The 54,918-nt window shown below is 63.1% G+C and carries 59 protein-coding genes and 2 pseudogenes (1 of these 61 only partly in view); 31 read left to right on the top strand and 30 right to left on the bottom strand.

Annotation, left to right across the window (positions count from 1 at the left end):
* Positions 1–539, bottom strand: partial view of a serine hydrolase gene (locus tag E8A46_RS02940; RefSeq protein ID WP_291557228.1) — the beginning only. 1,306 nt of this gene lie to the left of the window's left edge; 539 of the gene's 1,845 nt are visible here — the first part of the coding sequence; its start codon is at positions 537–539; the stop codon falls past the left edge of the window.
* A gap of 398 nt (positions 540–937) precedes the next feature.
* On the opposite strand from E8A46_RS02940, the gene E8A46_RS02935 reads away from it, so the two are divergent.
* Positions 938–1,279: a phasin family protein gene (locus E8A46_RS02935; protein WP_291557225.1), complete on the top strand. Its 342-nt coding sequence runs from the start codon at positions 938–940 to the stop codon at positions 1,277–1,279.
* Here the strand turns inward: E8A46_RS02935 and E8A46_RS02930 are convergent.
* On the bottom strand, positions 1,276–1,542 hold the full coding sequence (locus E8A46_RS02930) for a hypothetical protein (protein WP_291557222.1): 267 nt from the start codon (positions 1,540–1,542) through the stop codon (positions 1,276–1,278). The two genes, E8A46_RS02935 and E8A46_RS02930, sit on opposite strands and share 4 nt — an antisense overlap.
* Positions 1,543–1,904: 362 nt before the next feature.
* On the opposite strand from E8A46_RS02930, the gene clpS reads away from it, so the two are divergent.
* From clpS to E8A46_RS30390, 5 genes are all read left to right on the top strand, one after another.
* The gene (gene clpS / locus E8A46_RS02925; protein WP_291557219.1) at positions 1,905–2,237 is read left to right on the top strand and encodes an ATP-dependent Clp protease adapter ClpS; all 333 of its coding nucleotides are present in this window, start codon (positions 1,905–1,907) and stop codon (positions 2,235–2,237) included.
* A 242-nt stretch (positions 2,238–2,479) separates the two neighbouring features.
* On the top strand, positions 2,480–4,900 hold the full coding sequence (clpA, locus tag E8A46_RS02920) for an ATP-dependent Clp protease ATP-binding subunit ClpA (RefSeq protein WP_291557216.1): 2,421 nt from the start codon (positions 2,480–2,482) through the stop codon (positions 4,898–4,900).
* Between the two features lie 151 nt (positions 4,901–5,051).
* On the top strand, positions 5,052–5,972 hold the full coding sequence (locus E8A46_RS02915) for a dioxygenase (RefSeq protein WP_291557213.1): 921 nt from the start codon (positions 5,052–5,054) through the stop codon (positions 5,970–5,972).
* A gap of 136 nt (positions 5,973–6,108) precedes the next feature.
* A complete protein-coding gene (locus E8A46_RS02910) occupies positions 6,109–6,450 on the top strand; it encodes a hypothetical protein (RefSeq protein ID WP_291557210.1) in 342 nt (113 codons plus the stop codon).
* Positions 6,447–6,845 (top strand): BA14K family protein, encoded by a 399-nt coding sequence (locus tag E8A46_RS30390; protein ID WP_363250959.1) that lies wholly within the window; start codon positions 6,447–6,449, stop codon positions 6,843–6,845. The genes E8A46_RS02910 and E8A46_RS30390 overlap by 4 nt, the downstream gene beginning before the upstream one ends.
* A 23-nt stretch (positions 6,846–6,868) precedes the next feature.
* On the opposite strand, the gene E8A46_RS02900 is transcribed toward E8A46_RS30390, so the two are convergent.
* From E8A46_RS02900 to E8A46_RS02875, 6 genes are all read right to left on the bottom strand, one after another.
* Complete coding sequence (locus E8A46_RS02900) at positions 6,869–8,152, bottom strand: TRAP transporter large permease (protein ID WP_291557207.1); 1,284 nt, start codon at positions 8,150–8,152, stop codon at positions 6,869–6,871.
* Positions 8,153–8,164: 12 nt separating this feature from the next.
* The gene (locus E8A46_RS02895) at positions 8,165–8,662 is read right to left on the bottom strand and encodes a TRAP transporter small permease (RefSeq protein WP_291557204.1); all 498 of its coding nucleotides are present in this window, start codon (positions 8,660–8,662) and stop codon (positions 8,165–8,167) included.
* A gap of 59 nt (positions 8,663–8,721) precedes the next feature.
* Positions 8,722–9,750, bottom strand: a complete 1,029-nt coding sequence (locus tag E8A46_RS02890; protein ID WP_291557202.1) for a TRAP transporter substrate-binding protein — start codon at positions 9,748–9,750, stop codon at positions 8,722–8,724.
* A gap of 215 nt (positions 9,751–9,965) precedes the next feature.
* Positions 9,966–11,168 (bottom strand): alpha/beta fold hydrolase, encoded by a 1,203-nt coding sequence (locus E8A46_RS02885; RefSeq protein ID WP_291557200.1) that lies wholly within the window; start codon positions 11,166–11,168, stop codon positions 9,966–9,968.
* A 96-nt stretch (positions 11,169–11,264) separates the two neighbouring features.
* Entirely contained in the window at positions 11,265–11,621 is a 357-nt protein-coding gene (locus E8A46_RS02880) for a PilZ domain-containing protein (RefSeq protein WP_291557197.1), read from the bottom strand.
* A 154-nt stretch (positions 11,622–11,775) separates the two neighbouring features.
* Positions 11,776–12,711, bottom strand: coding sequence for a glycine/sarcosine/betaine reductase selenoprotein B family protein (locus E8A46_RS02875; protein ID WP_291557194.1), 936 nt, complete (start codon positions 12,709–12,711; stop codon positions 11,776–11,778).
* Positions 12,712–12,804: 93 nt separating this feature from the next.
* Between E8A46_RS02875 and E8A46_RS02870 the strand changes: the two genes are divergently transcribed.
* The 3 genes from E8A46_RS02870 (at position 12,805) to tsaA (ending at position 15,420) form a co-directional block, all read left to right on the top strand.
* Complete coding sequence (locus tag E8A46_RS02870; protein WP_291557191.1) at positions 12,805–13,809, top strand: lytic transglycosylase domain-containing protein; 1,005 nt, start codon at positions 12,805–12,807, stop codon at positions 13,807–13,809.
* Between the two features lie 129 nt (positions 13,810–13,938).
* Positions 13,939–14,925 carry a tripartite tricarboxylate transporter substrate binding protein gene (locus E8A46_RS02865; protein WP_291557188.1) on the top strand — a complete coding sequence of 329 codons (987 nt, stop codon included), beginning with the start codon at positions 13,939–13,941 and terminating at the stop codon, positions 14,923–14,925.
* Between the two features lie 3 nt (positions 14,926–14,928).
* Complete coding sequence (gene tsaA / locus E8A46_RS02860; RefSeq protein WP_291557185.1) at positions 14,929–15,420, top strand: tRNA (N6-threonylcarbamoyladenosine(37)-N6)-methyltransferase TrmO; 492 nt, start codon at positions 14,929–14,931, stop codon at positions 15,418–15,420.
* Between the two features lie 154 nt (positions 15,421–15,574).
* Here tsaA and E8A46_RS02855 read toward each other — a convergent pair whose 3' ends face one another.
* The 4 genes from E8A46_RS02855 to E8A46_RS02840 form a co-directional block, all read right to left on the bottom strand.
* Positions 15,575–15,997, bottom strand: coding sequence for an HIT domain-containing protein (locus E8A46_RS02855; protein WP_291557182.1), 423 nt, complete (start codon positions 15,995–15,997; stop codon positions 15,575–15,577).
* A 20-nt stretch (positions 15,998–16,017) separates the two neighbouring features.
* A complete protein-coding gene (locus E8A46_RS02850; protein ID WP_291557179.1) occupies positions 16,018–17,274 on the bottom strand; it encodes a GNAT family N-acetyltransferase in 1,257 nt (418 codons plus the stop codon).
* 133 nt (positions 17,275–17,407) lie between these two features.
* Positions 17,408–18,154 (bottom strand): glycerophosphodiester phosphodiesterase, encoded by a 747-nt coding sequence (locus E8A46_RS02845; RefSeq protein ID WP_291557177.1) that lies wholly within the window; start codon positions 18,152–18,154, stop codon positions 17,408–17,410.
* 15 nt (positions 18,155–18,169) lie between these two features.
* Positions 18,170–18,637 (bottom strand): RidA family protein, encoded by a 468-nt coding sequence (locus E8A46_RS02840; protein ID WP_291557174.1) that lies wholly within the window; start codon positions 18,635–18,637, stop codon positions 18,170–18,172.
* A gap of 322 nt (positions 18,638–18,959) precedes the next feature.
* Here E8A46_RS02840 and E8A46_RS02835 point away from each other — a divergent pair, with 322 nt between their 5' ends.
* Positions 18,960–19,838 carry a cell envelope integrity EipB family protein gene (locus E8A46_RS02835; RefSeq protein WP_291557171.1) on the top strand — a complete coding sequence of 293 codons (879 nt, stop codon included), beginning with the start codon at positions 18,960–18,962 and terminating at the stop codon, positions 19,836–19,838.
* Positions 19,839–19,939: 101 nt separating this feature from the next.
* Here the strand turns inward: E8A46_RS02835 and E8A46_RS02830 are convergent, their stop codons facing one another.
* Both E8A46_RS02830 and E8A46_RS02825 read right to left on the bottom strand, forming a co-directional pair.
* A complete protein-coding gene (locus E8A46_RS02830; RefSeq protein WP_291557168.1) occupies positions 19,940–21,256 on the bottom strand; it encodes a DNA polymerase IV in 1,317 nt (438 codons plus the stop codon).
* 138 nt (positions 21,257–21,394) lie between these two features.
* Positions 21,395–21,694 (bottom strand): DUF3572 domain-containing protein, encoded by a 300-nt coding sequence (locus E8A46_RS02825; RefSeq protein ID WP_291557165.1) that lies wholly within the window; start codon positions 21,692–21,694, stop codon positions 21,395–21,397.
* A 227-nt stretch (positions 21,695–21,921) separates the two neighbouring features.
* Between E8A46_RS02825 and E8A46_RS02820 the strand changes: the two genes are divergently transcribed.
* The 3 genes from E8A46_RS02820 to E8A46_RS02810 all read left to right on the top strand — a co-directional run bounded on the left by E8A46_RS02820 (position 21,922) and on the right by E8A46_RS02810 (position 25,213).
* Positions 21,922–22,287 (top strand): response regulator, encoded by a 366-nt coding sequence (locus tag E8A46_RS02820; protein ID WP_213742084.1) that lies wholly within the window; start codon positions 21,922–21,924, stop codon positions 22,285–22,287.
* A gap of 10 nt (positions 22,288–22,297) precedes the next feature.
* Positions 22,298–23,671 (top strand): PleD family two-component system response regulator, encoded by a 1,374-nt coding sequence (locus E8A46_RS02815; RefSeq protein ID WP_291557158.1) that lies wholly within the window; start codon positions 22,298–22,300, stop codon positions 23,669–23,671.
* Between the two features lie 309 nt (positions 23,672–23,980).
* Entirely contained in the window at positions 23,981–25,213 is a 1,233-nt protein-coding gene (locus tag E8A46_RS02810) for an MFS transporter (protein ID WP_291557155.1), read from the top strand.
* Positions 25,214–25,236: 23 nt separating this feature from the next.
* Here the strand turns inward: E8A46_RS02810 and E8A46_RS02805 are convergent, their stop codons facing one another.
* The 7 genes from E8A46_RS02805 to topA all read right to left on the bottom strand — a co-directional run bounded on the left by E8A46_RS02805 (position 25,237) and on the right by topA (position 33,719).
* A complete protein-coding gene (locus E8A46_RS02805) occupies positions 25,237–25,437 on the bottom strand; it encodes a hypothetical protein (RefSeq protein WP_291557152.1) in 201 nt (66 codons plus the stop codon).
* 159 nt (positions 25,438–25,596) lie between these two features.
* A complete protein-coding gene (gene rpmG / locus E8A46_RS02800; RefSeq protein WP_045008041.1) occupies positions 25,597–25,764 on the bottom strand; it encodes a 50S ribosomal protein L33 in 168 nt (55 codons plus the stop codon).
* 125 nt (positions 25,765–25,889) lie between these two features.
* Entirely contained in the window at positions 25,890–27,215 is a 1,326-nt protein-coding gene (locus tag E8A46_RS02795; RefSeq protein WP_291557130.1) for an LLM class flavin-dependent oxidoreductase, read from the bottom strand.
* Between the two features lie 243 nt (positions 27,216–27,458).
* Entirely contained in the window at positions 27,459–28,190 is a 732-nt protein-coding gene (locus E8A46_RS02790) for an NUDIX hydrolase (RefSeq protein ID WP_291557127.1), read from the bottom strand.
* A 42-nt stretch (positions 28,191–28,232) separates the two neighbouring features.
* The gene (locus E8A46_RS02785) at positions 28,233–28,661 is read right to left on the bottom strand and encodes a DUF983 domain-containing protein (RefSeq protein ID WP_291557124.1); all 429 of its coding nucleotides are present in this window, start codon (positions 28,659–28,661) and stop codon (positions 28,233–28,235) included.
* Positions 28,649–30,934: a ribonuclease R gene (gene rnr / locus E8A46_RS02780; RefSeq protein WP_291557259.1), complete on the bottom strand. Its 2,286-nt coding sequence runs from the start codon at positions 30,932–30,934 to the stop codon at positions 28,649–28,651. The genes E8A46_RS02785 and rnr overlap by 13 nt, the downstream gene beginning before the upstream one ends.
* A gap of 43 nt (positions 30,935–30,977) precedes the next feature.
* A complete protein-coding gene (gene topA, locus E8A46_RS02775; RefSeq protein ID WP_291557121.1) occupies positions 30,978–33,719 on the bottom strand; it encodes a type I DNA topoisomerase in 2,742 nt (913 codons plus the stop codon).
* Between the two features lie 221 nt (positions 33,720–33,940).
* On the opposite strand from topA, the gene E8A46_RS02770 reads away from it, so the two are divergent.
* Both E8A46_RS02770 and E8A46_RS02765 read left to right on the top strand, forming a co-directional pair.
* Positions 33,941–34,183, top strand: a complete 243-nt coding sequence (locus E8A46_RS02770; RefSeq protein WP_291557118.1) for a hypothetical protein — start codon at positions 33,941–33,943, stop codon at positions 34,181–34,183.
* 289 nt (positions 34,184–34,472) lie between these two features.
* Positions 34,473–34,637, top strand: coding sequence for a hypothetical protein (locus E8A46_RS02765; protein WP_291557115.1), 165 nt, complete (start codon positions 34,473–34,475; stop codon positions 34,635–34,637).
* A gap of 77 nt (positions 34,638–34,714) precedes the next feature.
* On the opposite strand, the gene E8A46_RS02760 is transcribed toward E8A46_RS02765, so the two are convergent.
* Positions 34,715–35,323: an FMN-dependent NADH-azoreductase gene (locus E8A46_RS02760; RefSeq protein WP_291557113.1), complete on the bottom strand. Its 609-nt coding sequence runs from the start codon at positions 35,321–35,323 to the stop codon at positions 34,715–34,717.
* Positions 35,324–35,419: 96 nt separating this feature from the next.
* Here E8A46_RS02760 and E8A46_RS02755 point away from each other — a divergent pair, with 96 nt between their 5' ends.
* Positions 35,420–35,821, top strand: coding sequence for a helix-turn-helix domain-containing protein (locus E8A46_RS02755; protein ID WP_291557109.1), 402 nt, complete (start codon positions 35,420–35,422; stop codon positions 35,819–35,821).
* A 12-nt stretch (positions 35,822–35,833) separates the two neighbouring features.
* Here E8A46_RS02755 and dprA read toward each other — a convergent pair.
* The 4 genes and pseudogenes from dprA to E8A46_RS02735 all read right to left on the bottom strand — a co-directional run bounded on the left by dprA (position 35,834) and on the right by E8A46_RS02735 (position 40,029).
* Positions 35,834–36,947 (bottom strand): annotated as a pseudogene (gene dprA / locus E8A46_RS02750) (DNA-processing protein DprA).
* A 110-nt stretch (positions 36,948–37,057) separates the two neighbouring features.
* Complete coding sequence (gene plsY, locus E8A46_RS02745) at positions 37,058–37,651, bottom strand: glycerol-3-phosphate 1-O-acyltransferase PlsY (protein WP_291557105.1); 594 nt, start codon at positions 37,649–37,651, stop codon at positions 37,058–37,060.
* Positions 37,652–37,769: 118 nt separating this feature from the next.
* Positions 37,770–39,071 (bottom strand): dihydroorotase, encoded by a 1,302-nt coding sequence (locus E8A46_RS02740; protein WP_291557102.1) that lies wholly within the window; start codon positions 39,069–39,071, stop codon positions 37,770–37,772.
* A gap of 4 nt (positions 39,072–39,075) precedes the next feature.
* Entirely contained in the window at positions 39,076–40,029 is a 954-nt protein-coding gene (locus tag E8A46_RS02735; protein ID WP_291557099.1) for an aspartate carbamoyltransferase catalytic subunit, read from the bottom strand.
* A gap of 138 nt (positions 40,030–40,167) precedes the next feature.
* Here E8A46_RS02735 and E8A46_RS02730 point away from each other — a divergent pair, with 138 nt between their 5' ends.
* From E8A46_RS02730 to E8A46_RS02720, 3 genes are all read left to right on the top strand, one after another.
* Entirely contained in the window at positions 40,168–40,929 is a 762-nt protein-coding gene (locus E8A46_RS02730; protein ID WP_291557096.1) for a M15 family metallopeptidase, read from the top strand.
* Between the two features lie 45 nt (positions 40,930–40,974).
* Positions 40,975–42,618: an acyl-CoA dehydrogenase family protein gene (locus E8A46_RS02725; RefSeq protein ID WP_291557093.1), complete on the top strand. Its 1,644-nt coding sequence runs from the start codon at positions 40,975–40,977 to the stop codon at positions 42,616–42,618.
* A 108-nt stretch (positions 42,619–42,726) separates the two neighbouring features.
* Positions 42,727–43,509, top strand: a complete 783-nt coding sequence (locus E8A46_RS02720) for a type II CAAX endopeptidase family protein (protein WP_291557090.1) — start codon at positions 42,727–42,729, stop codon at positions 43,507–43,509.
* Between the two features lie 13 nt (positions 43,510–43,522).
* Here E8A46_RS02720 and ruvX read toward each other — a convergent pair whose 3' ends face one another.
* A complete protein-coding gene (ruvX, locus tag E8A46_RS02715) occupies positions 43,523–44,005 on the bottom strand; it encodes a Holliday junction resolvase RuvX (protein ID WP_291557088.1) in 483 nt (160 codons plus the stop codon).
* A gap of 57 nt (positions 44,006–44,062) precedes the next feature.
* On the opposite strand from ruvX, the gene E8A46_RS02710 reads away from it, so the two are divergent.
* The 7 genes from E8A46_RS02710 to gatB all read left to right on the top strand — a co-directional run bounded on the left by E8A46_RS02710 (position 44,063) and on the right by gatB (position 49,293).
* Positions 44,063–44,287: a hypothetical protein gene (locus tag E8A46_RS02710; protein ID WP_291557085.1), complete on the top strand. Its 225-nt coding sequence runs from the start codon at positions 44,063–44,065 to the stop codon at positions 44,285–44,287.
* A gap of 82 nt (positions 44,288–44,369) precedes the next feature.
* Positions 44,370–45,446 (top strand): nitronate monooxygenase, encoded by a 1,077-nt coding sequence (locus E8A46_RS02705; protein WP_291557082.1) that lies wholly within the window; start codon positions 44,370–44,372, stop codon positions 45,444–45,446.
* An 80-nt stretch (positions 45,447–45,526) separates the two neighbouring features.
* Positions 45,527–45,814, top strand: coding sequence for an Asp-tRNA(Asn)/Glu-tRNA(Gln) amidotransferase subunit GatC (gatC, locus tag E8A46_RS02700; RefSeq protein ID WP_291557079.1), 288 nt, complete (start codon positions 45,527–45,529; stop codon positions 45,812–45,814).
* A 20-nt stretch (positions 45,815–45,834) separates the two neighbouring features.
* Positions 45,835–46,053 carry a hypothetical protein gene (locus tag E8A46_RS02695; RefSeq protein ID WP_291557076.1) on the top strand — a complete coding sequence of 73 codons (219 nt, stop codon included), beginning with the start codon at positions 45,835–45,837 and terminating at the stop codon, positions 46,051–46,053.
* Positions 46,050–47,522 carry an Asp-tRNA(Asn)/Glu-tRNA(Gln) amidotransferase subunit GatA gene (gene gatA, locus E8A46_RS02690; RefSeq protein ID WP_291557073.1) on the top strand — a complete coding sequence of 491 codons (1,473 nt, stop codon included), beginning with the start codon at positions 46,050–46,052 and terminating at the stop codon, positions 47,520–47,522. Before E8A46_RS02695 ends, gatA begins: the two co-directional genes overlap by 4 nt.
* Positions 47,523–47,524: 2 nt before the next feature.
* Positions 47,525–47,818, top strand: coding sequence for a hypothetical protein (locus E8A46_RS02685; protein ID WP_291557071.1), 294 nt, complete (start codon positions 47,525–47,527; stop codon positions 47,816–47,818).
* Positions 47,815–49,293, top strand: a complete 1,479-nt coding sequence (gene gatB, locus E8A46_RS02680; protein WP_291557068.1) for an Asp-tRNA(Asn)/Glu-tRNA(Gln) amidotransferase subunit GatB — start codon at positions 47,815–47,817, stop codon at positions 49,291–49,293. Before E8A46_RS02685 ends, gatB begins: the two co-directional genes overlap by 4 nt.
* Positions 49,294–50,079: 786 nt before the next feature.
* On the opposite strand, the gene E8A46_RS02675 is transcribed toward gatB, so the two are convergent.
* Positions 50,080–50,316 (bottom strand): hypothetical protein, encoded by a 237-nt coding sequence (locus tag E8A46_RS02675; RefSeq protein WP_291557066.1) that lies wholly within the window; start codon positions 50,314–50,316, stop codon positions 50,080–50,082.
* 429 nt (positions 50,317–50,745) lie between these two features.
* On the opposite strand from E8A46_RS02675, the gene E8A46_RS02670 reads away from it, so the two are divergent.
* Positions 50,746–51,012, top strand: coding sequence for a hypothetical protein (locus E8A46_RS02670; RefSeq protein ID WP_291557063.1), 267 nt, complete (start codon positions 50,746–50,748; stop codon positions 51,010–51,012).
* A gap of 15 nt (positions 51,013–51,027) precedes the next feature.
* On the opposite strand, the pseudogene E8A46_RS02665 reads toward E8A46_RS02670, so the two are convergent.
* Positions 51,028–52,185: pseudogene (locus tag E8A46_RS02665) on the bottom strand (AAA family ATPase).
* A 365-nt stretch (positions 52,186–52,550) separates the two neighbouring features.
* Between E8A46_RS02665 and E8A46_RS02660 the strand changes: the two are divergent.
* The 3 genes from E8A46_RS02660 to E8A46_RS02650 all read left to right on the top strand — a co-directional run bounded on the left by E8A46_RS02660 (position 52,551) and on the right by E8A46_RS02650 (position 53,905).
* Positions 52,551–52,754, top strand: a complete 204-nt coding sequence (locus tag E8A46_RS02660; RefSeq protein ID WP_291557061.1) for a hypothetical protein — start codon at positions 52,551–52,553, stop codon at positions 52,752–52,754.
* 94 nt (positions 52,755–52,848) lie between these two features.
* Complete coding sequence (locus E8A46_RS02655) at positions 52,849–53,277, top strand: hypothetical protein (protein ID WP_291557058.1); 429 nt, start codon at positions 52,849–52,851, stop codon at positions 53,275–53,277.
* 19 nt (positions 53,278–53,296) lie between these two features.
* Positions 53,297–53,905 carry a hypothetical protein gene (locus E8A46_RS02650; RefSeq protein ID WP_291557055.1) on the top strand — a complete coding sequence of 203 codons (609 nt, stop codon included), beginning with the start codon at positions 53,297–53,299 and terminating at the stop codon, positions 53,903–53,905.
* Here E8A46_RS02650 and E8A46_RS02645 read toward each other — a convergent pair.
* Positions 53,902–54,447: a hypothetical protein gene (locus E8A46_RS02645; RefSeq protein WP_291557052.1), complete on the bottom strand. Its 546-nt coding sequence runs from the start codon at positions 54,445–54,447 to the stop codon at positions 53,902–53,904. The two genes, E8A46_RS02650 and E8A46_RS02645, sit on opposite strands and share 4 nt — an antisense overlap.
* On the opposite strand from E8A46_RS02645, the gene E8A46_RS02640 reads away from it, so the two are divergent.
* Positions 54,440–54,918: hypothetical protein (locus E8A46_RS02640; protein WP_291557049.1), on the top strand; the 479-nt coding region annotated here is incomplete at its 3' end. The genes E8A46_RS02645 and E8A46_RS02640 overlap by 8 nt on opposite strands.

Here is a 54,918-nt window from a genome sequence, read left to right as displayed (position 1 = left end):
GTCTTGGTCATGCCAAGCGCCCGCGCCTTGCGGGTCATCAGCTTGGCGAATTCTTCTTCATCGCCGGCAATCGCTTCCGCGATCACGACCGCGGCGTCGTTGGCCGAGCGCGTCACCAGCCCCTTGATGGCGTCTTCGACGCGGATGGTCTGGCCGGGGCGCAATCCGAGTTTGGTTGGCGCCTGCTCGGACGCGAACTCGGACACCGGCATTTCGGTGTCGAGCTTAATCTTGCCGGCATCGAGGCGCTCGAACAGCAGATAAAGCGTCATGATCTTGGTGAGCGAGGCGGGATGGCGGCTGCCGTCGGGATTATTCGAAGAAAGGGTGGCGCCGGAGTTGCCGTCTACGATGATGGAGGAGAACGCCGGGCTGTAGCTCTCACGCGCCTCTTGGTGGTGGCGCACATAATGATGGTGCCTGTAATAGCGGCGCGCCTCGGCGGTATCGGTGGTGAAAGCGGCCGCGGCGGTGGCGGCGACGAACCCAAAGACGCAAACCCGCAAAACACGCGAGGAAGCCAAGGTTGTGCGAAGCATGAACTTCCCCGTCCCAATTTCTGCCTTGATCACCGGTTCGTGAGGCCAAATTATGCCCAACGGCCGGCGCCGTTTCCCTGTTCAGATACCGGCTTTGGGTGCTTATTCCGCTCGGCCGGCCGATCAGTCCGCTGTTCTGGCTAACGCGCTGTGCTCAAACAGATTTCGGATGCCCGCCCGGAACCGAACAAGGCCTCGGAATCAGGTTAGGTGGCCGGGGTTTCCAAAACCTTAAGAAAGGCTTGCGTGAAACCCCGGTATTCGACGGAAATCCCAGAAATTTGTGCAATGCACAAATTCATTGACTTTTTTGTGCAGCGCACTATATAAAGATTTGTCTGGGGGCCGGGACCTCCCGGCAGATCGATTCGACATCAGTCTGGGAAAGGAACTCCACCATGGTCAAGATTGAAGACATTCAGCAGTACGGAAAAGAGCATCTTGAGACCGTCGCTGCTTCCGCAGCGACGCTTCAGAACGGTTTTCAAGCCATCGCAACCGCCTATGGCGACTACACCAAGAAGTCTTTTGAGGACACCAAGTCGTTCGTTGAAAAACTGTCCGGCGTGAAGTCGATGGACAAGGCGATCGAAGCGCAGACCGAATTCGCCAAGTCCGCCTATGAGACGTTCGTGGCGGAATCCCAGAAGATCGCTGGGCTTTATACCGATCTGGCCAAGCAGACCTTCAAGCCGCTGGAAGGCATCGTCGCGAAGTTTACGCCGGCTGCCACCCACTAACGGCGGCTCCGTTTTCGAAATTCAAGAGCCCGGCGATTACCGCCGGGCTTTTTCTTGTCCTGGAACGTCCCGACGTCGGGGCGCGCTGCAACATCAATAGCGCTCGCGGCGACGTGCCGGAGGCCGTGACCGGGGCTTTCCTTATTGCCGGGGATAAAAATTTCGCGACCGGCTCCGCCGCCGCCGCGGTCGAACGCGGCTGGCGCGAGATCCGCCGCCAAAAATCGGGTCAATCGTCCCGCCGATGGCGAATCGGCCTTCATAGTCCGCCGAAATTCTTGAAAAGCCGGTCCAGCGCTTTGTCAAACCCGCCCGGATTGATTAACCTTTGGGGAGCGCTAATCCGGGAATCGGGTCCGTCGCAAGCTGCATTTGGTCGATATCTGCGCGCTTGCGGCGAACCGAAGGTAGACCCATATTCTTGGCACCGATCCAGCTGATGGGTCAGACCGGCCGGGAGCGGCGATTTGGAGAGGTGTCCGGGGTTGTTCGATCGCTCCCATCGGAGCACGTCGGCTCGGCCGCTATGCAGCCTCTCGTGGGGACTTCGAACGCCTGTGCCATGTTGCAATTAATTACCAGACCTGATCCGTCCGTGCCGCCGGTCGGTACATCTGCTCCCCGAATGGGCAACGATGAGAACCGCGCTGGTGGAACCGGCGGTCCCGCGACGTCCGTTATCGCCAAAGTCAAACCGAAGACAAAACGGCCCAATCTCTATCGCGTGCTGATACTGAACGACGATTACACGCCAATGGAATTCGTCGTTCACGTCCTGGAGAAATTCTTCCAGAAGGATGTCGAGGCCGCGACCAAGATCATGCTGCACGTCCATCATCACGGGATCGGGGAGTGCGGGATATTCACCTATGAAATCGCCGAGACCAAGGTGACCCAGGTGATGGATTTTGCACGCAAGCACCAGCATCCCCTGCAATGCGTGATGGAAAAGAAGTGACGACACGTGCGACCCGCCGAAGTTCGGAACGGGTTTTGCATCGGCAGGTCGTCAGAGCCGTGCTGTCAGACACGGGTGGACCCGGATAAACACGGGTAACCTGCGAAATCACGTGAGCGTGCAGGTAACCCTGTCGCGGGAACCGGTCTTTCGCCATGATCGGATATGACTATATATGACAAAGGTTGTTGTTGCCTGACCAGGAAACGACGATCATGATGGCGGGGGCCACAGAGGACGCGATGCCGACTTTTTCCCAAAGCCTAGAACAATCCCTGCATCGAGCGCTGGCGATTGCAAACGAGCGTCATCATCAATATGCGACGCTCGAACACCTTCTGCTGTCGCTGATCGATGACTCGGATGCGGCAGCCGTCATGCGCGCCTGCAGCGTCGATCTCGACAAGCTGCGCACCAGTCTCGTCAACTATCTCGAGACCGAGTTTGAAAACCTGGTCACCGACGGTGCCGACGACGCCAAGCCGACCGCGGGCTTTCAGCGGGTGATTCAGCGCGCGGTGATTCACGTCCAGTCGTCAGGTCGCGAAGAGGTCACCGGCGCCAACGTTCTGATCGCGATCTTCGCCGAGCGCGAGAGCCACGCCGCCTATTTCCTGCAGGAGCAGGATATGACCCGTTACGACGCGGTCAATTACATCAGCCACGGCATCGCCAAGCGGCCCGGGGTATCGGAAGCGCGTCCCGTCCGCGGTGTCGATGAAGAGACCGAGACCAAAGGCAACGAGGATTCCAAGAAGAAGGGCGAGGCGCTCGATACCTACTGCGTGAACCTCAACAAGAAGGCCCGTGACGGCAAGATCGATCCGGTGATCGGACGAAATTCCGAGATCAATCGCGCCATCCAGGTGCTGTGCCGTCGGCAGAAGAACAACCCGCTGTTCGTCGGTGAAGCCGGTGTCGGCAAGACCGCGATTGCGGAAGGGCTGGCCAAGCGTATCGTCGACAGCGAAGTGCCGGAGGTGTTGGCGGCGGCTACCGTGTTCTCGCTGGACATGGGCACGCTGCTGGCCGGTACCCGCTATCGCGGCGACTTCGAGGAGCGGCTGAAGCAGGTGCTCAAGGAACTCGAGGCGCATCCGAACGCCATCCTGTTTATTGATGAGATCCACACCGTGATCGGTGCGGGCGCGACTTCCGGCGGCGCGATGGATGCTTCCAATCTGCTCAAGCCGGCATTGGCATCGGGCACCATCCGCTGCATGGGCTCGACCACCTACAAGGAATATCGCCAGCACTTCGAGAAGGACCGCGCGCTGGTGCGCCGGTTCCAGAAGATCGACATCAACGAGCCGACGGTAGAGGACGCGATTGCGATCCTCAAGGGCCTGAAGCCCTATTTCGAGGACTACCACCGGCTGAAATATACCAACGAGGCGATCGAGGCCGCGGTGCAATTGTCGTCGCGCTACATCCATGACCGCAAGCTGCCGGACAAGGCAATCGACGTGATCGATGAGTCCGGCGCGGCGCAGATGCTGGTCGCCGAGAACAAGCGCAAGAAGATCATCGGCATCAAGGAGATCGAAACCACGATCGCGACCATGGCGCGGATTCCGCCCAAGAGCGTGTCGAAGGACGATGCCGAGGTCTTGAAGCATCTCGAACAGACCTTGAAACGCGTGGTGTTTGGCCAGGACAAGGCAATCGAAGCGCTGTCGGCCTCGATCAAGCTGGCGCGGGCCGGCCTGCGCGAGCCGGAGAAGCCGATCGGCAGTTATCTGTTCTCGGGTCCGACCGGCGTCGGCAAGACCGAGGTCGCAAAGCAGCTGGCAGCGTCGCTGGGCGTCGAGCTGATTCGCTTCGACATGTCCGAATATATGGAGCGGCATACCGTGTCGCGCCTGATCGGCGCGCCTCCCGGCTATGTCGGCTTCGACCAGGGCGGGCTGCTCACCGACGGCGTCGACCAGCATCCGCATTGCGTGGTGTTGCTCGACGAAATCGAGAAGGCGCATCCGGACCTGTACAACGTGCTGCTGCAGATCATGGATCATGGCCGGCTGACCGACCATAACGGCAAGCAGGTCAATTTCCGCAACGTGATCCTGATCATGACCACCAATGCGGGCGCCGCCGACCTCGCGCGCCAGGCCTTCGGCTTCACCCGCAACAAGCGGGAAGGCGACGATCACGAAGCGATCAACCGGCAGTTCGCGCCGGAATTCCGCAACCGGCTCGACGCCATCGTCTCGTTCGCGCACCTCAATGCCGACGTGATCGGCATGGTGGTGGAGAAGTTCGTACTGCAGCTCGAGGCCCAGCTCGCCGATCGCGACGTCACCATCGAATTGTCGGAACCGGCCAAGGCATGGCTGGTGCAGCATGGCTATGATGAGCAGATGGGCGCGCGGCCGATGGCGCGCGTGATCCAGGAGCACATCAAGAAGCCGCTGGCCGACGAGGTGCTGTTCGGCAAGCTGAAGGGCGGCGGTCACGTCCGTGTCGTGCTGGTCAAGGACGAGGCAGCAGCCGATCCTGCGCAGGAAAAGATCGGCTTCGAATTCGTCGAAGGGCCGGTCACCCCGAAGCCGGAAAAGCTGCCCGGCGCGCGCAAGCGCACCGTGCCGCGCAAGCCGAAACCGAGTGGTCCAAGCGGCGGGTCGAAGGGCCCGGCCTCGCGAGGCCCGCTGGTCAAGGCTTGATTAGTTGATATTGCGAATTGGAGAGCCGGCGCGTCGCAAGACCGCCGGCTTTTTTGTTGCGCGATGTCTTGGCTGCCGCATGGTCCCGACATAAAGACGTCATGCGGCGCTGCATGTGGGTGCGATCACGGCGCGACAGCAGGGGACGCAAATGATCATCGAAAATCAGGCCATGGTGACGGACGCGGTCGTAGCAGCTGTCTCGCGGACGGAGGATCCGCGCCTGCGCGAGATATTGCTGGCGCTGGTGCGCCACCTGCACGGGTTTGTGCGCGAGGTGCGCCTGACCGAGCGCGAGTTTCAGGAGGCGGTCAGGGTCATCGTGGCGATGGGACAGAAGACAACTCCTTCGCACAACGAGGTGGTGTTGATGGCGGGCTCACTGGGCGTGTCGTCGCTGGTCTGTCTGCTCAATAACGGCAACAACGGCCAGACCGAGACCCAGGCCAATCTGCTGGGGCCATTCTGGCGGGACGATCAGCCGCTGAGCGCAAGCGGCGATACGCTGGTGCGCTCACCGACGCCCGGTCCGGGACTTGTCGTTCGCGCTTCCCTCCAGGACGGGAACGGGCGTGCCGTCGCGGGCGCCGAAATCGATGTCTGGCATTCCTCGCCGGAGGGACTCTATGAGAACCAGGATCCCGGGCAGGCCGAGATGAATTTGCGCGGGCGTTTTATTTCCGACGAAGCCGGGCGCTTTGATTTCCGCAGCGTCATGCCTGCGGGCTATCCTATTCCGGTCGACGGACCGGTCGGAGAACTGGTGCGGGTCACCCGCCGCCACAACTTCCGGCCCGCGCATCTGCATTTCATGGTCTACAAGCCGGGCTTCAAGACGCTGATCTCGCAAGTCTATGCGCCCGACGACGAGCATATTGATTCGGATGTGCAGTTCGGCGTCACGCGGGCGCTGATCGGCAACTACATACGCCACGACGAACCCTCGCCCGAGCTGGGCTTTTCAGCGCCCTGGTACGCGCTCGATCAGCGTTTCACGCTGGAGGCCGGCGAGGCGCGCCGTCCGGTGGCGCCCATCCGCGCCAAGGCCTTGCCGTCGATGCACCAACGTTGATAGGCATATCCCTCGGAGCCTCGAACAACCCACTAAAGACATTGATCGGCCCGCCCGAGCGTTCTAAAACCACTTGGCGCTTGGAAAAATACCTTGGAGTGACTTTGGCTGCGCTGCAGGTCCTGGATGGTCTAGAATGTCGGTGCGCTCCAAATTTTCTCCGAAAAGGTTGATGGTCAACGCCGTGGCCTCATGGATTGTGGTTGCGAGCGTCACTTTGGCGCCTGCCTGGAGTCAGCAACCTCTGCAGCGGACCAATGGTGCCCCGCTGAATTTCGGCATGAACGCTGAGCAGGCTTCGCAAGCTTTGGGCGTACCGCTGAACTACGTTCGCGGCCGTCCCGGGGACGAGCTGCTTCTGGCAATACCGAACGTCAAGGGAAGCGCACTATCGACCCGCAGCGACGGGCTCTATCTGCAGTTTCGAAAGGGAAGGCTCGAGGGATGGAAAGGCGATTGGGAGATGATCAGACCATGATGCATCAGCCGGTCACCTCGATAAAGTTAGGAAAATGCCTGCTGGTTGCGGCTTTAACCGCATTCGCTGCCGCGGCGCCCGCTTCCGCCCAGAATTATGGCGAGCGCACCCTCCGCTACGGCAATACCAGTAGCTTTTATTATGACAGCCGCAACGACGACCGCGACTTCCCGAGCAATGGCGTTTTCCCGGGGAATTTCGCCCCCGATCCAATTTTCGCAACGATCGGAGCCGCTGGATTCCTGGAGAGCAATCCGAGGCGCTCGGCCGTACCCTATCCATCCCAGATCTATTTCGGGCCCGCCCGCGACCTTGCCTATTGTCGATCGTATCGTTCCTATGACCCGTCGTCTGGCACCTTTCTGGGCAAGGATGGCGTTCGCCATCGGTGTTGATGGCGACGGCATCGCGGCGTGCTTTACCTGATCAACCCCGCGAGCCTCGGCAGCGTCAGGCTGATCTCGGGGATGCAGATGATCAGCAAGAGCCCGGCGAACAATGCCAGCATGTACGGCACATAGGTGCGGAAGTGCTGGCCGACATTCAGCTTTGCGAAGCGCAGCGCCATCAATAGCCCGACGCCCATCGGCGGCAGGAACAGGCCGATGCCGACGGCTGCGGTCTGCACGATGTTGAAATGGATCGGGTCGATGCCCATCGCCTCGGCGATCGGAAACACCACCGGGATCAGCACGACCGCGGCGGGCAGCCCCTCCAGCACCATGCCGAACAGGCAGCTCATGACGGCGGTTCCGATCAGAAACAGCCACGGATGCGTTTTCAGCGGCCCCAGCAGCTGGCCGAGCAATTGCGGCACGCCGCTCACGCCCATCAGATATTGATAGACCGAAGCGACCGCGAGCAGGAACACCACTGCGGCGGTGAGGATCGCGCTGTCATAGGCAATTCTGCCCATCTCGCGCCAGGAGACGTTGCGATAGTAGAGTCTGGCGGCGAGAAACGCATAACCCGCAACCACGGCGCCGGCCTCGGTGGCGGTGATGATGCCGAGGATGAAGCCGGCCAGTATCACGAACGGCACCACCATCGGCACCGCGGCGTGCAGCGCGGCGTGACCGAGGCGCTTGAGGCTTGGCCTGGAATCGACCGGCCAATCGTTCTGCCGCGCGCGGATATAAACCACCGCCATCAGGCACAGCATGATCACCATGGCCGGAACGAAGCCGGCGACGAACAGCGCGACCGCCGAGGTATTGGTGACCTGTGCGATCACGATCATGAAGATCGCCGGCGGCACCAGCATGCCCATCGCGGTGCCGGCCGCGATCAGCGAGGCTGAATCGCGCCGGTCGTAGCCGGCCCTGGTCAACGGCGGCATCAGCGCCGAGCCGAGGGCGGAGACCTCGGCCATCTTCGATCCGCAGATGTCGGAGAAGAAATACGCCACCACGATCACCGACATGCCGAGCCCGCCCTTGACCCAGCCGATCAAGGCTCGCGCCAGCTCCACCAGCGCGTGGCTCATGCCGCAGCGTTCCATCAGATTGCCGGCGAACACGAAGGCAGGGATGGCGAGCAGCACCCAGCTCTGCGATCCCGACACCAACGCCGAGGAAAGCTGCTGCATCGGATAGCCGCCGATCCACAGTCCCGCGATGCCGGCGACGCCGAGCGCGAACACGATCGGCATCGAGAGCAGGATCAGGACAACGAAGACGGCGGCGACGGTCGCAAGCAGCATGAATGGTCCGCCTCAGTGCTGGGGATCGCGTTGCGGCAGCGGCGAGACCATCATCGCGAAACCATACATCGCGATCAGGATGCCGCCGACCACCGAGGACGCGTAGAGCCAGGCGAGATTGATCTGAAGCCCCGGCGTCGCCAGCGTGCGGTTGAGCAGGCAGAGCTTGAAGCCGTACCACGCCACGAGCAGGCCGACCCCGACGATGAGCGCGTGATTGAAGCGGTGGATCCAGAGCTGCGCGGTCTCCGGCAGCCGATGCACGAACACCGCGAGCGCGAAGTGTGAGCGCGACTGGATGCCGATTGCAGCACCTATCAGCGTCAGCCAAGCCAGCGAGAGTTCGCCCACTTCCTCAACCCAGGTGAAGGGCACCGGGTCGACGTCGAGCCAGTCGGCGATGGCGCCGACGAAATAGCGCAGGATGACGCCGACCAGGAGGTTGACGATGGCAAGGACGATCAGCGCCGTGACCGTGAATTTCGGGACGGCTGAGAGCAGACGCAGCATGCGCAATGGAATTCCGGCAATGATGGGCGGCGAGGGGCCGGCTTCGGCCCCGCAGTTACTCAAACCTTGAAGCCTTCGATCGCGTCCCACAAGGCGCCGTACTGGCTTTTATAGGCCGGCCATATCTTCTGTTGCGCGACTTTCCGGAACTCCTCGACATTGGCTTCGACCACGGTCATGCCGAGCGGCTCGAGCGTTTCCTTGGCTTTGGCGAAATTGTCGACTGACTCGGTCGCCTCGCGGATCTTTTCCTGCGCGGCGCGGGCAAGATCCATGACCAGCTTCTGCTGGTCGGCCGTCAGCCCATTCCAGATTTCGAGATTCATCACCGCATTGGTCGGGCCGTAATTGTGATAGGTGAGGGAGGCGTATTTCGACACCTCGTAGATCTTCAGCGCCTTCATGTTGACGATCGGCAGATCGCCGCCGTCGATCACGCCCTGCTTGGCGGCGGTGACAACCTCGCCATACGCCATCGGCACGGCGTTGCCGCCGAGCCCGTTGATGGTGTCGCCGAAAATCTTCGCCTGCTGCACGCGGATCTTCAGACCGCGGAGGTCTTTCGGTTCGACGATCGGCTTCTTCGCGGTCCAGAAATGACGGAAGCCGTAATCGAAATAGCAGAGCACCTTGAGCTTGTACTTGTCCTCAATCTCCCGGCTGAGCGTGTCGCCGATCCGCCCGTTCAGCATGGCGTAGGCCGAGGTGTAATCCTTCACCAGATAGGGCACGAGCAGGGCGCCCATTTCCGGAAACACGGTGGCGGCGGCGCCGGCCGGGCTGCCCATTGCGATGCTGCCGGATTTGACCGCGTTCATGATCTCCAGCTCCTGCGGGATCAGGGTCTTGCCGAAGAACTGCATCTCGAGCGCGCCGTTTGACCGCGCGGTCAGCTCCTTCGCCATCCAGTCGAAGGCGACCGCGGCCGATTCCGGCACCGCATTGATGTGCGCGAATACCAGTTTCTTCGGCGACGCTTGCGCGAATGCGGGCGCGCGGCCGGTGGCGAGAATGCCGGCCATGCCGGCGCCCGCGCGCAGAAGGATGCGGCGATTGAGCAAGACGCGGCTCGTCGGAGCTGCTGACATGGGGATTCCTCCAAGGGTCTTTTTTTGTTGCCGTCCGGCGGCCGGGCAGGCCGGCCAATCCGGCCGCAAGCTTATAGCATAGCGGTCGCGTGGCCAGAGGGATGTTGGGCGGTCGTCCGCTGCGGTAACCTAGGCGCCGCAACTTGATCACGAATGGACGCCGGTGTGGCACTGCCATCGGTCGCGTATTGCCGCGGCAGGACGGTCGGTTCGGTCTATGGCGCGTCAGGCTTCTGGTTCAGACGCCGCACTTCCCAGGGCAGAATGACCTGGCGAAAGATCACCGGATCCGGCCACGTACCGGCGGTGCGGCCCATATGCCCGCCAGCCGGATTGATCCAGGCCTCGCGCGGCCCGCTGCCGCTGTTGATGAGCAGTTCGAGATCGTCAATGGGCACTTGTGTATCCCGCGTTCCACCGACCACCAGGATCGGCGCGGTCGGCTTGCCGAGCAAGTCCTGCGCCTGCAGGGACATTTTGGGCAGGAATGCGATCAGCTCGTCGGCCGATTTCAGACCGTACACGAACAGACTGGCCGGAAGCAGGTCGAACAGATATTCGCGGGTGTACATCCGGCTTCGAAAGAAATCCGGCTGGAAGGTGCGGTGGATCGGCGGGGATTGGGTAACGGCGCCCGCTAGGCGTTTGGCCTCGGTGTGCGCCAGCTTCGCGGCCCAGTACGCGCCGAAGCTCTGGCCGTGCACGAGGATGCGATTCTTGTCGATCTCCGGCCGTGTCGCGAGATAATCGAGCACGCGCGAATACGTCTGATCGGAGGTCTCGTCCGCCTTGCGCGGCGCCTGCCCGGTGCCGGGACTGTCGACCGCGAAGAACCCGATGCCTTCGGAAAGCGCCGCCGCATAGGTTTCGGCGACGGTTTCCTTGCGGCTGTCCAGGCCCGAAATGGCCAATACCAGCGGCACCGGGCGCTTGGCATTGGCAGGCAGCCGCAGGTAGCCGACGATTTCCTTGCCTTCAAAGGGAATGCGCACGACTTCGAGCGGCGGATCGAAAAACCGGGCATGCTGCAGATAGGCATCGATGGTCCGCTGATACGCAGCCTGCTTGCCGGCGGAAGTCGGCGCCGGCCATTGGCCGAAATAATAAAGCCGCCAAGCGCGGACGAAGTTCGCGTCAGCCTCCTTCGGATCGCTCGCCGCCTTCGCTTTTGCCATGTAGCCGTCGGCGACGGCGCTCCAGGCCGCGGCCCATTCGTCGGGATCTCGGGTGCGGATGCGGCCGAGGGCATCGCTGGCGTCAACGGGCTGGATGCCCAACACCGGATAGGCCCCGGTCTGGGCACGCGCGAGCGTCTCGGTCTTGATCTCGTCGATGGTGCGGTCCGCGGTCTGCGCCGACACGGTCTCGCTGACGAAGCAGGTCAGCGCGGCGAACAAGATCAGTGAGAATGCACGCATGGTTTTCCCGAGCTTCCTGTTCGAAGACGGGCGATTATGGGCATGGCAGATCAGCTCGACAAGAGCCGCTTGCGCTGGACTGGCGTATAGCGGCGCTCAGCCTTCCAGGAGCTGTTTGATGCGGCGCTGCAGCTGGCGTTTTTTCTTTTCACTCTTGCGCAGCCGTTCCGCAAGGTCGGAGCCGGGCAGTTCGGAGGAAGATTCCGAATTGAACGCGACGCCGACGAAATTGTCGCGCCACCAGATGATCCTGGCGAGGACGGAGCGGCCCTTGCGTGCGATGGTCAGCAGGATCTGCTCTTTCGGGAGCCTGACGTCGTTGCTGAATTCCAGATGGGCGCCGTTTTCGGAGATGTTGCGCACGACGCAGTCTCTGGATGCGCCATGCTCGCCGATCTCGGCGACCCCGCCATAAATAACCTTGTCGCGCGGGCTCTGGCGTCGGTCCGGCATCGAAAAACTCCCAATAAAGAGGCAGACTTTTACGCGGCTTTGCTGCCTGCGGAAGCCCGCAGAGGGCAAAAAGAGGGCAAAAAGCGCCGTTAACGTAAACCGATATTGGTCCGGGAGAGCCGAAATTGACGGGGTTTTGGACGATCGGGGGGCCTTAGGCCGCAGTTTCGCGCAGGCCGCGCGCGATTTCCTTCTGCGCGTCGAACTCGCGCCGTCGCCGCGCCAGCTCCTCGGCGCTCAGGGCCGCAACATTGTTATAATCGCGCTTCCAGGCGGCATCCGCACGCCAGCGCAACGGCGATTGCACCGTGGTTTGCGCCGCCGGCGCGGCTTCCAGCAGCCGCAGCGCGAGCTCAAGGGTAAATGCCTGCGAGCCCACATCCTGCGGCTTGCCGGCGGAATTGCCGAGCGGAAAATCCGAAAACAGAAACCGCGGCACCGCGGCATGCTCGACGATGTCTTTGGCGCAGCCCATCACGACCGTGGAAATGCCGTTGGCCTCCAGATGCCGGGCGACCAGGCTGACGGTCTGGTGGCAGACCGGGCAGTTCGGCACCAGCACCGCGGCGTCGACCTTGTCGGCTTGGCAGCGGGAGAGAATTTCGGGCGCATCGGTTTCGATCGTGACGCGATGGCTGCGGTTGGTCGGTGCGCCGAAGAAACGCGGCGCGACTTCGCCGATCCGTCGCTCGCGCTCAAGTCGCCGCAATTGCGGCAGCGGAAACCAGGTGCCGCTGTCGTCGGCCGAAGTGTGCACACGGTCATAGGCGATGTGCGAAATCCGCAAATCGTGCGGCTTCGAGGTATCGCCGTCGTAGACCGAATAGAATTTGGCGCCGCCATTGTATTTGGCGCCGGGACCTTGATCGCCCTTGGCGGGATCGAAGGGTGCCGCCGTCGTGACGATGGCGATGCGGGATTGGGCCAGCGGCTTGCGCAGAGGCTGGAACGGCGCATCGATATAATGGGCCCAGCGATAGGGCGTGGTATAGCCGATCGCCGCGTAATATTCCCGGGTCCGCGCCATATACGGAATCGGCGCGTCGTCCTCAGGCGCAAAGCCAAGCTGGTCGTCCGAAGCTGCCGTCATATCCTCACGTTCCCATAGACGTGCCATCATTGCAAAATAGCTAGGCTGCCGGTTCCCCGTGTCAAGCACGGTCTAGCCGAGGACAGAACCGCCATGCAAATGCCCAAGGCAGCGCGTGCAGCACTTTGCGCTGCGGTCGTGACGCTCATCTCGCCGGTGGCGGCCGCGGAGGAGGCGGCGCCGGGGCAAACCGGCGTTGGGATCGCGACGCCGAGCGTGGAAGAGCTCGCTACCCCCAACGATACAAGCAAGGGTACCATACAGAAGCCGGCGGCGGCCGCGCGGGAGGCCGATACAAGGGAGGCCGTGTGCCTGATGATCGAGGCGGCGGCGAAGGCCAACGACTTGCCGCTTGAGTTCTTCGCGCGCGTGATCTGGCAGGAGAGCCGTTTCCAGTCCGATGCCGTGGGTCCCCTCACGCGCCTCGGCCAGCGCGCCCAAGGCATCGCCCAATTCATGCCGGGCACCGCGAGCGAGCGTCGTTTGCTCGATCCGTTCGATCCGGTGCAGGCGCTGCCGAAATCCGCCGAATTCCTCAGCGAATTGCGCAACCAGTTCGGCAATCTCGGGCTGGCCGCGGCCGCCTACAATGCCGGACCGCGGCGAGCGCAGGAATGGCTCGCGGGCACCGGCGCGATGCCGCAGGAGACACGCAATTACGTCGTTGCCATTACCGGCACCACGATCGACCAATGGGCGGCCACCGGCAAGAATGGCAGGGTGCCCGATCGCGCGCCGAATGCCGGTTGCCGTGAGATGATGGCGCTGCTCAAGCACGCGCCCAATCCGTTTGTCACCGAGCTCGAACAACATATAGAGCTTGGTGCCGACCGGCCGTGGGGCGTGCAGCTCGCGGCCGGCTTCAACCGCGACCGCGCGCTGGCAATGTATTCACGCGCGATGACGCGGTTGCGCGCCGTGATCGGCGACCAGGATCCAAGCCTGCTCAGTTCGTTGTTCCGCAGCCGGGGTACCCGCACGTTCTATCAGGTGCGGATCGGCGCCGACACACGCCCCGCCGCCGACGATCTTTGCAACCGCATCCGGCGCGCCGGCGGCGCCTGTCTGGTGTTGCGAAACATGAATGTCAGGGGGTGACGGCGCATGACAAAGGTCGTCTTAGGCGGGTGGCTCGGCTGACAAGCGCATCGCCACGGGCGGTTTGACGAATTGCAGCCAATCCGCATTCCGGTACTGTGTGAAAAAACGCGCCATGGGGGAAACGGCATGAAATTGCCCGCAAGGTCGGCCTTGATCGCCTGGCTTGTCAGCGTCACGGCGCTTGCCGCCACGGCAAGCAGCAACGCCGCCGAATTTCCGGCGCGTTCGATCAGGGTTGTGGTTCCCTATGCCGCGGGCGGTCCGACCGATGTTCTCGGCCGGCTGGTGGCTGACTTTCTTGGCCGGGATCTCGGGCAGGCGGCTTTTGTCGAGAACAAGCCGGGGGCCCAGGGCGCGATCGGCGCCGAAACGGTGGCGCGCGCCGACGCCGACGGTCACACCCTCTTGATCGTGGCCGGTTCGATGATCGTGCAAAATCCGTTGCTGTACAAGAAACTGTCCTACGATCCGGTTCGGGATTTTCGCGTGCTGGCGCTGATCACCGAGGTGCCGGTGGTGATGGAAGTCCACCCCTCCGTGCCGGCAAGGACGGTGGCGGAATTTGTCGCCTACGCCAAGCAAAATCCCGGCAAGCTCTCGTTCGGCTCGGCTGGGACGGGAGGTACCATTCACCTTGCCGGTGAGATGTTCAGGCAAATGGCCGGCATCGAGATGACCCATGTGCCCTATAAAGGTGCCGGGCCGGCGCTGACCGACCTCCTGGCGGGTAACATCCAGCTCATGTTTGACTCGCTGGGAACGGCGCTCCCGCCGGTGCGATCCGGAATGCTGCGGGCGCTGGGCGTCAGTTCGGCGCGCAGGAATTCCGATCTTCCTGATATTCCGACCATTGCCGAGAGCGGCTATCCAGATTACCTCGTCAGCGTCTGGTTCGGCGTCGTGGCGCCCGCCAAGGTGCCGGATAGCGTGGCGCAAATCCTGGAGGCCAGCCTCGACCGGGCAATGAACAACGACGCGTTCCGCGCCTCACTGGAGAAGATCGGCTATTCGGTGCTACGACCGCGCAGCAGGGCTGCCATCACGGAATTCATCGATGCCGACCGAGCGCGGTGGGCCGATGTAATCAAGACGCGGCACATTTCATTGGATTGAAGCATGGTTGGAGAGAGAGAAATTCGGGAGGGCGAACTCGCCGTCGAGATGCCGCCGGCCCGCGACGCCGGCCTCGTCTTCATCGGCCGCATCCGCACGCCCTGGACCTCGCGCGAGGATACGCCGAGGCAAGGAAGCCATGACGGTCCGGTCTGCCGGCTCGAGATTTTCGAGCCATGGGTGCCGGCGCTGAAGGGCGTCGATTTCTACTCAAATCTCGAAGTGATCTACTGGCTGCATCAATCGCCGCGCAATCTCGTGCTGCAAAGCCCGAAGAACAACAAGTCGACCCGCGGCACGTTCTCGCTGCGCTCGCCGGTGCGGCCGAATCCGATCGGCACGTCGATCGTCAAGCTGGTCGGCATCGAGGGCTCGACCGTGCTGGTGCGAGGGCTCGATTGCCTCGACCAAACGCCGTTGCTCGATCTCAAGCCCGACCGCTGCGAATTCTCGCCGCTGGCGGCGCAGAAGCGAGGGGATTCGGAGGGAGAATAGTGTTTCTGTCATTCCGGGGCGCGACGAAGTCGCGAGCCCGGAATCCATAACCACTATCGGGAGTATGGATTCCGGGCCTGCGCCAAGAGGCGCATCCCGGAATGACGAATGTGGTTGGATAGCGCAGCATTGGTAAGGAAGCGCGCGGACGATTTTACTTCAGCGCCGCCGCCAGCTTCGCCGCATTCTCCTCCAGCACCTTGGCGTCTTCCTTGCGGCTCGCCGGCGGCAATAGCGCCACGCCATCGTGGCGCGGCATCACGTGCATGTGCAGGTGAAACACCACCTGGCCGCCGGCATGTTCGCTGAATTGCTGCACGGTGAGGCCATCGGCCGCAAACGCGGTCATCGCGGCGCGCGCGATTCTGTGGGAGGTGCGCGCGACATGGGCGAAATCTTCCGCCGCAATATCGAGGATGTTCCGTGCCGGCGCTTTCGGGATCACCAGCGTATGTCCGGGACAACGCGGCATGATGTCGAGAAACGCCAGCGTGTGGTCGTCCTCATACACCTTATAGCAAGGGAATTCGCCGCGCAGGATCTTGGCGAAGGGGTTGTTGGCGTCATAGGCGGGCATGGCGGCTCCTGAATCTGGTTCTACTCGCTGGCTGGCTCGTCGGCGTTCTTGCGAAACGGTGCGGCTTCGGTGAGTTCGCGCGCGGCCTCCGCCACATAGGCGCGTTCACGCCGCAGATACTCCTCGATCGCGCGGCGCAGGCCGGGATCGGCGATGTAATGCGCCGAATAAGTGGTTTGCGGCAAGTATCCGCGGGCGATCTTGTGTTCGCCCTGGGCGCCGGCCTCGACGATTTTCAGGCCGCGCGAAATCGCGAAATCGATCGCCTGATAGTAACAGACCTCGAAATGCAGGAAGGGATGGTGCTCGATCGCGCCCCAGTTGCGGCCGAACAGCGTGTCGGAACCGATGAAATTGATGGCGCCGGCGATCCAGCGGTTGTTGCGCCTCGCCATGATCAGCAGCACGTCATTGGCCATGGTCTCGCCGATCAGCGAGAAGAAGGCGCGGGTCAGGTAGGGCCGGCCCCATTTGCGCGAACCGGTCTCCATGTAGAAGGCAAAGAACGCGTCCCAGGCGTCCTCGGTGATGTCGCCGCCGTTGAGCGCGTGGATTGTGATGCCGTTGGCCAAGGCGTCGCGCCGTTCCCGCTTGATCGCCTTGCGATGGCGCGAATTGAGGGTGGCGAGGAAATCGTCAAAACTCCGGTAATCCTGGTTGTGCCAGTGGAACTGCTGGTCGGTCCGCTGCAGGAATCCGAATTGGGCCAGGAATTTCCATTCCGCCTCGCGCGCAAAGGTGACGTGAGCCGACGAGGCATTGGTCGCCTCGCACAGTGCGACCAGGCCGCTTGCCAGGGCGGTTGCGATTTCATCCTTGTCGACGCCTTCGCGGATCAGCAGGCGAGGGCCGGTTGCCGGTGTAAAGGGAACCGAGGCCTGCAACTTCGGGTAATAGCGCCCGCCGGCGCGCTCATAGGCGTCGGCCCAGCCGCGATCGAACACGTATTCGCCCTGCGAGTGCGATTTGAGGTAGCAGGGCACGATTCCGGCGATCACGCCTTCGCGCCGGGCGAGCAAATGGCGTGGTCCCCAGCCGGTCCGCGCGCAGGCCGACCCGGACGCCTCCAGGGCCGAGAAAAAGGCATGCGAAACAAAGGGGTTATAGGGTGGCTTTAAGCCAGTGCAGGAGTCGCTGGGGGAGCCAGGCAAGGCCAATGTGTCCAGGCCATCGAGGCTGCCGGGATCTGGATGCGGATTGGCACAGGCATCCCAATCCTCAGCCGGGATCTGGCTGATGGACGACACGGCTTCGAGGGTTATTTCGGATGAATCCATCGATGATTTGAACCGGTCACGCGCCACGATCAGCCATCGCAGATGGTGACCATGCTACCAAAGATCGGGCATTGCGCTTTCGACTTCAAGGGCGCGGGTTCCGCCGATTTGAAGGGCTTGACGCCGGGGGATCTTACGGCCGGAAATCTTCAAAGATCATCTGATCGGCGTAGCGGACGGCGCGCTCGCGCTGCTGCGGTGTCCGCACCGTCCAGGTCAGGAGCGGCAGGCCGAAAACGTGGCGCGCGATCCAGGGCGCCGGCGCTGGCAAATCATTCACCCAATAAGCCACGAAATGCGGCCTTGTGTGGAACGCGTGCTTCAGATGCAGCATGCCGTTCCGCTGCGCCATTGTGGCCTCCGGCCAGTCGGCTTCGCTGTAGAGCCGTTGGGCAACAATGCCGCGGGGAAGCTCCGGCATCGTCTCGCGCAGCGCCGTCACCTGATCCGGGTCGAATGACATGGCCGCCACCAGTCCGGCATAGGTGCTGAGCACCTCTGCCATCCGCCTCACCAGTTTGCGGTCGCCGTCAAAATGGCTCTTCAGCTCGATCACGATCGGGACGCGACCTCCGACCAGCGCACAGAGATCGCCGAGCGACATCATGCGTTCCGGGGTGTCCCTGAACGTGACCGCCTTGAGTGCTTGCGAGGTCAAGCCGAGCAGGGCGCCGGAGCCTTCGGCGAGGCGGCCCAGCGCGTCGTCATGATGCACCATGGCCTCGCCGTCGGCGGTGAGCTGGATATCGCATTCGATGGCGAAATTGCCATCGATCGCGGCAAGCGCCGCGCCCGGCATGTTCTCGATGATGCCGCGCGCGCGGTCGTGCAGGCCGCGATGGGCCACCGGCCGTGCCGTCAGCCAGTCGGGTGCGCGCACCCGCGCAGCTCCGCTCTAAGAGACTTCGAACACCCCTTCGACCTCGACCGCCGCGTCTGACGGCAGCGAAGCGACGCCGACCGTGGTGCGGGCATGGCGGCCCTTGTCACCGAAGGCCGCGACCATCAGATCGGAGGCGCCGTTGAGCACTTTCGGCCCATCGAGAAAATCCGGGGCGGAATTGACAAAACCGCCGAGGCGAACCACCCGAACCACCTTGTCGAGGTCGCCGAGCGCGGCCTTGATCTGCGCCAAGAGGTTGATGGCGCAACCGCGCGCGGCGGCGCTACCTTGCTCCACGGTGACGCCGGCGCCCAGCTTGCCCTTGGCGATCAGCTTGCCATCCGGGTTGACGCAAACCTGTCCGGACACGAACAGCAGGTTTCCGGTGCGCACGAAACCGACGTAATTCGCCACCGGGCTCGGCGGCTCATGCAAGACGATGCCCTGTGCCGCAAGTTTCTGTTCGACCGTACCCGCCATGTCTCGTCCCCGTTTGGTTTGACCAGCACCCGACGTACACCTGATCGGGGGCCGCTTTATTTCGCGCATCGTGCCGTCACTTGCAAGCGAGGGCAGATCGGTGGCGAAAAAGCTGAAAACATGGCAATCCGGCTGCAAATCATACTTTTCCGTGATGTGGCCGCAGTTGCGGCGCAATGGCGCGGTGAATAATGTGACGAAACCCAGAGCATGATCCGAAAAGGTGGGAACCGGTTTTCCGAAAAGATCGTGCTCAAACAAAGAGATGAGATCGTGATCCGGTTCAATCCAACCGGATCATGATCTGGCCTGAGGAAAAAACATGGCTCGCTCATTCCGGATTTTGCCCCGTGATGTCGGATCACTGGCGCGGACGGTTGCCGTGGTCGCGATGGCAACCGGGGTTGCCGCCGGTAAGGCCGACGCCGCGGCAAGCGGCGCGTTTCTCCCGCATCAGGCGCTCTACGAGCTCAACCTGCTGAAGTCGCGTGGTTCCAATTCGATCAACAGCGCGCGGGGACGCATTCTCTATGATTTCTCCGGCAACGCCTGCGAAGGCTACACTTCCGAATTCAGGCAGGTGTCCGAGATGGACAGCGGCGAGGGCAAGGTGACGCTGAGCGATCTGCGCTCGACGTCGTGGGAAGACGGCCAAGGCAAAAGTTATCGATTCAAGATCGATTCGCGCATGAACGACACCGACTCAAGCCCGGTCGATGGAGTGGCGGAGCGGACCGGCGATCACATCACGGTCAAATTGAAGCAGCCCCAAACCAAGACGTTCACGCTCGACGGCTCGACGGTGTTTCCGACCGAACAGATCCAGCGCATCATCGCCGCGGCGAAGGACGGAAAATCGGTGCTCGAGCTGTCGGTCTACGACGGCTCGGACAACGGCGAAAAGGTCTACAACACCCTTTCCGTGATCGGGCAGCCGATACCGGGAGACCGGACCATCGCAGTACCGGACCCTTCCACCGAAAGTGGCGTCATGAAATCGATGACGCGGTGGCCGGTCACGGTCAGCTATTACGATCGCGACGCGAAGGCCAATGACGGCGAGCAGACGCCGGTCTATGCGATGTCGTTCGAGCTGTTCGAGAACGGTGTCTCGCGGGCGCTGGTGCTCGACTACAATGACTTTGTGATTTCCGGCGCCCTGGGAAAGTTGGACGTCAAGGATTCCAAGCCGTGTAAGTGACGGCGCCAGCCCCGCGCCGTCATTGCGAGGAGCAACGCGAGGCATTCGCGCGACCCGTTGGCTCGCAATGACGGGGAGCCGTCGGCCCGCTGCCGACCATGTCAGTCCGGCTTCTCCGGCCCTTCATAGGCGATGCCCCTGATCACGGCGGCCTCGCCGAATTTCTTGCGCAGACCGTCGATCGCGCGTTCGGCGTCCGCCGAGCGGCGATCCAGCATGTCGGTGTCGTGGGCCTGCGAACCCGGGCGAAGCGCGCTGACACCGGCGCCCATCAGGCGGAACGCGGTGCCGTCGATCTCCTTCGCCAGCATTTCCCTGGATATCGCGAAAATCTTCGCCGCCAGCTGGGTGGGAGCATGGATCGATTGCGAGCGGGTGCGCTGCCGGAAATCGGCGGACTTCAGCTTCAGCGTGATGGTCGATCCCGCCAATTCGCTGCTCTTGAGCCGCGACGACACCTTCTCCGAGAGCCGCCACAGCGTCTTTTCGAGGGTCGCAAAATCGCGGATGTCGTTCTCGAAGGTGGTCTCGTTGGAAATGGTTTTGGCGCCGCGATCGGGCACCACGCGACGATCGTCGATGCCGCGCGCCAGCCGCCACAACCTGCGGCCCTCCGCGGCGAACTGCTTCATCAGTTCGCTCTCGTCGGCACGCTGCAGATCGGCGATGGTGCGAAAGCCGCGCTGGATCAGCCGTTCCTGGGTCGCAGGCCCGACGCCGAAGATGAAACCGACCGGCTTGTCCGCCAGCATCGCACGCGCCTCATCCTGGTCGAGCGCGGCAAAGCCGCGTGGCTTGTCCATGTCGGACGCGATCTTGGCGAGAAACTTGTTGCAGGACAGACCGACGGAAACCGTGATGCCGATATCGCGTTCGACCTCGCGGGCGAAACGCGCCAGTACCTTGGCCGGGATCATGCCATGAACGCGCTGGGTGCCGCCGAGATCCAGGAACGCCTCGTCGATCGAAAGCGGTTCGACCAGCGGCGTCAGCGCCTGCATCGCGCGGCGCACCTCGCGGCCGACCCTGACATATTTGGCCATGTCGGGCGAAATCACGATCGCAGCGGGGCACAGCGCCAAGGCTTTGAACATCGGCATGGCCGAGCGGACGCCGAAGGTGCGGGAGATGTAGCACGCCGCGGAGACCACGCCACGCTTGCCGCCGCCGATGATGACGGGCTTGTCGGCGAGCTCCGGGTTGTCGCGCTTTTCCACGGTCGCGTAGAACGCGTCGCAATCGATGTGGGCGAGGGTGAGCGACGGCAACGCGGGGTGACGAACGAGGCGAGGCGAGCCGCATTCGCCGCATCGCCCGGCGGCGTTGTCCTGGTCACCGAGGCAGTCCCGGCAGAAGCAGATCGGCCCCTGCATCGATGCTGGCGCGGACGGTGCTCCGATTTCGAAGTTCGCACCCATTCGACCCGCCACCTTTTGCGAACCTCGAAATCAACGCCAGCGCCAGCGAACAATATTCTTGCCGGTGCGGCGAGTTGGAAGTTCCTGCAATGAGGTTACCGCGAGTCTGACGAGAACTTCAAACTCGCCGCACCGGCGTCACGGTACGTCGCGCTCCCATTGGGGATCGTTCAGCGCCTGGCGAGCCGCGGCAATGTTGGTGGGGTGAAGCTGCGAGGCGGCGGCGAACGCTTTCACGGTCGCGTCATCGCGCATCACGAAATCGAGCACGCTTGCGAGAAACTGCGGATCGGCGGCGGCGGTTCGCAGGGTCTCCGGGCCGATCCCGCTTTCGGCCAGGAACAGGCCCAGGCGCTCGGCGTCGCCGGCGACAAAGGAAAGCGCCTGAATTGCAACGATTTCAGCTACTTCCCGGGGGTTCTGAGTGGGTTTTCTCAACTGGTGTGTTTGCCTTTCCGTAACTTATGGTCTCTATTTTGGAACGATCATGCCCGAGTCTGCGCAACGTGTTCAAGCAAGTGGAAACCACTTCGCATAAAGATCGCACTCGGGCTTAACGGGTTAGAGCGAATCTGGCGCTAGTTTGATTTCACTTTTTGGCACCCTTGGCGGCGGCGTCCGTGCACCGCCTGCCGGGCCTGTATCGCGGGGATTGGAGGGGCGGGATGGCAAAAACCGTCCTGATCGTGGAGGACAACGAGCTCAATATGAAGCTCTTTCGCGATCTGCTCGAGGCGCATGGCTATCAGACTTCCGGCACCAGCAACGGTTTCGAGGCGCTCGATCTTGTGCGCAAGCTTCGCCCCGATCTCGTCCTGATGGATATCCAGCTTCCCCAGGTCTCCGGTCTCGAAGTGACGCGGTGGATCAAGGATGACCCGGAGTTGCGTTCGATTCCGGTCGTCGCGGTCACCGCATTCGCGATGAAGGGCGACGAGGAGCGCATCCGCGAAGGCGGCTGCGAGGCGTATCTGTCCAAGCCGATCTCGGTCGGCAAGTTTATTGAAACCGTCCGACGGTTCATCGGATAGGGAGAGTAAGATGTCCGCGCGCATTCTGGTCGTCGACGACGTCCCCGCCAACGTCAAGCTGTTGGAAGCGCGGCTTTCGGCCGAGTATTTCGATGTCCTGACCGCGTCCAACGGTGCGGAGGCGCTGGCGGTCTGCGCGCGTGCCGAATGCGACATCATTCTGCTCGACGTCATGATGCCTGACCTCGACGGTTTTGAGGTTTGCCGGCGCCTGAAGTCCAATCCGGCGACGCATTTCATTCCGGTGGTGATGGTGACGGCGCTGGACAGCCCGGCCGATCGCGTCCGCGGGCTCGAAGCCGGCGCCGACGATTTCCTGACCAAGCCGGTGTCCGACGTCGTGCTGATCGCGCGGGTGCGTTCGCTGACACGGCTGAAGATGATGACCGATGAGCTGCGCATGCGCGCCATCACCTCGCTTGAGATCGGCGTGCAGGCGCCCGAGCGCAGCGCCGTGGCCGACACCGGGAAGGGCGGTCGCATCCTCTTGGTCGACGACCGGCCCTCGTCCTATGAGCGGCTGGCGCCGGTGCTCAGCACCGAGCATACCGTCGATGTCGAGACCAATCCTTCGGAAGCGCTGTTTCACGCCGCCGACGGCGATTACGATCTGCTGATCGTCTCGCTCGGCCTTGATAATTTCGACGGCCTGCGGCTCTGCAGCCAGGCGCGCTCGCTGGAGCGGACCCGGCACGTGCCCATCCTCGCCATCGCCGACGCCGACAACAACACGCGGTTGCTCCGCGGCCTCGAGATCGGCGTCAATGACTATCTGCTGCGCCCGGTCGACAAGAACGAGTTGCTCGCCCGCGCGCGTACCCAGATTCGAAAACGACGCTATACCGACCATCTGCGCGACAATGTGCAGAACTCCATCGAGATGGCGATCACCGATGCGCTGACCGGCCTGCATAACCGCCGCTACATGGAGAGCCATCTGGGCACGCTCGCCGAGCAAGCCTCGAGCCGCGGCAAGCCGCTGGCGCTGATGATGCTCGACATCGATTTCTTCAAATCGATCAACGATAATTACGGCCACGACGCCGGCGACGATGTGTTGCGCGAATTCGCGGTGCGGGTTCGCAAGTCGATCCGCGGCATCGATCTCGCCTGCCGCTATGGCGGCGAGGAATTTGTCATTGTGATGCCGGAAACCGACTTGCACGTCGCGGGCATGGTGGCGGAACGGTTGCGGCGTTCGATCGCCGGCGAGCCGTTTGCGGTCAACAAGGGTACAAAACGCATCGAGGTCACGATCTCGATCGGCCTGACGACCCTTGAACGCAAGGGCGAGGCTGTTGCTGACGTGCTCAAGCGCGCCGATACCGCGCTCTACCGCGCCAAGCATGACGGCCGTAACCGCGTGGTGGCGAACGCCGCCTGACCTTGCCGGCGTTCCAAGGCGTCGTCCCTTAAGCCGCATCTTCCAGAACTGCGAGCCCACGCCGTGCGTCCCCCATGCACGGACGACGAAGCCATGTCGATCCCCCGATCTTTTCAGCGGCCTCAGCCTCGTGTCTTGAAATGAGGGAAATATGGCATTTGAGACAGCCGGCGGCTGTGTCAGAAATCGCGCCGCGCCAATCTTGACAATATCGCCTGCGGACGTATTCATTACACAGGTCGGTGTAATAATGCCGATTCGACATGCGCGGTCTTTGCGGGGCCGCGATCGACAAGAAAGAACAAGAACATGTCCCTGCTGCGGCTGCTCCGTCCCACGCTCCCCATCCTGATCGGTGCTTCGCTGATGCTCAGCCTGAGCATGGGCTTGCGCCAATCGCTCGGCATCTTTCTGCAGCCTTTGACCCATGACGTCGGCATATCGGTTTCCGATTTCACGCTGGCTATCGCCGTGCAGAATCTGGCCTGGGGATTCCTGCAGCCGCTCGCCGGCGCGTTCACCGTGCGCTACGGCTTTCGCGCGATCATGCTGGCCGGTGCGCTTCTGTATATTGCCGGCCTGTCGCTGATGGCCGGCGCGCAAGGGTTTCTCAGCGTCATGCTGGGAGCGGGCGTGCTGATCGGGATGTCGCTGGCATGTACTGCCGCGGCTATCGCGATGTCGGTGGCCGCGCGTGCGGTCCCTGCGGCCGTGCGCAGCATCGTGCTGGGGATGGTTTCGGCAGCGGGATCGCTCGGCGCGCTGATGGCGGCGCCGATGGGGCAGATCCTCAATCAGGATTACGGCTGGCGAACCGGCCTTGCCGGCTTTGTCATCCTGTCGCTGGCGCTGCTGCCAGCGGCCTGGTTCGCCGGCAAGGTCGACCGGATTCCGCTGCCGCGACCGGCGGCCGACGAGATCGGCAATAGCTCGGCCGCGGTGGCGGTGAAAGTAGCGTTCGGCAACCCCTCGTTCGTGGTGATGACAGCAGCGTATTTCGTCTGCGGCATGCAGCTCGTCTTCATCACCACGCATCTGCCGTCCTATCTCGCGCTCTGCGGCATGGATCCGATGCTGAGCGCGCAGACACTGGGCGTGATCGGCGGCTTCAACGTGCTGGGCAGTCTGTTCTTCGGCTGGGCCGGCGGCCGCTGGAACAAGCTGGCGCTGCTGGGCGGCATCTACATCTTTCGGTCGCTGGCGCTCGGCTGGTACTTCATGCTGCCGCCGTCACCGGCGACCACGCTGCTGTTCGGCGCGGTCATGGGATTCCTCTGGCTCGGCGTCGGGCCGCTGGTGGCGGGCGCGGTTGCCGAGATGTTCGGGCTGAAATGGCAGGCGATGATCCAGGGGCTCGCCTTCATGAGCCACCAGCTCGGCAGTTTCCTCGGGGCCTATGGCGGCGGGCTGATTTATGACGCGCTCGGCTCGTATGCCTTGGCCTGGCGGATCGGCGTCGCAGTGGGTCTTGCGGCGGGAATCATCCAGGTGGCGTTCGCGCTGGTACGCCCGAGCGAGCCGCCTTTGGTGCGGGCCAGTTAGACAAGCACTGCGGTATCTGAGAATTATCGAGCGGGTGAAGTGCCGATTTTTCTGGCAACCAGATATGACAGCGGCATCGCGAGGGTGAAGCCGATCAGGACCGCGCGCGGGATATTCTTCATCGCCTGATCGGCGAGGCCCGGGAAGGCGAGGACCGCGATCACCGCGGCGCCCGCCAGCGCGGTTCCCAGCACGATCCATACCAGAAGCGAAATTTTGAACATGGATTATCTCCACAAAGTATTGTGCAGATTAGTCCGGTGCCCCTCTTTCGCATTGATCTGCAGCAAATCGCCGTTGCCGTCGACGGCAATTGAACCACGACCGAATCAAAAACGGGGCCCAAAAGGCCCCGCTCAAATCGCCGGCAGCGTCTGTGAAGCTTACTTGATCTTGGACTCGCGGAATTCGACGTGCTTGCGCGCGACGGGATCGTACTTCTTCTTGACCAGCTTGTCGGTCATGGTGCGCGAATTCTTCTTGGCGACGTAATAAAAGCCGGTGTCCGCCGAGGAAACGAGCTTGACCTTGATGGTGACCGCTTTGGCCATGTGCAAAACCCTTGATGTCTGGAATCGGACGCCGGCCCATCAGGGGGCGCATTCGCCGCGCAACCTAGCCTCGATCCGCCCAAAGTCAAGGATTTCGGGACCGAATTGATCCCGGATTCCTGCGATTAACCCTCAAAGAACCGGTTTTTCGGCCGCGGCAGGCCGAGATTCTCCCGCAGCGTGCGGCCCTCATATTCCTTCCGGAAAATCCCGCGTCCCTGCAGCTCCGGCACCACTTTGTCGACGAAATCGTCGAGGCCGGCGGGCAGGAACGGGAACATGATATTGAAACCGTCGCAGCCAAAGCTGGTCAGCCATTCTTCCATCTGGTCGGCGATGATCCGGGGTGTGCCGACAAACGACAGCCCGCCATAGCCGCCGACGCGCTGCGCGAGCTGGCGCACGGTGAGCTTGTCGCGCGCGGCGAGGTCGACGAGGCGCTGGCGGCCACTTTTGGAGGCGTTGGTCTCGGGGATCGGCGGCAGCTGGCCATCGGGGTCGAAGCCGGAGGTATCAGTCCCCAGCATCACCGAGAGCGACGCGATGGCGCTGTCGTAATGCACCCTGCTGTCGAGCAGGGCGCGTTTCGCCTTTGCCTCCTCGAGGCTGTCGCCAACCACGACAAAGGCGCCGGGCAGAATCTTCAGGCTTTCGCGGTCGCGGCCAAGCCTGTCCATGCGGCCCTTGATATCGGCGTAAAGCTTTTGCCCGTCGCCGAGGCTGCCGCCGCCGGTGAACACTGCCTCGGCGGTTTCCGCTGCTAGCTGCCGGCCGTCGTCGGACGCCCCGGCCTGGACGATCACCGGCCAACCCTGTACCGGGCGGGCGATGTTGAGCGGACCGCGCACCGAGAAGTACTTCCCCTTGTGATTGAGCACGTGCATCCTGGCGGGATTGAAATAGAGGCCCGCCTCGACGTCTCTGGCAAAAGCGTCGTCGGCGAAGGAGTCCCACAGGCCCGTCACCACATCATAGAATTCGCGCGCCCGCTTGTAGCGCTCGGCGTGTTCCATATGCTCTTCGAGGCCGAAATTCAGCGCCGCGTCCGGATTTGACGTGGTGACGATGTTCCACCCGGCGCGGCCGCCCGAGATGTGATCAAGCGAAGCAAAGCGGCGGGCGACATGATAGGGCTCGTCAAAAGTGGTCGAGCCGGTGGCGATCAGTCCGATGCGTTCGGTGACCGCCGACAGCGCCGACAACAGCGTGAACGGCTCGAACGAGGTCACGGTGTGGCTGCGCTTGAGCGCATCGATCGGCATGTTCAGCACGGCCAGATGGTCGGCCATGAAGAAGGCGTCGAATTTGCCGGCCTCGAGCTTTCGGATCAGCTGCTTGATATGGTCGAAATTGAAATTGGCGTCCGGCCATGCACCGGGATAGCGCCACGCGCCGGTGTGAATGCTGACCGGCCGCATGAAGGCGCCGAGCTTGAGTTGCCGTTTTGTCATTGCCCCATGTCCGTGCTGGTTGTGGTTAGGGGAGAGATAGGCATGACGCCCGGTCGCGCCATTGTGCGACAAGCAGAAGATTATTTTGTTTTTAGGCAAGCTGCCGACACGGCCGTCATTCCGGGGCGCGAATGAAATGAGCGAACCCGGAATCTTGAGATTCCGGGTTCGACGCGGAGCCTGTCATCGGGCGCGCATTCGCGCGACCTGTTTGCGCTTCGCAATGACGTGCGAGAGCGGAAGCTACGCCCCCAAGACGTCCTTCTGCATCTTGCCGCCGTAGAAATGGAAAAACGGCACGTCTGCGTCGTGGCGCAGCGCCCCGGTGGCGAGGCGTTTTTCCAGCTCGTTCAGCACGTTTTTGGTCATGGGATGCAGGTCGGCGAGCGGCTTCGATCCGATCTCGACCCAGACCAGTTCGACCAGTTCGGCATCGGTATGGATGACGCCCTCGACGCGATGGGCAATGGCGGAGGCGTCGGCGGTGAAGAACCGGGTGTCGAAGCGCCGCACGCGGCCGGGAGGGGTGATCGCGCGCGCGATCAGGAACAGCCCGGACGGGTCGGGCAACAGCCCAGCCTCGGCGAACGGCTTCCACGGCCCCTCAAGTGCGGGCGCCGCGCCGTTGCCCCTGCGTCCAAGACAGAGGCCGGTCTCCTCGCAGGCCTCGCGGATCGCGGCGACTGCCAGGGCGCGTGCGCGCGAGGGCGTGATCTTCGGGCTTCCCTTCAGCAGGTTCGCTTCAAGCGCCTTCGGAATCGGCGCCGCCACCGGCACGCGGTTGTCGGTGCTGTCGACGCGGCCGCCGGGAAACACGAATTTGCCGGGCATGAACACCACCTTGTCGTGGCGTCTGCCGACCAGGACCTTCGGCACGGCGCTGGCGCGATCGACCAGGATCAGCGTGGCGGCGTCGACCGGGCGGCGATAGGGGAAATGGTCGGCTTCCTTCTGCGTATTCCCGGTTTCGCTCATCGCGCGCCGCCGCCCATTTACTTTTTTGTTGGTGCGATCGCTCTAGGGCTCCGGGTTCAGTTCGTCAAATCCGTGCATCCGCAGCGCCCATTGCATCCCGACCACCGCGCCCTTCACCGGCTGCAGCAGCGCCAACGAGGCAAACAAGGTCAGCGGCAGATAGATCGCCAGTTGCAGCGCCACCGGGGGCGAATAATTGGTCTCGATGAACAGCGCCAGCGGCACCACGATATGGCCGACGATGACGATGACCAGATAGGCCGGCAGATCGTCGGCGCGATGCGGCGTGAAATCGAGTTTGCAGACCGAACAGTGATCATCGACCTTGAGGAAGGCGCGGAACAGCTTGCCTTCGCCGCAGCGGGGGCAGCGGCCGCGGAATCCGCGCTTCAGCGCAGTCCACACATCGCGCTTCTCGGTTGCCCCGGTATCCCGGCTCCAGACGATTGGGTGCGCGCTCACGGTTTCCATGACTTGCCTTTCTTCGATTTGCCGGATCTGGCTTTATCCGGCTTGCGATCCTTCTTGCGCGGGCTGCGTCCCGGATGGGCTTTGGCCTGCGGCCTGGAAGCATCCGGCCGCTTGCGTCCGCGCGGAGCGACGCTGCCTTCCGACAACAGTTCAAACCGCAAAGCGCCCGCGACAGGAGCTGCTTCTACCAGACGAACGTCGACGACGTCCCCCAACCGGTGCATGGCACCGCTGCGCGAGCCGACCAACGCATGACGCGTTTCGTCATAGTTGAAGTATTCGGTCCCGAGCGTGCGGATCGGGATCAGCCCGTCGGCGCCGGTATCGCTGAGCTTGACGAAAAGCCCGGCGCGGGTGACGCCGGAGATGCGGCCCTGAAAGGTGGCGCCGATCCGGTCGGCGAGAAAATGCGCGATCAGGCGGTCGGCGGTTTCACGCTCCGCTTTCATGGCGCGGCGTTCGGTGACGGAAATCTGCGCGGCAACCTCGGTCAGCGTTTCCACCGTCTCGGTTTCGGGCAGCGCGCCTTCGCCGAGGCCGAGACCACGGATCAGCGCGCGGTGCACGATCAGGTCTGCATATCGCCTGATAGGCGAGGTGAAATGCGCATAGCGCCGCAGGTTCAGGCCGAAATGGCCGTAATTCTCCGCTGAATATTCGGCCTGGGCCTGTGAGCGCAACACCACTTCATTCACCAGCGGTTCGGAATCGTGTCCCCTGACCTGCGCCAGCACGCGATTGAATAAAGAGGGGCGCAGCGCGCCACTTTTGGCGAACGGCAGATCGAGGGTTTTCAGGAATTCCTGAAGATTATGAACCTTCTCAAGCGTCGGTTCATCGTGCACCCGGTAGATAAGCGGCAGCGACTTCTTTTCAAGCATTTCGGCCGCGGCGACGTTGGCCAGGATCATAAATTCTTCGATAAGCTTGTGCGCGTCGAGCCGCTCCGGGACAACGACGCGATCCACCGTACCGTCGGATTTAAGCAGGATCTTGCGCTCGGGAATGTCGAGATCGAGCGGATCGCGCTCGTCGCGCGCGCGCTTGACGACGGCGTAGGCGTCGTAGAGCGGTTTGAGGATCGGATCGAGCAGGGGGCCTGTCGTATCATCCGGCCGTCCATCGATCGCCGCCTGCGCCTGCGCGTAATTCAGCTTCGCCGCCGAGCGCATCAGGATGCGGTGAAAACTGTGCGAGCGCTTGCGGCCGTCATTGCCGATCACCATCCGCACCGCCAGCGCGCCGCGCGGCTCGCCCGGCACCAGCGAGCAGAGATCATTCGAGATGCGTTCCGGCAGCATCGGCACCACGCGGTCGGGAAAATAAACCGAATTGCCGCGCGTCAGCGCGTCGCGGTCGAGCGCCGACCCCGGCCGCACATAGAACGCGACGTCGGCGATCGCGACATTGACGATGTAGCCGCCCTTGTTGTTCGGATCAGCATCGGGTTCGGCGTGAACCGCGTCGTCGTGGTCCTTGGCGTCGGGCGGATCGATGGTGACCAGCGGAAGGTCGCGCCAGTCCTCGCGGCCCTTCAGCGTCGCGGGCCTTGCTTCCTCGGCCTCGCGCAGGGCGGCCGGCGAAAATGCCTGCGGGATTTCGTGGGAATGAATGGCGATCAGGCTGACCGCCTTTTCGGAAGCCAGCGATCCCAGCCGCTCCTTGACCTTGCCGGAGGCAAGGCCATAGCCGCGCGAACGCACGAGATCGACGCTGACGAGATCGCCATCCTCGGCGCTATTGGTGTCGGCCTTGGCGATGTTCAATTCGCGGCCAGCCTGCTTCTTGTCGACCGGGATCAGGCGCCCGCCGCCGCCGGGAAGGGCGCGGAAGATTCCGAGCACGCGGGTCTTGGCATGATCGACGACCTTGATGATCCGTCCGCGATAGATCGTACCTTCGCGGTCGCGCTCTTCGAGCTTCTCGACACGCAGCAGCGCGCGGTCGCCGACGCCTGCTGCGGTGCCCGGCACTGGCCGCCGTGGAACATGAATGCGGATTTTCGGCGGTTCGCCGCTTTCCACCTCGTCCCATTCGGCTGGCGTTGCGATCAACTCGCCGTCGCTGTCGCGGCCGGTGACGTCGGCCATCACGGTTGCCGGCAGGGCAGCCGGCTCGCGGATCGTCTTGCCGCGCTTTTGGACGACGCCTTCGTCGGCGAGTTCGCGCAGGATCTGTTTCAGCGCGGCGCGGTCGGCATTTTTGAGGCCGAATTGCCGCGCGATCTCTCGGGTTCCGACTTCTCCCGGCTGCGCGCGGATGAAGGCGACGATGGCGTCCCGCTCTGGAAAACCCTTGTCGCGTTGCTTTGCCACGCTATCCGCTTGCCTTGCCGGCGCTCTTCTTGGCGACGGGTTTTGCGGCCTTCGACGGCGAGGTCTTGGCCGTCACCGGCGCACGCGCCTTGCTGACGGCTTCCGACTTCGGCTTTGCCGCGGATTTCTTCGCGGCGACCTTCTTGGCCGGATTTGGTGCCTTCGCATCTGCCTCCGCCTTGGCGGGCTTTGCCACTTTGGCTTTTTTGGCGCCGCGCTTGGGCTTGCCGCCGCCCTTCGCCACGCGCTCGTCGATCAGCGCGATCGCTTCTTCGAGCGTGATGGTGTCCTGGGTCTTGTCGCTGGGGATCGTGGCGTTGACGCCACCGGCCGTGACATAGGCGCCGTAGCGTCCGCTCTTGACCGCGACGCCGCCGAGCGTCGGATGATCGCCCAATGGCTTGCCGGGATCGGCGCCGAAGCGGCGGCCGCTGGGGCCCTTTGCGATCTTCTCGGCGATCAGCGTCACCGCGCGGTTCAGCCCGATGTCGAATACCTCATCGCCGGCTTCGAGGCTGGCATAGGTCTTCTCATGGCGCACGAACGGGCCAAAGCGGCCCAGCCCCGCGGTGATCGGCTCGCCGGTTTCGGGATGCTTGCCGATTTCACGCGGCAGCGACAATAGCTTCAGCGCCAGATCGAGCTCGATATCGGACGGCGAAATGTTCTTGGGAATGCCGGCGCGCTTCGGCTTTTCGCCTTCGGCATAATCCTTTTGCTCGCCAAGCTGGATGTAAGGCCCGAACCGTCCGGCCTTCACGGTGACGTCGCGATCGGTCTGGGGATCCTTGCCCAGGATGCGATCGGCGCTGGCTTCGCTGTCGGCCGCCAATGGCCGGGTGTAGCGGCATTCCGGATAATTGGTGCAGCCGACGAACGCGCCGAATTTTCCGGCCTTGAGGTTCAGCTTGCCGGTGCCGCAGGTCGGGCATTGCCGGGGATCGCCGCCATCCGCGCGCGGCGCATAGATGTGCGGCCCCAGCATGTCGTCGAGCGCATCTAGCACCTGGGTCACCCTGAGATCCTTGATCTCGTTGACCGCGCCGATGAAGTCGCCCCAGAAATCCTTCAGCACCTGCTGCCAGGAAATCTCGTTGTTGGAGATGCGGTCGAGCTGTTCTTCCAGTGCTGCGGTGAAATCGTATTCGACGTAGCGCGCGAAGAAGTTTTCCAGGAATGCGACCACGACGCGGCCCTTGTCCTCGCCATGCAAGCGCTTTTTCTCGAGCCTGACGTAGCCTCGATCCTTCAGGACCTGCAGGATCGAGGCATAGGTGGAGGGACGGCCGATGCCGAGCTCCTCCATGCGTTTGACCAGCGAAGCTTCGGAAAACCGCGGCGGCGGTTCGGTGAAATGCTGGGTGACCGCAAGCTCCTGCCGCTTTAGCGCTTCGCCTTCGCTCATGGCGGGGAGGCGGCGGCTGTCCTCATCGTCGCCGTCGTCGTCACGGCCTTCCTGATAGAGCGCGAGAAAGCCGTCGAATTTGATCACCTGGCCGGTGGCGCGCAGTTCCAGCAGGCGGGAGCCTGCCTTCGCCGCGATGTCGACGGTGGTGCGTTCCAGCTCGGCCGATTCCATCTGGCTCGCGATGGTGCGGATCCAGATCAGTTCATAAAGCCTGGCCTGGTCGGTATCGAGCCGCCGGCGCATGTCGGCGGGCCGCCGCGACAGATCGGTGGGGCGGATGGCTTCGTGGGCTTCCTGGGCGTTCTTGGCCTTGGTCTGGTACTGGCGCGGCGCCTCGGGCACATAGGCGTTGCCGTAATCCTCGCCGATCACCTTGCGTGCCTGCGTGATCGCGGAGCCGTCGATCTGCACGCCGTCGGTCCGCATATAGGTAATGAGGCCGGTGGTCTCGCCGCCGATATCGATACCCTCATAGAGCCGCTGCGCGATCCGCATGGTGTGGGCGGGGGCAAAGCCGAGCTTGCGGCTGGCTTCCTGCTGCAGCGTCGAGGTGGTGAAGGGGGCCTGCGGATTGCGCCGCGCCGGCTTGGCTTCAACCGTCGTCACCGTGAAGTTGGCGGCCTCGATCGCCTTCTTGAAATCCTCTGCTTCGGCGCCGGTGCCGATATCAAGCCGCTGGATCTTCTTGCCGTCGGCGCCGACCAGCCGGGCTTCGAACGTCTCGCCGCGCGTGGTCGCCAGTGTCGCCACCAGCGACCAGTACTCGCGCGGCACGAATTTCTCGATTTCGAGTTCGCGGTCGCAGACCAGCCGCAGCGCCACCGACTGCACCCTTCCGGCGGAGCGCGCGCCGGGCAATTTGCGCCACAAGACCGGCGAGAGCGTGAAGCCGACCAGATAATCCAGCGCGCGGCGCGCCATATAGGCATCCACCAGCGCGCCATCGATCTGGCGCGGATGCTTCATCGCGTCCGTCACCGCCTGCTTGGTGATGGCGTTGAACACCACGCGCTCGATAGTGTGGTCCTTGATCGCGTGCTTCTCCTTCAGCACCTCGAGCACGTGCCACGAGATCGCCTCGCCCTCGCGATCGGGGTCGGTCGCCAGAATCAGCTTGTCGGCCCCCTTGAGCGCCTTGGCGATGTCATTGAGCCGGCCGGCCGCCTTGGGGTCGATCTCCCAGATCATCTGGAAGTTGGCCTCGGGATCGACCGATCCGTTCTTGGCCGGGAGGTCGCGGACGTGGCCGAACGAGGCCAGAACCTCGTAGGAGGCCCCCAAATATTTGTTGATCGTCTTGGCTTTCGCCGGCGACTCGACAATGACGATATTCATGTCATTCCAATGGCTTACGGGAAAAATAAAGGCCGGTTCCGCGAGACTCGCGTCGGCCGTTTCGATCCGAACATGGGTGCAGAGGAGGCCTCTGTCAAATCGACAGATGTTGAAAGCACGATTGACGGCTCCCCGTCACTATCTAAAAAGTTGTGAAATACGCCCTAGAGTTGCGCTCTCGGAGGCGGTATCTTGGAAAAATACACGGCAATGGATGTATCTTGACCAAGACAGGGGACCGGAGGAGGCGTGCATCCTCGGGCAAAGTTGGGGGCGCGGCAAACGACGAGCCGCCCGGTGATGGCGGGCCCGATGAGGCCGCTATCTTCATTGCAGAGACCGTCGCGGCCCTGGCCGGGCTGGCGCGGCGGCACAGGCTTGTCATGCTCGCCCGTCTGCTCGAGATGACGCAAATGGAAGCCGAGGAACGCATCCGGCTCCGCGGCAAGCGCAATCTTTCATGATTGCCCGACGCAGAAGACGACGCTTCGAACATGCAGGCTGCCGATATCTTCGTCGATGGCGATGCGACGGGTTCCCTGCGGGCGTGCCGATCTATCGTGGATAGCCGGAACTTCGAGAAGTCATCATTGGCGTTGGCACAATCTGAAGAAGAATCGCGTCGCGGTTGTGCTGATCGGTTCCATCACGACAGGCATTTGCGGGAACTCACCGGATGTATTGAACCTTCGTCGTATCAAGCGAGACAACTCGGTGGGCCGGGATTTCGAACGCCACGTTGGAGAGCATGATATGCCCAGAGCCGTTCAGCTATTCGCACCGATGTCAGCGACGACGTCGGCTTCCACCAGAAAATCGGGCAGGATCCCGCTAGACCCAATCCTGCTGTTTAGTGGAATCGGCCTGCTGGCGTTCCTGATCGCGGTGGTCACGGGTGTTCAGGGCGTCTGGTATTGATCGCTGTTGGTGTCTTGCGCTAGCGACATCAACCCGCTGTCGTAGTTCGACGACAGCGGGTTGCATCTCTTTATGATTTACGCTGCGTAGAGATCGGTTGCGGCTTGCAGGGCGCTGGCGAGCGCCTTCTCGCGCTGTTCCGGTCCGATCTGGATTCCGTCCGCGGAAATGAATTCGGGGTTGGCAACGCCAATAAAGCCGAACACCCAGCGCAGATAGGTTTCGAGGTGTTCGCCGACGGCCGCCGGCGTCCCGGCACCGTAGAATCCACCACGCGAGATCGCAACGATCACGCGCTTGTTGCCCGCCAATCCTTCCGCGCCTTGCGCGCCGTACTTGAAGGTCTTGCCCGCCACCAAAATGCGGTCGATCCAGGCCTTGAACTGGCTCGGGATCGTGAAATTGTACATGGGCGCTCCCAACACCACGATATTGGCCGCCAAAAACTCCTCCAGCACGGCCTGACCGGCGGCGAGGTCCTGCTGCAGGGCTGTGTCGCCCGCAGCCCCTTGCGCGGCGGCGAGATGCGAACCCGATAGATGCGCCAGCGGCGTCGAACTCAGGTCGCGATAGACGATATCGAGGTCGGGCGTGGCTTTGCGCAGGCGATCGACGATGGCAGCGGAAACTTGGCGGCTGACGGAATGGGGGCCGAGCACGCTGGAATCGATGTGAAGCAGTTTCATATAGGTCACCCTTGGTATAAGTTTGTAACTAGCGCTATATGAGTGACCGTCCGCAAGCCGCGCAAGAACGCACATTTTTGAAACCCGAGTACACCGGTGAAACCTGAGCACACCAATGTGCCTGTCCTGCCGCCCAACGCGCACCTCGGCAGCGACTGCCGCGGCGTGGCGTCAATCCTGGCCCGGGTCGGCGACAAATGGAGCGTGTTCGTGATCATGCTGCTCGGCAACGGACCGCGGCGTTTCAACGAGATCAAGCGCATGGTCGGCGGCATCTCGCAGCGAATGTTGACCCTGACGCTGCGCGGATTGGAGCGCGACGGCTTGGTCACGCGCACCGTGTTCCCGACGATTCCGCCGCGGGTCGACTACGAACTGACCGATCTCGGACGCGGGTTGTGGCAGCCGGTGGAAGCGCTGGGCATGTGGGCGAGGGAGCATCAGACCGAAATCGAAGACGCGCGCGCTCGGTTCGACCGGCGCAACGAGGCCGGCTGAACAGCATATTCGCTAGATCAGCGACACCAGCCCGCCGCCGTGGCGCTCGAGCCGGCCGGCAAGTTCAAGCTCGAGCAACACGGTGCGCACGACCGCCGGTGAAGCTTCTGCCATCCGGATGAGGTCGTCGAGCAGAACCGGGGTCGGGCCCAGCAATCCGATGATGCGCGCGCGCTCGCTGGTGTCGGGTTCGGAAGCCAGCGGATCCTCGTCCGGCTCGCGCAGCTCGAGCGGCCGGCCCATGATCGGTTCGACGGCCTGGATGATTTCGGAAGCTTCCGTGATCAGCGTGGCGCCCTGCTTGATCAGGTCGTTGGTGCCGGCGGCGCGCGGATCGAGCGGCGAGCCCGGCACCGCGAACACCTCGCGGCCCTGTTCGGCGGCCATCCGCGCGGTGATCAGCGATCCCGAGCGAAGGGCGGCCTCCACCACGACGACGCCGAGCGCCGCGCCCGAGATCAGTCGGTTGCGCCGCGGAAAATCGCGGGCGCGCGGCACGTGCCCGAGCGGCATTTCGGAAATTGCAGCCCCGGTGGCGATGATCGCTGTCAACAAATCCTCGTGCTCGGGCGGATAGACCTTGTCATGGCCGCCGGCCATGCATCGCCACCGTGCCGCCATTGATGCTGGCGCGATGGGCCGCTTGATCGATGCCGCGCGCCAGTCCCGAGACGATGACAAAACCGGCGTCGCTGAGATCGCGCGCCAGTTGCCCTGCAAATTTCAGCCCGGCGCCTGAGGCGTTGCGCGAGCCGACGATCGCGATCATCGGCCGCATCAGCGCATCACGCAGGCCGCGCACGCCGAGCAAGGGCGGCGCATCGTCGAGCACGGCCAGCCGTGGCGGATAACCATCCTCACCGGGCGAGACCAAGTGGACGCCGAGTCTCTCGCTGGCGGCAAGCTCCGCGCGCGCCTCTTCCTCGCTGCAGATCCGTGCCGGGCGCGAAGCGCCGCCGCGCCGGGAGAGATCCGGTAGCCGCTCCAGCGCGGTGCGCGCGCTGCCGAAATGATTGACCAGGGACCGGAACGTGCGCGGCCCGACATGGTCGGAACGGATCAGCCGCAGCCAGTCGATGCGCTGGGCGTCTGTCAGGTGTGTTGTGGTTGGCGATCGAGTGTCCATGGGTTTCCTCAGCATGGATCAACCTGAGGGCGCGGGGAAGGGGGCTTAAACGTGGGCGGAGGACCTTTCCGCGTCATGCCCGGCCTTGACGAAATAAAGCGTCCTCGCTCTCACTTCGCCCCGATCCGCCCCTCGGTCCCGGTCTGCAATCGCCTGATGTTTTCGCGGTGCATGTAGAACAACAACAGCGTCAGCACGGCGAACAGTGAGGCGAGGGCGGGGTGGCCGAACCACCACAGAAAGATCGGCGTGACGAAGCTTGCCACCAGCGCAGAGAGCGAGGAGTAGCGCGAGGTCACGGCGGTGGCGAGCCACAGCACGCAAAACACCACCGCAGCCGGCCAGAACAGGCCGATCAGCACACCGATATAGACCGCGACGCCCTTGCCACCCCTGAACTTCAGCCACACCGGAAACAGGTGGCCGAGAAAGGCGCCGAGTGCCGCCAGCATCGCGGCGTTGGGGCCGGCGTAGAAGCCTGCGATAATGACGGCGGCGGTGCCCTTAAGCATGTCGAGCAGCAGGGTCGCCGCGGCCAGCCCCTTGCGCCCGGTGCGCAGCACGTTGGTGGCACCGATATTGCCGGAGCCGATCGAGCGCAGGTCCTGCGTCCCCGCCAATCTTGTCAGGATCAGCCCGAAGGGAATCGAGCCGAACAAATAGCCGAGGACGAATGCCACCGGCAGCCATGCACTAGCTGACATCTCCGCTCCCCCCCGCGCCGCTGAATTTGGCGCGCATCAGAGTTTCTTCTTAATGCGTTCTCTTGACGCGGTGTCCACCCCGGATCGCTTACGGGGCAGGCTTTCGCCTGGAAACGCTTTAGACATGCTCATAGACGGTGCGTCCGCCGATGATGGTACGCACGACGCGGCCCGAAAATCTCGCCTCGTCGAACGGCGTGTTCTTGCATTGTGATTTGAGATCGCCGGGGTCCAATATCCAGGGCGTGTCGGTATCGATCACGATCACGTCGGCCGGGGAGCCCGCGCGCAACGATCCGCCGGGCAGGCCCAACAGCTCGGCCGGGCGGGTCGACATCGCGCGGATCAGCGTCCTGAAATCGGTCTCGCCGTTATGGATCAGCCGAAGCGCTGCCGGCAGCATGGTCTCGAGTCCGATGGCGCCGGCGGCGGCTTCCGCGAACGGCAGCCGCTTGACCTCGACGTCCTGCGGATTGTGGTCGGACATGATCACGTCGATCAGGCCGGAGGCCACGGCCGCCACCAGCGCGAGACGGTCGTCTTCGGTGCGCAGCGGCGGCGACAGTTTCAGGAAGGTGCGGTAGGGGCCGATGTCGTTCTCATTCAGCGTCAGATGGTTGATCGAGACCGACGCCGAGACCTCCAGGCCGGCTTCGCGGGCGCGCTTGAGGATTTCCAGGGACTCGATGCAGCTCAGCGATCCCGCATGATAGCGGCCGCCGGTCAGCGCGACCAGGCGCATGTCGCGCTCCAGCATCACGGCTTCGGCGGCATTGGGAATGCCGACCAGTCCCAACCGCGTGGCGAATTCGCCCTCGTTCATCACGCCTTCGCCGACCAGATGGGGGTCTTCGGTGTGATGCACGATCAGCGCGTCGAAATCCCGCGCATAGGTCAGCGCCCTCCGCATCACCTGCGCGTTGGTGACGCTCTTGTCGGCGTCGGTGAAGGCCACCGCGCCCGCGGCCTTCAACAGGCCGATCTCGGTCATCTCCAGGCCGAGCATGCCTTTTGTCAGCGCCGCCATCGGGTGGATGTTGACGATCGCGGTGTCGCGGGCCCGCCGCAGGATGAAATCCACCGTCGCGGAATTGTCGATGACCGGCGACGTATCGGGCTGGCAGATGATGGTGGTGATGCCGCCGGTCGCCGCCGCCTGGCTTGCGGACGCAAAGGTTTCGCGATGGCTGGCGCCGGGCTCGCCGACAAAGGCACGCATGTCGATCAGCCCGGGGGCGACGATCTTGCCGGCGCAATTGATGATGTCGGTACCTTCGGGCACGCCGGCGGCGCCGATGCCGCGCCTGGAGTCGCGGATCACCCCGTCGGCGATCAGGACGTCGCCGGGGCCGTCGAAATCGCGCGAGGGATCCACCACGCGGGCGTTGGCGAGCAGGATGGGGCGGCGATCGGTCAGCATGATTTCACGCGTTGGGCAGGTTGCGGGCGAGCGCTTCGAGCACCGCCATCCGCACCGCCACTCCCATTTCCACCTGTTCGCGGATCAGCGATTGCGCGCCGTCGGCCACAATCGAGTCGATTTCCACGCCGCGATTCATCGGACCGGGATGCATCACCAGCGCGTCGGGCTTGGCATAGGCCAATTTCTTCTGGTCGAGGCCGAAGTAGTGAAAGTATTCCTGGCTCGACGGCACGAACGAGCCGTTCATGCGTTCGCGCTGCAGCCGCAGCATCATCACGATATCGGCGCCGTTCAGTCCCTCGCGCATGTCGCGGGCCACCTCGACCCCCATCCGCTCGATACCGCGCGGCAGCAGCGTGGAGGGCGCGACCACGCGGACGCGCGCACCCATGGTATTGAGCAGCAGGATATTGGAACGCGCCACGCGCGAATGCATGACGTCACCGCAGATCGCGATCACCAATCCCTCGAGACGGCCCTTGTTGCGGCGGATGGTCAGCGCATCGAGCAGCGCTTGGGTCGGATGTTCGTGGGCGCCGTCGCCGGCGTTGACGACGGAGCCGTCAACCTTGCGCGCCAACAGTTCCACGGCGCCGGACGCATGGTGCCTGACCACCAGGATATCGGGGTGCATAGCGTTCAGCGTGACGGCGGTGTCCATCAGCGTCTCGCCCTTCCGGATCGAGGACGACGACACCGACATGTTCATGACATCGGCGCCGAGCCGCTTGCCCGCCAACTCGAATGAGGACTGGGTGCGGGTCGAGGCCTCGAAGAACAGATTGACCTGGGTGCGGCCGCGCAGGGAGGTGCGCTTCTTGTCGACCTGGCGGTTGAGCTCGACATATTCCTCGGAGAGGTCGAGCAGGCCGGTGATATCGGCAGCCGAAAGGCCCTCGATTCCCAGCAGATGCCGGTGACCGAGGACGAAGGTCGATTTCGATGCAGGGGTCATTAAAACGAGAGCTATAGGCAGAGATACAACGGGGGGCAAGCGCGAATAGGGGCTCAACGAGTTATCCCCTGAGATGTCGGGAGCACGGTAAACGGGCGCGCCGCAAAGTCGCCGCGATTGGATCGCCAACCATCCGGCATGCGCAGTTTGAAATGGCTTGCAGCGGTCCTGCTCACGGCGATGGCGCTCGCAGCGCCGACGGGCGCGCAGACCTTGCCCGGCGGTTTCGTGTACCTCCGCGACCTCGATCCGACGATTCGTCAGGACATCCGCTACGCCGGGGCGAATAACTTCGTCGGCCGGCCGCTCGAAGGCTATGGTGCGGCCGAGTGCGTGGTGAAGCGTGACGTCGGACTGAGGTTGAAGCGCGTCCAGGCGGAACTTGGCTCCCAAAACCTGTCCTTGAAGGTGCTGGATTGTTACCGCCCCGAGCGCGCGGTGCACGATATGGTGGTGTGGGCCCGGAATGGCCAGGAGACGCCGGCCGAGCGGCGCTATAATCCGGCATTCTCCAAGAAGGATCTGTTCCGGCTCGGCTATATCGCCGAGCACTCCGGCCATTCCACCGGCGCCGCGGTGGACCTTACCCTGGTCGATCTGAAGGCCGACAATTCCCGCGCCTTCGATCCCAACAAGGCTTACGCCGATTGCACCGCGCCCGCGGCCGCCCGCGCGCCCGAAGCCAGCGTCGATATGGGCACCGGCTATGATTGTTCCGACCTCAAGGCGCATACCGCGGCCCGGTCCGTCACGAAAGACCAGCGCCGATGGCGAAATCTGCTGGTTGCTGCAATGGCGAGGCAAGGTTTTGTAAATTATGCCAAGGAATGGTGGCATTTTTCGCTGCCGGGCGCAGGCGGCCCCGCGTATGATTTCCCGATAAGTCCGCGGATGAGATAGCCTACTTCCGTTGTTGCAAGATCACGTCTTCAGTCAGGAACGGCCATGACGAAGGTTTCATTCGCGACCCACGAGGTGTTCAACCAGGCGCCGCCGTTTGTCGATGTCGATCTGTTCGCGCTGGACCGCCCGTTATCAGACGCGGTCGCGGCCAACGGCGGGGTCTCCGCGCATGCGGAATTGTCCGAGTTCGGGCAGCACTGGGGTTCGGCCGTCATGGCGGAGCGGGGCCGGCTCGCCAACGAGAACACGCCAAAACTGCGGACGTTCGATTCCAGGGGCAACCGCCGCGACGAAGTCGAGTTTCACCCAGCCTATCACGAATTGATGGCGCGCAGCGCGCATGCCGGGGTGCACAATTCGACTTGGAACGCGCTGGGCCAACCGGCCGGAGGCGCGGCCGAAGTCGTGCGGGCCGCGAAATTCTATATGGCGGCAGGGGTCGAGACCGGGCATTTGTGTCCGATCACCATGACGCGGGCCTCGGTGGCGGCGCTCGCTGCGCAGCCCGATTTGCTCGCGAAGACCATGCCCGTCATCGGCACGCGCGCCTATGATCCGACCTTCGCGCCATGGTCGGCAAAACGCGGCATGACGCTCGGCATGGGCATGACCGAGAAGCAGGGCGGCACCGACGTGCGCTCCAACAAGACCCGCGCGGAGCGCGACGGCGACGACTATCGCATCACCGGCCATAAATGGTTCATGTCGGCGCCGATGTGCGACGCGTTCCTGGTGCTGGCGCAGGCCGACGAAGGGCTGACCTGTTTCTTCATGCCGCGCTTCAAGCCGGATGGATCGGTCAATGCGATCCAGTTCCAGCGGCTGAAGGACAAGCTCGGCAACCGCTCCAACGCCTCTTCCGAGGTCGAATTCGTCGACGCCCATGCGACGCGCGTCGGCGATGAGGGCAAGGGCATCCGCACCATCATCCAGATGGTGCAGTTGACGCGGCAGGATTGCGCGATTGCTTCCGCCGGCCTGATGCGGTCGGGCTTGGCCCATGCGCTGCATCACGCCAGGCATCGCAGCGTGTTCCAGAAACACCTCGCCGACCAGCCGCTGATGCAGACCGTGCTCGCGGACATGGCATTGCATGTCGAGGCCTCGATTGCGCTTGTGATGCGGCTGTGCCGTTCGTTCGACCGCGCGCCGCTCGATCAGGCCGAGGCGGCCTATATGCGGTTGCTGACCCCCGCGATCAAATACTGGGTCTGCAAGAGCGCGCCGGGATTTCTGTACGAGGCGATGGAGTGTCTCGGCGGCAACGGTTATGTCGAGGAGGGCATTTTGGCGCGCCACTATCGCGAGTCGCCCGTCAATGCGATCTGGGAAGGCTCGGGCAATGTGATGTGCCTGGACGTGCTGCGCGCGTTGTCGCGCGAGGTCGAGGCGGCCGCGGCGATCCTGCAAAATCTCGCCCTGGAAACCGCGGGCCTGGCTGGCGCCGGCGATGCGGCGGCTTTCATCGCGGCGACCTTCCGAAGGCCCGACTCCGAGCGCGTGGCGCGGCTGGCGGTGGAAAAGCTTGCGTTGTTGGCCGCCGCAGCGGCGCTCAACCAGGTTTCGCCACGTCACGCGGAATTGTTCGCGGCTACCCGGCTTGCCGGGAATCACGCCAGCATGTACGGCGCGGCCGATCTGTCACACGACGACGTCAGGGGTCTGATGGAGCGGGCGCTGCCATGATGCCAACCAAAGCGTCATTGCCGGGCTTGACCCGGCAATCTTGTGAAGTGTGATGGATGCCCGGATCAAGTCCGGGCATGACGGCAACTGAAATTTGAAAGCCTGTTGATGGATTCCCTCGATCCTGCAAGTCCCGCCGCGCTCGCGCCGGCTGTCCCCCTCCAGCGTTCGCCCCGCATCTGGAAGTTCTGGGGCACCGCGCTGTGGGGCCTCGTCGTGTTCGGCGCGATGTTCGCGGGGCAAATGGCTGTCGTGACCTGGTTCATGATCCGGCAGGAAGGGCCGCTCGATTTGGGCTCCGCGATCCACGTGCTGGGCGGCGGCCTGACGATCTCCCTCTCCGTGATCACGGGTCTGCCCGCCGTTCTGGCCGCGCTCTGGCTCGCGATACGCCTGTCGCGCACGCCGTTCGCCGACTATCTGGCGCTGCGCTGGCCCTCATGGCGCAGCATCGCGATCGGTGTCGGCGCGCTCATTGTCCTGGTCGGGGGATGGGAGGTGCTGTCGCGCGTGACGGGACGCGAATCCGCGCCCGGTTTCATGATGGATGTCCTGACATCGGCGCGCGCCGACGGGGCGCTGTGGCTTCTGGTGATGGCATTCTGCGTCGCGGCGCCGATGTCGGAGGAATTGTTCGCCCGCGGCTTCCTCTACCGCGGCTGGTCGGAGTCGTTTCTCCGGCCCGCCGGCGCCATCGTCCTGTCGTCGCTGGTCTGGACTGCGCTGCATCTGCAATACGACTGGTACTTCTTCGGCGAGGTGTTTTCGATCGGTCTTCTGCTCGGCTGTCTCCGCTACCGCTTCAATTCGACCTGGCTCACGATCATCGTGCACGGCCTCAACAATCTCGCCGCGGTGGTGCAGACCTTCTTGCTCGTTGGGGCGAGCTAGAACTTCGATGATGTCAGCGCATCTCGCGCGCGTTGGCCAGCCGGTCGAGCGCGCCCTGCAGGATGAAGATCGCGGCGTGTTCGTCGATCACCTCCGCGCGCCGGGCGCGGCTCATGTCCATCCCGATCAATTCGCGCTCGACCGCCACCGTGGAGAGCCGTTCGTCCCACAGGGCGATCGCGAGGTCGGTCAATTTGGAGAAATTGCGCGCGAAGGCGCGGGTGGATTGCGCGCGCGGACCCTCGCTGGCGTCCATATTGATCGGCAGGCCGAGCACGAAGCCCACGGCGCTGCGCTCGCGCGCGATGGCGAGCAGGCGGGCGGCATCGGCCTTGAACGCCTTGCGCTGGATGGTTTCGACCCCGGTCGCCAGCCGGCGGTCGGGATCGGATACGGCAACGCCGATGGTCTTGGTGCCCAGATCGAGGCCGATCAGCGCGCCGCGTTCAGGCCAGTGCGTGGCGGCGTCGATCAGCGGTAGAATGAGGGCAGGCATGGGGTTCGCATACCACGCGGGCTGCAAGCGGTGCAAAGCGGGAAAGGCAGAATTACGATGGACGGGCTGACATTGTTTGGTTTGTTCGCGGTCACGGCGATGCTGGTGAGCTACGCGCTGGAGGATCGCAGCCGCTGGTTCATCCTCGCTTTCTCAGCCGCCTGTGCGCTCGGCTCAATCTATGGATTTCTGCAGGGCGCCTGGCCGTTTGGGCTGGTCGAGGCGATCTGGGCCATCGTTGCGCTGCGGCGCTGGAGCCTCAGGCAACGGGGCATTGCATAGCTGGCGACCTCCTGAGGTGCTAGGCTTGCAGAGGCCGGCAAGGACGCCCGCGCCAATTCCCCTCAGTTGAAATGAGCTGACCATGTGGCCGGACCGCCGAATTCTCGACCTTTTCAAAACCGAGTTTCCTATCGTGCTGGCGCCAATGGCGGGGGTGATGGATGCGGACCTTGTGATCGCGGCGGCGCAGGGTGGGGCGCTGGGCTCGCTGCCGTGCGCCATGCTGTCGGTCGAGAAGGCGCGCGAGCAGATCAATATCATTCGCCAGCGGGTCTCCGCGCCGGTCAACATGAATTTCTTCTGTCATGAGCCGGTCAATGCCGATGCCGCGCGCGAGGCTGGCTGGAAGCAGCGGCTCGGACCTTATTATAGAGAGTTGGGGCTCGACCCGGCGGCGCCGGTCAATGCCGCCAACCGCGCGCCGTTCGATGCGGCGATGTGCGAACTGGTCGAGGAGCTCAAGCCCGAAATCGTCAGTTTCCATTTCGGCCTTCCCGAACCGGCGCTGCTCAGCCGCGTCAAGGCCGCCGGCTGCATCGTGATCTCGTCCGCGACCGTCGTGCGGGAGGCGATCTGGCTCGAGGAACACGGCGCCGACGCCGTCATCGCGCAGGGCGCCGAGGCCGGCGGTCATCGCGGCATGTTCCTGACCGAAAACATCGCCGAGCAGCCCGGCACCTTCGCGCTGGTGCCGCAGGTGGTCGATGCCGTGAAGATCCCGGTGATCGCGGCCGGCGGCATCGCCGACGGACGTGGCATCGCGGCAGCCTTCGCGCTGGGGGCGGCGGGCGTGCAGATCGGCAGCGCCTATCTGCGCTGCCCGGAATCGAAGGTGATCGCGCCGGCGCGGACCGCGCTCGCCCAGGCGCGGGACGATTCCACCGTCATCACCAATGTCATGACCGGCCGCCCGGCGCGCGGGGTCGCCAACCGCGTGATGCGCGAGATCGGTCCGATTTCACCGGATGCGCCCGCCTTCCCGCATGCCGCGACGGGCCTGGCGCCTCTGAAGGTGGCTTCGGAAAAGCTCGGCAAGCTCGATTTCACCAATCTCTGGGCTGGCCAGGCGGTGCGGTTGGGGCGCGAAATGCCGGCGGCGGAGCTGACCCGGGCGCTGGCCGGCGCGGCGCTGGCACGGCTGAGCCATTTGGCGGGTTAAGAGGCACCCCTCGCGGTTGCGGCGCAAAACCACCCTCTGCTATACGGCGGACTGAGTTTTGCCATCAGAGGCCATATATAATGTCGGTCGATGCCGCCACCGTTCGCCGTATCGCGCATCTCGCGCGGATTGCAGTCAAGGAGTCGGAAGTGTCGCATCTGCAGGGCGAACTGAACGCGATGCTGGCCTTCGTCGAGCAGCTCAGCGAAGTCAACGTCGAGGGTGTCGAACCCATGACCTCCGTCATGCCGATGGAGATGAAGAAGCGCCCCGACGTGGTCAATGATGGCGAGATCGCCGACGACATCGTCAGGAACGCGCCGGAAACCCAGGGTCATTTCTTTCTGGTGCCGAAAGTCGTCGAATAAACAAATATAAGAGTCTTCCGATGTGTATGCTTTGCGACGACGAAAAGGCCTATCAGGCCTACATGAACTATCTCGACGCCATGGAGCGCCAGGGCAAGGTCGCCGATCCCGACAAGGCTGTTGACGCCGTGCTCGATGCGCTGGAGGCGGCCGACAAGGCCAGCAGCAAACAGCTGCGCGACGACCCCGCCAGCGACAAGACATTATCTCCCTTCTTCTGCAGCCCGGTTAATAAATGACCGATTTGACATCGCTGACCCTCGCGGAGGCTCGAGATGGCCTCGCGAACAAATCGTTCACGTCGCTTGAGCTGACCGAGGTGCATCTTTCGGCGATCGAGGCGGCGCGCGCGCTTAACGCCTTTGTGCTGGAAACGCCGGATCAGGCCCGCGCCATGGCGCGCGAAGCCGATGCAAAGATCGGCAAAGGGCAGGGCGGGCCACTTGCCGGCATTCCGCTCGGGATCAAGGATCTGTTCGCGACCAAGGACGTGCGGACCACCGCATGCTCCAGGATTCTCGGCAATTTCGTGCCGACCTACGAATCCACGGTGACATCGCAGCTCTGGCGCGACGGCGCGGTCATGCTCGGCAAGCTCAACAACGACGAGTTCGCCATGGGCTCGTCGAACGAGACCTCGTGCTTTGGCCCGGTGGTCAATCCGTGGCGGCGCGACGGCGCCAACACCACGCTGGTGCCTGGCGGCTCGTCCGGCGGCTCGGCCTCGGCGGTGGCGGCGCTGCTCTGCATGGGCGCGACCGCGACCGACACCGGCGGATCGATCCGCCAGCCGGCGGCGTTCACCGCGACCGTCGGCATGAAGCCGACCTATGGGCGCTGTTCGCGCTGGGGCATCGTCGCCTTTGCCTCCTCGCTCGATCAAGCGGGCCCGATCGGGCGCACGGTGCGCGACACCTCGATCCTGATGCGTTCGATGGCAGGCCACGATCCCAAGGACACCACCTCGGTCGATCGCGCGGTGCCGGACTACGAGGCCGCGGTCGGAAAATCCGTCAAGGGCATGAAGATCGGCATACCCAAAGAGTATCGCCTCGACGGCATGCCGGCGGAAATCGAAAAGCTCTGGAGCGAAGGCGCGGCCTGGCTGAAGGCGGCCGGCGCGGAACCGGTCGAGGTGTCGCTGCCGCATACCAAATACGCACTGCCGGCCTATTACATCGTGGCGCCGGCCGAGGCCTCGTCCAACCTGGCGCGCTATGACGGCGTGCGCTACGGCCTGCGCGTGCCCGGCCGCAGCATTGGCGAATTGTACGAGAATACCCGCGCCGAGGGCTTTGGCGCCGAAGTCCGCCGTCGCGTCATGATCGGCACCTACGTGCTCTCGGCCGGCTATTACGACGCCTATTATTTGCGTGCGCAGAAGGTCCGCACGCTGATCAAGAAGGATTTCGAGGATTGTTTTGCGAAGGGCGTGAACGCGATCCTGACGCCGGCGACGCCATCGGCGGCCTTCGGGATCGGCGAAAAGGGCGCCGACCCCGTCGAGATGTATCTCAACGACATCTTCACCGTGACCGTGAACATGGCGGGACTGCCCGGCATCGCGGTTCCCGCCGGCAAGGATTCGCAAGGCCTTCCGCTTGGCCTGCAGCTGATCGGCCGCCCCTTCGATGAAGAGACATTGTTCTCGCTCGGCGAGGTGATCGAGCAGGCCGCCGGACGCTTCACGCCGGCGAGGTGGTGGTGAACATGGCCGAGTTCAAAGCCAGTTTCTCGGGCGCAACGCTGGCGCCGCAGTTGAGCGCGCAGCTCGCGGCGCTGTGGTGGGCCGCCAAAGGCGGCTGGGACGCAGCGCACAGACTGGTCCAGGATGACCCATCCGCGGACGCTGCCTGGGTCCATGCCTATCTGCATCGGGTCGAAGGCGACCTCGGCAACGCCGGCTACTGGTACCGCCGGGCCGGCAAGCCGGTTGCGGCCGGTTCGCTCGATGCCGAATGGGAGGGGATTGCCTCGGTATTGCTCGGGAGTGCAGCAGCATGAGCGCGACGGGCTCAAAACTGATCAAGGGTGCCACCGGCGACTGGGAAATGGTGATCGGGCTCGAGGTCCATGCCCAGGTCACCTCGAACTCGAAGCTGTTTTCCGGGGCTTCGACGGAATTCGGCGGCGAGCCCAATTCCCATGTTTCGCTGGTCGACGCGGCGATGCCGGGCATGCTGCCGGTCATCAACGAAGCCTGCGTCAGGCAGGCGGTGCGTACTGGTCTTGGCCTGAACGCGAAAATCAATCTGCGCTCGGTGTTCGACCGCAAGAACTATTTCTATCCGGATCTGCCGCAGGGCTACCAGATCAGCCAGTACAAATCGCCTGTTGTCGGCGAGGGCGAGGTCGTGGTCGAGCTGGGGGGCGGCGACAGCGTCACGGTTGGCATCGAGCGGCTGCATCTGGAGCAGGACGCCGGCAAGTCGCTGCACGACCAGAGCCCGACGATGTCGTTCGTGGATCTCAACCGCTCCGGCGTCGCGCTGATGGAAATCGTCTCCAAGCCGGACATCCGCTCATCGGAGCAGGCCAAGGCCTATGTGACGAAATTGCGCTCGATCCTGCGCTATCTCGGCACCTGCGATGGCGACATGGAGAAGGGGTCCTTGCGCGCCGACGTCAACGTCAGCGTTCGCAAGCCGGGGACGCCGCTCGGCACCCGCTGCGAGATCAAGAACATGAACTCGATCGCCTTCATCGGCCAGGCGATCGAATACGAGGCGCGGCGTCAGATCGGGATTCTCGAAGACGGCGGCGTCATCGACCAGGAGACCCGGCTGTTCGATCCCAACAAGGGCGAGACCCGCTCGATGCGCTCCAAGGAGGAGGCGCATGACTACCGCTATTTCCCGGATCCCGATTTGCTGCCTCTCGAGTTCAGCGAGGCCTATGTCGCCGAACTGAAAGCCGACCTGCCGGAACTGCCGGACCAGAAGAAGGCGCGCTTCATCGCCGGGTTCGGCCTGTCGCCCTACGACGCCAGCGTGCTGGTGGCCGAACGCGAGAGCGCCGATTTCTTCGAGACCGTACTGGCTGATCTCGCCGACAAGGCGCGCGATGGCAAGCTCGCCGCCAACTGGGTGATCAATGAGCTGTTCGGACGGCTCAACAAGGAAGGCCGTGATATTACGGGCTCGCCGGTGTCGGCCGTTCAACTTGGAACGATCGTCGACCTCATCGGCGAGGGCACCATCTCCGGCAAGATCGCCAAGGATCTGTTCGAGATCGTCTGGCAGGAGGGCGGCGACCCCCGCGCGCTGGTCGAGGCGCGCGGCATGAAGCAGGTCACCGACCTCGGCGCGATCGAAAAGGTGGTTGATGACATCATCGCCGCCAATCCCGACAAGGTCGCGCAGGCGAAAGCCAAGCCGGCGTTGATCGGCTGGTTCGTGGGCCAGGTGATGAAGTCATCCGGCGGCAAGGCCAATCCGCAAACCGTGAACGACCTGCTGAAGTCCAAGCTCGGCATCTGAATCGGGCCCGTGCGATGCCAGGCATCGTTGCTCGTCTGGTCTGCCGAAGCGGTGCGCGTGCATCATTCATTCACCATAAGCCGGTGATGCATCGTGCGAGAGAAGCAACGCGCTCCGCGAATCAGCCGCACGCGATTCGCGCAAAAAGCCGGTTTTGGCGAGCTCCGATGAGACGCAAAGCCGGTGAGCATGAAAATTTTTTTATTGCCAAAAGTCACGACTCAGAGTCCGCGCAATGCGTCTTCGGGCAGCTTCGATGACGCGCAGCGACATCGGCGAAGGATCGATTGTCGCGCGTGTGAATTGCGAAAGCGGCTGCGGCGCAGGCATTTCCTGTAACATTGACAATCGCCGATATCGGCTTCCCGGGCACTATTCGCATCGTCGCGCGAATGGTTCGTCGTGCCGTGGATGAACGCGCGGTGCGCGCCTTCATACATGCGCGTCAACACTTCCTTAAGCGGGACACTGTTTTTTTGAGTGTGTTGGTGTATTCGGGATGTAGTGCATTTCGATTCCCGAGTGCACGCAGCGATTAAGCCATCTCACTTACATTAGGAGGGCAACATGGCCAAGAAAGCTAAGAAGGCAAAGAAGGCGAAGAGCGCAGTGAAGAAGACTGCGAAGAAGACCCGCAAGGTCGCCAAGAAGAAGTAAATCTCGCTTGAAGAAAATTGCCGGCGGCTTGATGCCGGCACGTCACACGAGCCTTCCGGACGGTTTGCTTCCTAGAAGCAGATTTTGAAAGAGCGGCTCTGGTCGACGAAAGAGGGTGTCGGCGAGACATCAGGTCAAACGGCTGGATCGTAATTTCGAAAGAGCTTGCTCGCTCGAAAGACGGTCCGGCAGAAGAAACAAGTTTTCTTCGTTCGGTGCGGATCCCAGGATCCGCAATTTCGCCGGGCCTCTGGCCCCAAGCGAAATCTGGTCCTGACGTGTTCGCCGACGCCCTCGTTCCCAGCCGGTGCTGCTCGCGCCCGGCGCGTTTTCCTCGACAATCCCCATATTCATCGTCGCGACCATCGATGACCCCGCGAGGGCCGGTGGTTTTTGTGTGTGAGCCGACTGCGATCGATCGCGGGGCCGCCGCTTGCAGGTCGCGCGGCGTGATGCCAATAGCGGAGCGACGCGCTGAGTTGCGACGCGCCCAGGGCACGCGGCCGTTGGCCCTTGCCGCGATGGTTATCGTTTCGCGAAACGGCAGGGTAAACCGAATTCCGCGAACCCGTGAAAACCCTTTGAAACAGGCATTCCCTTGATTTCACGGGCCTGCGCGCCGGCAAAGCGTTTACGTCGCATTCATCGCGATACTTAAACTGTCCTTCAAATTTGATCGGTCATGATCATCCCAACAAGCCGGCAAACGGCGGTTGGGAATAACGGGACGTTTTACAAGTGGACGGGGGCCGCGCTCGGCAGGGCTGGCCAAGAAAAACAAAAAGGAGATGACCGATGTTTCAGGGGTACATTGATCTGGATAGCGCGACCGCGGTGGAAGCAAGCGCGATCCCGGACGTGTTGTTCGAGCGCGGCCTGTACTGGGCGAGCGGCCGTTCCGGCGTGGTCAATTTGGTCGCCGCGCATAAGTGGTTCAATCTCGCAGCCGTGAAAGGCCGCGCTGATGCCATGCAGATGCGCCGCGAGGTCGCCGAACTGATGTCCGAGGTCGAGATCGCCATAGCCCAGCGCGAGGCGAGGGCCTGGATCACGGCGCACTAACCGCCACTGGCGCGATTATCGCGAAGGCCAGTTCCAAGCCGGCGGCGTGCCGTCCCTGACGACGGTTTCGCCGAGTTGCTTCTCCAGCACGATCTGAGTGCAATCGGGGTCGGCGCCGAGCGCGGTGACCAGCGCCGTGGCATGCGAAACCACTACGGCCTGAGACCGTTTCGATGCTTGCGCGATCAGACGCGCCAGCGGCGGCAACAAATCCGGATGCAGGCTCGTCTCCGGTTCGTTGAGGATCATCAAGGCCGGTGGCCGCGGCGAGAGCAGGGCTGCGACGAGCAAGAGGTAACGCAGCGTACCATCCGATAGTTCGGAGGTCTTGAGCGGCCGGAGCAGGCCGTGCTGGTACATTTCGAGTTCGAAGTATCAGTCTGTGCTGGCCACCTCGACGCTCGCGCCAGGAAAAGCGTCTGATATGGCGGCGTCCATTTACTCCGCGTCGCCGATTTCGCGGATGGTTTGCACGGCTGCCGCCAGATCCGATCCATCACTCGCCAGCACCGGCGTGTAGGTGCCGACCTGCGGCTTGCGCGCCGGCGCGTCACGGTCGGTACGCAAATGATCGTAGAATCGCCAGTCCCGCATCCGTTCCCGCAGCACCAGCAGTTCGACCGCGTCGCGCGGGTCGCTGCAATGGGTCATCATGCTGTCGAAGGACGCGAGATGCGTGTAGGCCTGCCGCCATTCGCCGCTGTCGCTTCGAATGCGGACGCTGGGGCCGTTGCGGACAGCAAATGCGTTGGCCCGGCCGAGCCGTTCGCCGGTCCATTGGCTCTCGACCTTGATCTCGGGGTCGCTCGAGAACTTTGAACGCGAATCCGGCCGTGGCAGGCCGAGATCAATGGCGTAGCCGTAATCGGTTCCTGAAAATCCGAGCTTCAAGCTAACCGGTTTCTTGCGAACCAGGCCCTGGACCGGTTTTGTAGCGGCTTTCATCGCGCGGGAAACAGCCTCCGGGCCGGCCCACAACGTCGATTGCAGGCCACCCTCGGTCGCCAGCGACTGGATGATGCGGCCCTGTGCGATGTCTGCCAGCAGCTTCAGGGCGCGATAGAGGCTCGACTTGCCGCTACCATTGGCCCCGGTCACGACATTCAGTGGACCGAGGGTTACCGTGATGTCGCGCAGAGAACGGTAGCCGGCGATGGCAAGTCTCGTCATCATGACGCAGCGACCTCGATCGATGGTGCCGGCTAGTTCATTTGGTTGGGTGAAAGGCAAATCGCGGGAAATGGCGGAGCCGGAGTCCGCTAAATCTTATTGATTTTACGTAACAAATCACAGATGTTCGCAACGTACCCCTGATTTGGCCCATAATCAGATTGGACCGTTGCGAATGTCGACCGAAGCCCCTGCAGCAGCCGCCACACCGCAGTCCACCAGCAATTCGCCAGCACCGGCGCAACAGCCTCGCGCAGCGCCCGAGACTATCCCCGGTTACGACAAGATGAGTTTCGAACAGCGCCGTCAGGCACAGGATCAGGCCGCCGCACGCCGCCGATAACCCCTGAATAGGAAAGGTCGCCATCATGTCGCTTGCGGTAATCACCATCAACAACCTGTCACCCGCACTGGATAAGAAATTTCAGGAAGTCCAGATCGTCGCCCGAGGGCTGGCGCTCGCTGCGCAGGCGATATCCGGCGCCGGCGGACAGGTAACCAGCGGCAATATCCTCAATGACGGTGCCACCGTGATCGGCACGTGGGTTTACACACCTCAGGCCGGCAGCTGATTTCGATTGAAGGAAAAAGAGCATGGAAAAAACTACAACGATTTTTCACGTCGATGGTCGCCAGCAAACGTTAGACGTTCACGAGGCCTCACGTTTGATCGACGCTGGCCGGGCGGGCGCCGGCAAGGGTTGGTCTTTCCACAAACCGCCGCCGCTCAATTGGGAACGTGAGACCCCGAAGTATCGGGTCACCCGCGATATGCGCCCGGCAGAGCGAGCCCGCTATCGCTTCGAACCGCCGTTCGGGACCATTCTCGATTCGGGCGTTTGGCAGTACGGCACGCGCGCCTACAAGGCCGGCGAAATTATCGAGACAACCGCTTGGCCGCACCCGTCTTTTATGCCGCTCACCTACGGCGCGGAAAGGGTGCTGGAATTTTTCAACACCCGGATGAAATCCCGGCTGACGACCTCGCCCTGGTTCGGTGACAGCCTTCGGCTCGACGACGGACTGACCGGCGCGCCGATTGTGAGTGCCGCGCCGCCGCAGTTGAAGCAAATGGATCTTCGGCCGGCTTCTTAGCGGCAAGCGAGGCCGCAAGATGGATGCGAACGCGCTTGATGCCGTCGAGGAAATTGCGGAGCAGACCAGCATCCGCGTCAACGAGCGCCACCACCGCGGCAAGTTTGGATGGGCCATATCCCCAAACATCGAGCGGGCCGCCGCTCATTGCGAGAAGAGGAAGGCGCCCCCGCCCGATCGACCGCCCGCTGCCCGGCCAGCCGCACCGCGGCAGAAATCGCCACGCGCGCAGCTGGCGCCCGTTCCGATCCGCTCCATGGCCGAACTGCTGGCGGCGTTGCGGGCCAGGCGCGACGAGCTGCATCTCACGCACGAGACGATCGACGCGATTGCGGGATGGCCGGCCGGGTACGCTGGCAAACTGTTGGCGCCGGAACCCATTAAGAATTTAGGTTGGTCAAGTCTTGGTTTAGCTCTCAATACGTTCGGGATCGCGCTGGTCGTGGTCGAGGATGAGGAACAGAAACGGCGCGTCGAGAAGCGCTGGACTCCGCGGGAGAGGCCGCAAAGGCCACCGGCAAGCGCGAAAAGCCCGAACAGCGGACTGTCGGCATCAGCCCCGCAGCCCGCGTCGCCGCCGTTGCTCACGGTCGTTGCCGCCAAACGCCGCGGCAGTAAATACGGCTAGTCGAGTAGCTCTATCCAGCTTTCCGTCGCTCCAAACGCGGCCTTCCAAAGGGCAGGCGGGGCAAACCCTTCTTCTTTGAGAGTATTCGCCAAGGCGGAAATCGCAACCCACGCCGCCTGATGAGCTTCTTCTATTTCAGGGGTCCGCAAGCCTGTGCCTGCCATCTCATAGACCAGATCCCCGAGCATTATTGCCGCGGCCTCATTTCGCGACAAACGGGCCTGGCGCAGCACCTGCAGCGCGTGATTGGCCGTCGGAAAATCCGGGTCGTCGCTCATGGGCTCATCGCCGGTTGCCCTCACAAGGCCCGGCGACCGATAAAGTTCCAGAGAACCTGCGAAGCTGATCAGCAGCATTGCCACCGCCCCGTGGTGCGTTGCGACGATTCCCCCAGCTTCCATGATCTCCGCATTGCCCGCCCGGAAAGCGTGGCGACGCGGATGCCTGCAAATTCTCAATCCATGGCGTCCGGCGATCTCTCGATCACCCCTTGCCGCGTCGGGTCTTTCCGGGCCGGACGTCATGGAGACTTCGATGCGCAAATTTCTCACGTTCTTGATTGCTCTGGCTGCGATTGTCTTTGCGGTTGTCTCGCCGGCATCGGCGGACTCCTGTAGCCGCGCATTCGGCTACCAAGGCGGGACTGGTTGCAACTCCGTCATCGCGGGAGGCGGCGGCTATACCGGCCCCGGCGATATCATCACGTTCACCAATTGGTACGGGCTGCGCGCGTACAACGGTGCTTATGCCACAGCCACGGGAAACATCGCGGATATCGTAGATACCGCAACCGGCGCCGCGTCCTGCACGATCGTTGCCAAGACTACCGGCGACGCTGATCTCTCCACCGCATATTGCACTGGCAGCGTGTCCGTTACGACGTTCTGTACGGTCACGCACGCGGCCGGTTGCAGCGTCAAGAAACTTTACGACCAAGTTGGCACCAATCATCTAACGCAGGCGACACTGACGAGCATGCCCTTGTTGGTGCTCAGTGGAGTCACTGGGCTCGG

It is taken from the genome of Bradyrhizobium sp. (assembly GCF_004799445.1).
In the GTDB taxonomy this organism is placed as follows: Bacteria; Pseudomonadota; Alphaproteobacteria; order Rhizobiales; family Xanthobacteraceae; genus Bradyrhizobium.
The sequence above is the reverse complement of the archived record's forward strand: the minus strand, read 5'-3'. Positions and strand labels throughout refer to the sequence as shown.

Excerpts from the sequence above, each read along its gene's own strand:
- E8A46_RS02935 (WP_291557225.1), top strand. The coding sequence starts at position 938 with ATGGTCAAGATTGAAGACATTCAGCAGTACGGAAAAGAGCATCTTGAG.
- E8A46_RS02930 (WP_291557222.1), bottom strand. The coding sequence starts at position 1,542 with ATGAAGGCCGATTCGCCATCGGCGGGACGATTGACCCGATTTTTGGCG.
- clpS (WP_291557219.1), top strand. The coding sequence starts at position 1,905 with ATGGGCAACGATGAGAACCGCGCTGGTGGAACCGGCGGTCCCGCGACG.
- clpA (WP_291557216.1), top strand. The coding sequence starts at position 2,480 with ATGCCGACTTTTTCCCAAAGCCTAGAACAATCCCTGCATCGAGCGCTG.
- E8A46_RS02915 (WP_291557213.1), top strand. The coding sequence starts at position 5,052 with ATGATCATCGAAAATCAGGCCATGGTGACGGACGCGGTCGTAGCAGCT.
- E8A46_RS02910 (WP_291557210.1), top strand. The coding sequence starts at position 6,109 with ATGTCGGTGCGCTCCAAATTTTCTCCGAAAAGGTTGATGGTCAACGCC.
- E8A46_RS30390 (WP_363250959.1), top strand. The coding sequence starts at position 6,447 with ATGATGCATCAGCCGGTCACCTCGATAAAGTTAGGAAAATGCCTGCTG.
- E8A46_RS02900 (WP_291557207.1), bottom strand. The coding sequence starts at position 8,152 with ATGCTGCTTGCGACCGTCGCCGCCGTCTTCGTTGTCCTGATCCTGCTC.
- E8A46_RS02895 (WP_291557204.1), bottom strand. The coding sequence starts at position 8,662 with ATGCTGCGTCTGCTCTCAGCCGTCCCGAAATTCACGGTCACGGCGCTG.
- E8A46_RS02890 (WP_291557202.1), bottom strand. The coding sequence starts at position 9,750 with ATGTCAGCAGCTCCGACGAGCCGCGTCTTGCTCAATCGCCGCATCCTT.
- E8A46_RS02885 (WP_291557200.1), bottom strand. The coding sequence starts at position 11,168 with ATGCGTGCATTCTCACTGATCTTGTTCGCCGCGCTGACCTGCTTCGTC.
- E8A46_RS02880 (WP_291557197.1), bottom strand. The coding sequence starts at position 11,621 with ATGCCGGACCGACGCCAGAGCCCGCGCGACAAGGTTATTTATGGCGGG.
- E8A46_RS02875 (WP_291557194.1), bottom strand. The coding sequence starts at position 12,711 with ATGACGGCAGCTTCGGACGACCAGCTTGGCTTTGCGCCTGAGGACGAC.
- E8A46_RS02870 (WP_291557191.1), top strand. The coding sequence starts at position 12,805 with ATGCAAATGCCCAAGGCAGCGCGTGCAGCACTTTGCGCTGCGGTCGTG.
- E8A46_RS02865 (WP_291557188.1), top strand. The coding sequence starts at position 13,939 with ATGAAATTGCCCGCAAGGTCGGCCTTGATCGCCTGGCTTGTCAGCGTC.
- tsaA (WP_291557185.1), top strand. The coding sequence starts at position 14,929 with ATGGTTGGAGAGAGAGAAATTCGGGAGGGCGAACTCGCCGTCGAGATG.
- E8A46_RS02855 (WP_291557182.1), bottom strand. The coding sequence starts at position 15,997 with ATGCCCGCCTATGACGCCAACAACCCCTTCGCCAAGATCCTGCGCGGC.
- E8A46_RS02850 (WP_291557179.1), bottom strand. The coding sequence starts at position 17,274 with ATGGATTCATCCGAAATAACCCTCGAAGCCGTGTCGTCCATCAGCCAG.
- E8A46_RS02840 (WP_291557174.1), bottom strand. The coding sequence starts at position 18,637 with ATGGCGGGTACGGTCGAACAGAAACTTGCGGCACAGGGCATCGTCTTG.
- E8A46_RS02835 (WP_291557171.1), top strand. The coding sequence starts at position 18,960 with ATGGCTCGCTCATTCCGGATTTTGCCCCGTGATGTCGGATCACTGGCG.
- E8A46_RS02830 (WP_291557168.1), bottom strand. The coding sequence starts at position 21,256 with ATGGGTGCGAACTTCGAAATCGGAGCACCGTCCGCGCCAGCATCGATG.
- E8A46_RS02820 (WP_213742084.1), top strand. The coding sequence starts at position 21,922 with ATGGCAAAAACCGTCCTGATCGTGGAGGACAACGAGCTCAATATGAAG.
- E8A46_RS02815 (WP_291557158.1), top strand. The coding sequence starts at position 22,298 with ATGTCCGCGCGCATTCTGGTCGTCGACGACGTCCCCGCCAACGTCAAG.
- E8A46_RS02810 (WP_291557155.1), top strand. The coding sequence starts at position 23,981 with ATGTCCCTGCTGCGGCTGCTCCGTCCCACGCTCCCCATCCTGATCGGT.
- E8A46_RS02805 (WP_291557152.1), bottom strand. The coding sequence starts at position 25,437 with ATGTTCAAAATTTCGCTTCTGGTATGGATCGTGCTGGGAACCGCGCTG.
- rpmG (WP_045008041.1), bottom strand. The coding sequence starts at position 25,764 with ATGGCCAAAGCGGTCACCATCAAGGTCAAGCTCGTTTCCTCGGCGGAC.
- E8A46_RS02795 (WP_291557130.1), bottom strand. The coding sequence starts at position 27,215 with ATGACAAAACGGCAACTCAAGCTCGGCGCCTTCATGCGGCCGGTCAGC.
- E8A46_RS02790 (WP_291557127.1), bottom strand. The coding sequence starts at position 28,190 with ATGAGCGAAACCGGGAATACGCAGAAGGAAGCCGACCATTTCCCCTAT.
- E8A46_RS02785 (WP_291557124.1), bottom strand. The coding sequence starts at position 28,661 with ATGGAAACCGTGAGCGCGCACCCAATCGTCTGGAGCCGGGATACCGGG.
- topA (WP_291557121.1), bottom strand. The coding sequence starts at position 33,719 with ATGAATATCGTCATTGTCGAGTCGCCGGCGAAAGCCAAGACGATCAAC.
- E8A46_RS02765 (WP_291557115.1), top strand. The coding sequence starts at position 34,473 with ATGCCCAGAGCCGTTCAGCTATTCGCACCGATGTCAGCGACGACGTCG.
- E8A46_RS02760 (WP_291557113.1), bottom strand. The coding sequence starts at position 35,323 with ATGAAACTGCTTCACATCGATTCCAGCGTGCTCGGCCCCCATTCCGTC.
- plsY (WP_291557105.1), bottom strand. The coding sequence starts at position 37,651 with ATGTCAGCTAGTGCATGGCTGCCGGTGGCATTCGTCCTCGGCTATTTG.
- E8A46_RS02740 (WP_291557102.1), bottom strand. The coding sequence starts at position 39,071 with ATGCTGACCGATCGCCGCCCCATCCTGCTCGCCAACGCCCGCGTGGTG.
- E8A46_RS02735 (WP_291557099.1), bottom strand. The coding sequence starts at position 40,029 with ATGACCCCTGCATCGAAATCGACCTTCGTCCTCGGTCACCGGCATCTG.
- E8A46_RS02730 (WP_291557096.1), top strand. The coding sequence starts at position 40,168 with ATGCGCAGTTTGAAATGGCTTGCAGCGGTCCTGCTCACGGCGATGGCG.
- E8A46_RS02725 (WP_291557093.1), top strand. The coding sequence starts at position 40,975 with ATGACGAAGGTTTCATTCGCGACCCACGAGGTGTTCAACCAGGCGCCG.
- E8A46_RS02720 (WP_291557090.1), top strand. The coding sequence starts at position 42,727 with ATGGATTCCCTCGATCCTGCAAGTCCCGCCGCGCTCGCGCCGGCTGTC.
- ruvX (WP_291557088.1), bottom strand. The coding sequence starts at position 44,005 with ATGCCTGCCCTCATTCTACCGCTGATCGACGCCGCCACGCACTGGCCT.
- E8A46_RS02710 (WP_291557085.1), top strand. The coding sequence starts at position 44,063 with ATGGACGGGCTGACATTGTTTGGTTTGTTCGCGGTCACGGCGATGCTG.
- E8A46_RS02705 (WP_291557082.1), top strand. The coding sequence starts at position 44,370 with ATGTGGCCGGACCGCCGAATTCTCGACCTTTTCAAAACCGAGTTTCCT.
- gatC (WP_291557079.1), top strand. The coding sequence starts at position 45,527 with ATGTCGGTCGATGCCGCCACCGTTCGCCGTATCGCGCATCTCGCGCGG.
- E8A46_RS02695 (WP_291557076.1), top strand. The coding sequence starts at position 45,835 with ATGTGTATGCTTTGCGACGACGAAAAGGCCTATCAGGCCTACATGAAC.
- gatA (WP_291557073.1), top strand. The coding sequence starts at position 46,050 with ATGACCGATTTGACATCGCTGACCCTCGCGGAGGCTCGAGATGGCCTC.
- E8A46_RS02685 (WP_291557071.1), top strand. The coding sequence starts at position 47,525 with ATGGCCGAGTTCAAAGCCAGTTTCTCGGGCGCAACGCTGGCGCCGCAG.
- gatB (WP_291557068.1), top strand. The coding sequence starts at position 47,815 with ATGAGCGCGACGGGCTCAAAACTGATCAAGGGTGCCACCGGCGACTGG.
- E8A46_RS02675 (WP_291557066.1), bottom strand. The coding sequence starts at position 50,316 with ATGGTCGCGACGATGAATATGGGGATTGTCGAGGAAAACGCGCCGGGC.
- E8A46_RS02670 (WP_291557063.1), top strand. The coding sequence starts at position 50,746 with ATGTTTCAGGGGTACATTGATCTGGATAGCGCGACCGCGGTGGAAGCA.
- E8A46_RS02660 (WP_291557061.1), top strand. The coding sequence starts at position 52,551 with ATGTCGCTTGCGGTAATCACCATCAACAACCTGTCACCCGCACTGGAT.
- E8A46_RS02650 (WP_291557055.1), top strand. The coding sequence starts at position 53,297 with ATGGATGCGAACGCGCTTGATGCCGTCGAGGAAATTGCGGAGCAGACC.